Source organism: Mesorhizobium sp. P2_F5 (genome assembly GCF_056403715.1).
Genome location: NZ_JBFUEY010000001.1, coordinates 1 through 56168, shown reverse-complemented (window position 1 = coordinate 56168; position 56168 = coordinate 1). Strand labels below are relative to the sequence as shown.

The window sequence follows — 56168 nt, the reverse complement described above, 5'->3', positions numbered from 1 at the left end:
CGCGCCGCGTGCTGCCGGGCGTCGCCGCCGCCGGCGGCATGCTGGTGCCGGCGCTGGTCTATGTCGCCATCAACCGAAACAACGCCGCCGCGCTCTCCGGTTGGGCGATCCCGACCGCCACCGATATCGCCTTTGCGCTGGGTGTCCTGTCGCTGCTCGGCAACCGCGTGCCGGCGTCGCTGAAAATATTTCTCACCGCGCTCGCCATCATCGACGATCTCGGCGCCGTCATCATCATCGCCATCTTCTACACAAGCGGCCTGTCGCTGGCCTATCTCGGCGCCGCCTTTGCCGTCATCGCGGTGCTCATCGTGCTCAACCGCATGCGGGTGACGACGCTGACGCCCTATCTCGTGCTTGGCGCTATCCTGTGGGTGCTGGTGCTGAAATCGGGCGTGCATGCGACGCTGGCCGGCGTGGCGCTGGCGCTGACCATCCCGCTCAAGGTCTCTCCCGGCAGCGGCCACGATCTCGACCATTCGCCGCTGCACCGGCTGGAGCACGGCCTGCACAAGATCGTTCCCTTCTTCGTCATTCCGATCTTCGGTTTTGCCAATGCCGGCGTGTCGTTGGCCGGCCTCAGCGCCGCTGCCCTGGTCGAGCCGCTGACGCTCGGCGTCGCCGCCGGCCTCGTCCTGGGCAAGCTGGTCGGCGTCTTCGGCTCGTCGGCGCTGGCGATCCGGCTCGGCTTCGCCGACCTGCCGGTCAACGCCGGCTGGCTGCACATGATCGGCATTTCGCTGCTCTGCGGCATCGGCTTCACCATGAGCTTGTTCATCGGCCTTCTCGCCTTCGCCAGCGACGTGGCGCTGCAGGACGCGGTCAAGGTCGGCATCCTCGCGGGCTCGCTGATTGCAGCGCTGCTGGGTGCCGCCGTACTGCTGATGGCGCCGGCGGCGGGTGAGGCTACTGACGAGGATTAAGGCCAGACAGGCGGCAAGCCGAAGGCCTGAAACAAGTCTTGGCCGAGCGGACCGACATAGACCGTCAGCAAGGCGATCCTGTCATCGGCAGGCTCGATGACATGCAGGGATTGGGCTCGCCACACGGGATCCTGGTGGCGGCGCGCGTAGACCGCAACCGCGGGCTGGCCGTTGGCGCCGGTGGCGACCGCATGGTAGCCGGCGAAATTGCCCCAGACGGTCTCGAAGAAACCCCGGATCGCCTCACGTCCCTGGTACCAGTCCCGCCATGGCGGCATGTGATAGGTGGCATCCTCGCGCAGCAGTTCGATCAGACCGTCGAGACTGGCAGCCTGCCAGGCCCGCATGTAGCGTTCGAGCAACTGGGCCTCCTGGCGGCTGGGCTGCGATCGATGCAGGGGACGTCCCTGCTTGTATCGCGCGCCAAGCGTCGCACGGGCCCGCTGCAGGGCGCTGTTGATCGAAGCGGTCGACCCGCCCAGCAATTGTGCCGTCTCAAGCGCCGACCACCCCAGCACGTCGCACAGCAAAAGGGCGGCCCGCTGCCTGGGCGGCAGAAGCTGGATCGCGGCGACGAAGGCCAGTTGCACGGCCTCGCGTGTTTCGTAGCGTGCTTCCGGACCGGGCTCGCCGTCAACGAGGTCCGGAAGCTCCGCGTCAGGATAAGGCTCCAGCCAGGTGAGCTCCGGCGCCGGCCCGCCTGTGGCCGGCCCGCGCGAGGGCGGACGCTCGGGCTGCTGGAGAAGGCGATGCGTCGCCGACCTCGCCTTGAGCGCGTTCAGGCAGCTGTTGGTGGCGATCGTGTAGAGCCAGCCGCGCAGCGAGCCTCGCGCGTCGAATTGCGACCGCCCGCGCCAGGCCCGCAGAAACGTATCCTGGACAAGGTCGTCCGCCTCGTGCAGCGAACCCATCATCCGGTAGCAATGGACCTTGAGCGCGCGGCGGTGGGCCGCCGTGAGACGCTCGAAGGCCGGCCGATCGAGGATCGGTCGGCCCAGTGGCTCAACAGGGCCAGGAGCATCCTTCATAGGCAGCCTGCGGTGCTGAAATCGCCATGCATCCTGAGCGCCTCAGGCCGCTGCCGCAAGTCCGCTGCCACTGACGGTGAAGGAGCTGCCTTCCGATTTCCCGGTGGCGAGCGCGACCACCGCGCGGCCGACATCGGCCGGCGTCTGCATGTCGGTCATGCTCGCGAGGACGTCCGCGGGCTGGATGCCCAAATAAGCCGCAAAGCCATCGAGCCCGGCATCGCCTATGCCGGTCCCTGGCATGATGCGAGCCGGTGCGAGCGCCATAAAGCGCAGGTCCAGTCCAAGCCGATCCGATTCCTTTTGGCAATGACCGGCCAGGAACATCTGCATGCGTTTTGCGCCTGCATACCCGCCGGCGAACGGCGGTCCGCCGCTCAAGGCTGCGCCACTGGAGATCAGCACCAGCCGGCTCCCCGGCTTGAGCGGATTGTTGAGCGCGGCCTTGCAGAACAGGAATGCCGCCTTGACGTCAGTTTCCCAGTTTGCGGAGAAGACCTCCCAGCTCTGTTCCTGCAAAGGCGCGGAGGGGGCAAGGGCGCCGGCGCAGATCACCAGCACATCCGGCGCAAGTGTGTCGAAAACCGCTTCGGGCGCGGCCTCCTTTGTCGCGTCGACCGCAAGGGTCTTCACGCCTGGTTTCTCCCAGGAAAGCTCCTTCAGCGCCGCTGCGCCACGGGCAACGGCAAGCACTGTCGCGCCCTCGCCAAGCGCAGCCTCCACGATTGAGCGGCCAACACCCCGGCTGCCTCCGACGACGACGACATTCTGACCTTGTAACGATCGCATGGATCACCTCGCTCTCCGGCCACTGGACCATCCAGCGCCTATTGATCAGGGCAGCGCAGGGGAGTGGAAATCATCGGTGCAGGATAAAAAATCTTCGCGACTATCGGCAGCGCCCGCGCAAAAAACCTTGACCGGGCGAAATCGACAGGCGGCGACACAGCGGCGGCGCAGCGCACATTTATGCCGGGCCTACTCGCTCTCCCCTTCCAGCGCCGGCACCGCCACGCCCGCCAACTCCGCCGCCAGCAGCCGCGCGGCACCGGCGCGTGCAATCCGCAGCATCAGCGCCTTGCGCGTTGCCGCCGCCATGCGATGCTCGGACGCGTCGCGCAGGATCTCGGCGCCGTAGCCGTCGGAAAGGATGAAGCCGCATTCCTCGGGGAAGATTTCGGATGGCACGCCGGGATGGGTGGCGAAGAAGAAGCGGTCGGAGTGCAGCCGGTAGTCAGGCCATTTGCGGTCGACGCGAAAATCCTCGATCGACGATTTGATCTCGATGATCCAGATGTCGCCCTGGCGGGTCAGCGCGACGAGGTCGGCGCGCCGGCCGGTGGCCAGCGACAGTTCGGGCAACACATGCATGCCCATTTGCATCAACAGCCGCTGCACGCCACGCCGCACCAGCATGGCGCGTTCCGACTGGCGGCCATCGATCAGGGGGTTGAGGGGAATCGGGGAAATGATCGGCATGGCGATCACCATGCCAGATTTTGTTCACGGTTTGAACCTGTTTTTGGCCGGCGATTATCCGGTTGACAAACCCAACCCATTGGATAATGTATCGGAACGTCCAAGGCACATTCCGAGAACAAGCCCATGTCCATCCTCTCCCGCCCCGAATTCCATGACGAAGCCAAGGCTTTCGAGCATGTGGAAGGCATCCTTTGGCCGAATGGTCCGGTCTGTCCCAAGTGCGGCTCCGTTGATCGCCACTATTCCTTGAAGGGCGTTCGCACCAAGCCGTCCAAGAAGAACCCGAACGGCGTCGAGCGTCATGGCCTGTACAAGTGCAGCGCTTGCCGTTCGCAGTTCACCGTCCGCATGGGATCCATTTTCGAGGAAAGCCATTTGCCGCTCACCAAGTGGCTACAGGCTATCCACCTTATGTGCGCCTCCAAGAAGGGGATCAGCGCTCACCAGATGCACCGCATACTCGAATGCACCTATGAGGCCGCTTGGTTTCTGTGCCACCGCATTCGCCTTGCAATGGCGTCTGGCGATTTCTCTCCGCTTGGCGGCAACGGCAAGACCGTTGAAGTTGACGAGACCTACATTGGCCGTCTGGCTGGCACCCCTGTTAAGCGTGGCGGTGGCGCGCACAAGAACTCTGTCGTTACGCTTGTCGAGCGTGGTGGCCGCGCCCGTTCCTTCCATGTCGATACCGCCCGCATCGGCACCGTCATGCCCATCGTTCGCGCCAACATTGCCAAGGAAAGCGCCTTGATGACTGACGAGGCTGGCATGTATCGCCGCGTGGGCCAGGAATTTGCCACGCACGATGTCGTCACGCATTCCAAGGACGAATACGTTCGCTACGAAGGCGAAAAGACCATCCACACGAACACCGTGGAAGGCTTCTATTCGATCTTCAAGCGCGGCATGAAAGGCATCTACCAGCATTGCGGCGAGCAGCACTTGCACCGCTATCTGGCTGAGTTCGATTTCCGCTACTCGAACCGCATCGCGCTTGGCGTCGATGACGGCACCCGCGCTTTCATCGCCTTGAAGGGTGCTGCCGGTAAGCGCCTCCGCTATCAAAGACCTGCTTGACGAAAAGCGAACGCACTTCCGAAAGCCGGTGCAGCTAGAGCTTCCGCTCTGGCCGAAACGCAGGCGGCAATAATCAATTATTAGCTTGGCCCGAGAGTGGGCGGCCTTTTTTCCAGAGTGATTCGAGTTGGGACACATCACCCGAATCGAACGCCGATTCCAGTTCGTGAAGCCATTTGTCGTCCGGCTCAAACACGAACTCTTTTGGGAAACCCACATCTCCAAAGTTGTCCGCATCGTCGATGGAATCAAATTGGGGATTCCGGATATAGATGAGTTTCTTTGTCTCTGCCACGGCGATGCGGTCAAGGGGCTTCATACCATAAGCCATTGCGATGCATCGTTTTTTCATTTCGATCTCCTTCGCTTGGACTTTAAACCGGGCAGCTGTAGGCCGCCAGCGAAAGGATGGAAAATTGCCAAACTAAAATATGCAAAACGCATATGTTCCGTGCGGAACACAACCCATCTTGAACTTTGGCACACGGTCGGATAGTTATAGTCATATGGTTGTGGGCAGAAAGGCTTGCACAATGGATGACCGAACGGAACACGAACAGAACGGCGGACAGAATAGCGCGGGCCGGACACCGCCCTATGTCTCGTTCAAGTCCTTTCTGACACTCTTGGAGGACTTTAAGAAAACCGGGACGCCGCCTCGAATTGACAGGTCAGTTCTAAGCCGTTTTTCAGGTGGACTCGGCTCGCAGTTGCTTGTCGCTCTTAGGTCATTAGGATTGATGGCAGAAGACGGGACGCCGACCGGCCTACTTGAAGAACTGGTGGCTTCATACGACACGCCGAATTTTCATTTGGGTTTGAAGCGGATTTTAAACCACGCCTATCCATTCCTGAACGGCGTGGATTTGAAAACCGCCACTCCTTCAATGTTCGCTGAGGCGTTTAAGAACGGGACGAACGCCAAAGAAGATGTGCTGAGGAAATGCCGAACCTTTTTCCTCCACGCCGCGAAGGCGGCTAACATCGAAATTGGACCTAGGCTGGAAAAAGGAACCTACACGCGAACATCCTCTGGAAACGGGCGGAAGAAGCGGAAAGCATCAAAGCCGGAGGAAGCCGACAATTTGGGTTCACCTGGCGGTGTTCAAACTCCGGTCGAACACGGTAAAGCGCTTGAATATCAGCTTATCGACCTAATGACCGAGCCGGATATTGACGACAACGTGAAGCAGTCGATTTGGGCGCTAGTCCAATATCTGACAGCGAGGAAGATGAAAAAAGCGACGGCATCCAAGGACACCGCCGCTGCCTGATTTCGAGTGTACCGCGCGTTAGCTGGCCAGCGAGCCGCGATACAGAACCTGTAGAAAAGAAAGGAGGATGCGTCATGTGGTTCATGACCCGGAGAATACCGGTAGCCGCCTAACGGCGGTTCACCCTGCCCCCTTCCACAAGGGGTGGATAGATAGCGAGGGCGACGGCGTGTCCATAGCGCCGACGCTCCCCGCAACTACGTATCAGATTCACCTGAAACCGTCTAGGTTGACGCCTATGCCAGACAAGAAGCCGCAGATTGAGAAGTTTCGCGAAGCCGCGCGGGAGTTGAAAACCGATCACTCCGACGAAGCTTTCGAAGCGGTTGTGAAGAAGATTGCCAAGGCGCCAAAACTGACAGCGGAACAGATAAAGAATCTGGTGCGCAAAAAGCGCCAAACTGATTGAAAACAGCCCTAGAAAAGGAAAACCCCAGTCGCCGGGGCGCTGGGGTGGTTGCGCTGAGAGCAGCGCAACGATGTGAGCGCAAGGTAGTGTAGAATTGGGGAAAGATCAAGACCCGCCAGAGGGAAAACGTGCGGCGCTCTATGTCGACGGTTTCAACCTCTACCATCCAATCCATGAAAAAGGCGAGCCGTTTTTGAAATGGGCGAGCCTTTGGAAACTGGGAGAGATATTCTGTCGAAAGAACGGCCTAACCCTAGTTAAGGCCGTTTGCTGCACAGCCGTGCCGCAAGACGACGCCGGGAAACGAGATCGCCATAACAGCTTCAATTCGGCCCAAATTGCTTGCGGCGTGACGATCCTGAAAGGGCACCACGTAGTTGATCCAGAAAGCAAAAAGAGGAGCGAGAAACAGTCGGATATCAACCTCGCTCTGTCGCTTATGATGGACGCTGAGGACGACGTTTTCGATTGGGCATTTCTTTTGAGTGCCGATTCAGATCAAGCGGCAACAGCCAAGTTTTTCTCTGACAGGCACCCTAAAAAGGCGTTGGTAGGAGTGGCGCCGCCGACGAAGAACGTTCCGGATAAGGTTATCCCTTATTGCATCTCACATTTCGTGATGAGCTTTGACCAACTGGAAGAGTGCATTATGCCGGCGATGGTTCCCGGCTTAAAAGGCTTTATCCGTCGACCAGCGGAATATGCTCGACCGGATTGGTGGATGCATCCGGATGACCGACCGAAAAAGAAGCCCAAGGAATAGCGATGCTCGACCTATTTTGCGGTGCTGGCGGTCTCTTACAAGGCCTGTAGCCATTCCCCTACGGCTGGGGAGCCCCTTAGTTACTTTCAAAGGTAAGCGGCGATTCCCGCTTTGTTCTGGATTTTGCAACTACCCGCAATCGCGCGGGTGTGCCGGCCTGTCGAGGACGATAATCCTATTTCACTTTGGGTTTGTCAACCATACAATCGCCTTTTGGCCGGCGATTATATACTTTACAAACCCAAAGTGGAATAGGAATGTATTCTCCCACAGGAGACCCGCCCTTCCAAAAGGCGGGTCGTTCACGTATTCTTCAGGCGCGGATAGGAGAGGTTTGCAACGGGAGGAATAGATGGTTCGCATTTTCGCACTATCAGTCGCCTTCGCCACGCTTGCTCTGCCAGCCCTCGCCGAGGACACGGTCGATACCGCAACGGTGACCTGCGGAGAGTACATCAAAAGTGGCCACAAATTGATGGTGGCGATAGAGGCGGCGTTTCACGAGGCGATGAAGAACGATCCCAAGCTGGGGTCGCTCAATCAGAGCGCCTTAGCCGATGTCATGTCGAACGACTGCGCCGGCAAGCCGGACGTCAAAGTGATCGACGCACTCCAACATCAGTAAGCTACCGCTACCCGGCCGTAGGGGAATGGCTGCTACAGGAGTTGGCGCAAACTAGCCTTTTCCGGCCTCTCGCTTCCGGCGCACCAGTTCCTTTATCTGCTCATTGGTGAGCTTCGGCGCGTGGGCAATCTTGTTGACGATGGCTTCGAAGGCAGCGTCTGACTGGTCGGTTTTCAGTTCGCGCGCGGCGTCTCTGAATTTTTCGATCTGTGGCGGTTTCTCTGATTTACCCAAACACACCGTCCTCATCTTGGTCCTCGACGTCAGCGAGGATTTCCTTATCAAGTTCAAGCAGAGGCAGGTCAGCCGACCTCAGGAACAATGGCGGGTAGCGTTTCGTTCGCTTACAAAAGACACGAAAACGCCGCTCGACCGGAAGGGAGCGGCGTTTACCAAGTGTGGTGTCCTACCCTAGACGAAACCCCGGTTGGTCGGGGCCGCCGGATTCGCACCGACGTTTCCAGCTTGTTCGCTATTATCCTACAGGTAGTGATCACCCATCGTCCTTACAAGCGCCATTGGCGCTACCCAGCCGTAGGGGAATGGCAGGGTAGCGCTTCTCTCCACGCTTCTGCCGCACCAATTCCTTTATCTGTTCGTTGGTGAGTTTCGGCGCGTGGGCGATCTTGTTCACCATCGCCTCGAAGGCGGCGCCGGACTGATCGGTTTTGTATAGCAGACCCGGATTTCGGCGGGCGGCCTGCACGGCTTGAAGCTCATGGTGCAGGCCTGCCCTTCCATAAGACGAGCCGCTCGCGTTAGGATTGCAGTTCCTGCTTGGGGAAGGGGGAGCTATGTTTTCGCGAGGTGTCACGGTTGATCTGGTTTTCACCGCTGCAGCGGGCGTCGCTACTGTCGTATGCGTGCTCCTAACTCAAAGGTACAAGGTCAAGCAGTCGCTTCTTATCCGCCTGTTTTTCCTGATTATGATTGGGGCAATTTTGCTGGAAATGCAGGTGGCAGTCGCTCTCGGATTTTGAGCGTCAGCGCCTCATTAGGCGAGTATCCAGTTGGCAAACCCGGGGGGCGGCTTGATCCGAGCGCCTTCCGCGATCGCACCATATTTGGTCTGGGTGCAGTCTGGTATTGATCCGGGGCGGCCCTATGTCGTGCCAATCAACTTCCGTTCTTAGCTATAAGACGGCAGGACTAAAGTCTTGTGCCGTGAACGCAAAGGTCTGATGTAACCGCTTTGGTTCTGTTCTTGTCCATTGGACGTTCCGTATTTTAGTCAAACGAGATATTAGACCTTTAGCGAAGTTTTCGTGCGCGTCCGACGCCCAGTCTATTCCGGCGCCAGCCTTTCAAGCCGTGGTCGTCCTGTCTCCGGCCAGCGCCGATCCCGCAATGTCATCCAAAATCGGGCAATCCGGCCGGTCGTCACCATGGCAGGCGTGGATCAGCTTCTGCAAGGTCGTGCGCATCGACTGCAGCTCGCGCACCTTCTCCTCGATGGCGCTCACATGGGCGGCGGCGATCTCGCGCACATCGTGGCTGGCGCGGCTGCGGTCGCGGTAGAGCGCCATCAACTGTCTGCAATCATCGATGGAAAAACCGAGGTTGCGGGCACGGCGCAGGAAGGCCAGCCGGTGGATGTCGTCGCCCGAATAATCGCGATAGCCATTGCCGGCGCGCGCCGGCGCGATCAGGCCGATCTCTTCATAGTAGCGGATGGTCTTGGCCGGCAGGCCGGACCGCGCCGCGGCATCGCCAACATTCATAGTGGTTCCTCGATATGGTTCCCTGAATCCGGGCTATCCGACAGGACCGCCCATTGTTTTTCCTTCACAATCCCGTGACCCCTGTTGCCGAAATACCATAGCTGACGGCTTACCGGCACGTAAGCTCTTGCATATAGGCATCGCGCGCTTGGCAAGCAAAGCAAATGCCAGCATGAATGATTTCAGGAAAAGCGGCCGTAACGTGCCGCTCGATATGGGCGGGGCATCGGACCATTTCATGCGCATGAAGTCATTTGCAATCGTTGCTGCACTTGCGTTGTCGACCGCGATCTCGGGTTGCAGCACGATCGGCTCGCAACTCTTCACCAACAACTACGGTTCGGTGAATGATGCAGGCTACCAACTGCCGCGCATCCCAATCGAGAAGGTGCCGCTGAAATACCACCGGCAGGAGGTGAACTACGACACCTCGGAAAAGCCGGGCACCATCATCGTCGATACCCAGAACAAGTTTCTCTACTTCGTCGAGGGCGACGGCCGGGCGATCCGCTACGGCATCGGCGTCGGCCGCGAAGGTTTTGAATGGCACGGCACCGCCCACATCGCGCTGAAGCGCGAATGGCCGACCTGGACGCCGCCGCGGCAGATGATCCAGCGCCAGCCGGAGCTGGCCAAGTTTGCCGGCGGCATGGAGCCGGGCCTTAAGAACCCGCTCGGCGCGCGCGCCATGTACCTGTTCAACAAGGGCGGCGACATGGGCTACCGCCTGCATGGCAGCCCGGAATGGAATTCGATCGGCAAGGCGATGTCGTCGGGCTGCATCCGGCTGATGAACCAGGACATCATCGACCTCTACGACCGCGCCTCGGTCGGCGCCAAGGTCATTGTTATGTGATTACCCTTCGTACGCGGACCGTCTAGGCAACAACGGACGTCCCAAACAGAAAACCGGGCAATTCGGCCCGGTTTTTTGTTATCTGCATGAAGGTGATCGAGGCGCTTAGGAAACTTGTTCGACCTGCTGCACTTCCGGCACGAAATGGCGGAGCAGGTTCTGGATGCCGTGCTTCAGCGTCGCCGTCGAAGACGGGCAGCCGGCGCAGGCGCCCTTCATGTGCAGGAACACGGTGCCGTTCTCGAAGCCGCGGAAGGTGATGTCGCCGCCATCCTGGGCAACCGCCGGACGCACCCTGGTGTCGAGCAGTTCCTTGATGGTGATGACCAACTCCTCATCGGCCTTGTCGTAGAATTCGCCGGTCTGGCTGGTCTCGGCGGCGGGGCCGGCATTGACCATGACGGGCGCGCCCGACATGAAATGCTCCATGATGGCGCCAAGGATGGCCGGCTTCAGATGCTGCCAGTCGGGGCCGTCCTTGGTCACGGTGACGAAGTCATAGCCGAAGAACACGCCGGTGACGCCGGGAATCTCGAACAGCCGGCCGGCCAGCGGCGAGGCGCTCGCGGCACTGTCGGCGTCGCGGAAATCGGCGGTGCCTTCAACAAGCACTTCCTTGCCGGGCAGGAATTTCAGCGTTGCCGGGTTCGGCGTCGATTCGGTCTGGATGAACATGGCCGTCTCCGTGCCCAGTCGGGCAGCTAGTCTGGAATAATTCTAAATAGGCTCTATTGGCTGGACATTCAAGCGAAACGCATCGCTCAGATGGCTGGCTGGCGGAATGTTTTTGCTGGCTGGGGAATGAATCCCGGGCGGGCTATAAATCCAAGATCGTGATGTTATCCGAAACCGCTTCACACTTTTCGGCATCATGCTCTATGCGAGGCTGTCGATTTCCTCGTCCGACAGATTCTGCGGCACCACTGTGACCGGAATGGGGAAGGCGGCGCCCTTGCCGGCGACAGCGCCGACCAGCGGCCCCGGACCTTCCTTGCCGGCGCCTGCCGCCAGCACCAGGATGGCGATGTCCTGGTCTTCCTCGATAAGCTTGTGGATCTCCTCGGTCGGCTTGCCTTCGCGCACCACCATTTCGGGCTCGATGCCGAGCTTCTGGCGCACCTTGTTGGCATGGCCGTCGAGCGCCGCGCGCGCCGTGGCGTTAGCCTCCTCGCGCATGATCTTCTCGACGCCCAGCCAGTGCTGGAAATCGTCCGGTGTGATGATGTAGAGCAACACCAGCGTGCCACTGGTGCTCTGCGCCCGCTTCGAGGCGTAGGCGACAGCGCGCTCGCACTCCGGCGTGTCGTCGATGATCGCCAGGAATTTCCTGCGATGGCCGGCTTCGCGACTGAGGCGTTTGGAGACCATGTCTATCTACCTAGTGTCGTGATTTCGAAGTTCGCCTGATTTCGATATCGCGCTGTGAGCGAACTTCGAAATCAAAACGACACTAGAAATCAATAGGTTGCTCGTATCGCTGATTTTGAAATTCGCCAGAGTTGGATATCGAGGGCAGTGCGAATTTCAAAATCAGCGATACGAGTGTCAATTCGGCCGCAATCTGCCACCGCGGCAGACCGGCGGCAAGCCACCGGCCTTATGCCAGTGTGGTGCAGTGCACTGTGACGGCCGGGCTCAGCCCTGCAGCAGGCCGATAATGTCGCGCACGGTTTTCATCGTGGTCTCGGCCAGCACGCCGGCGCGCTCGCCGCCATCCTTCAGCACGGCGTCGACATAGGCGCGGTCGCCTTCGATGCGGCGCATCTCGCCGGCGATCGGCGCCAGTTTTTCCACGGCAAGGTCGGCCAGTGCCGGCTTGAACACCGAAAACTGCTGGCCGCCGAATTCCTTCAGCACGTCGGCCTTCGACATCTCGGCCAGCCCGGCATAGATGCCGACCAGGTTCTCCGCTTCTGGCCGGCTTTCCAGTCCGTCGACCTCGCTCGGCAAGGCCTCTGGGTCGGTCTTGGCCTTGCGAATCTTCTTCGAGATGGTGTCGGCATCGTCGGTCAGGTTGATGCGCGACAGGTCGGACGGGTCCGACTTCGACATTTTCTTCGAACCGTCGCGCAGGCTCATGATGCGCGCCGCCGGGCCACCGATCACCGGTTCGGTGATCGGGAAAAAGCCGTTTACCGTCTCTTCGCCGACCTGCATCTCGACGCCGACGCCAAGGCTGGCGATGCGGCTCGAAAAATCGTTGTTGAACTTTTGCGCGATGTCGCGGGTCAGTTCCAGATGCTGCTTCTGGTCCTCGCCCACCGGCACATGGGTGGCGCGGTAGAGCAGGATGTCGGCGGCCATCAGCGAGGGATAGGCGAGCAGTCCCAGCGAGGCGTTCTCGCGGTCCTTGCCGGCCTTGTCCTTGAACTGCGTCATCTTGTTCATCCAACCGATGCGCGCCACGCAGTTGAAGATCCAGGCAAGCTCGGCATGCTGCATCACCCGCGACTGGTTGAAGACGATGTGCTTCGTCGGGTCGATGCCGGAGGCAAGGAACGCTGCGGTTATCGAGCGCGTCTGGTCGGCGAGATCGTCATGGACGAGCTGCGCGGTCAGCGAATGCAGGTCGACGACGCAATAGATGCAGTCGGACGTGTCCTGCAGGGCGACGAATTTCTTGATGGCGCCGAGATAGTTGCCGAGATGCAGATTGCCGGTCGGCTGGACGCCGGAAAAGACGAGCTGTTTGAAGGCGGTCATGGGTTCCTCATGGCTTGTGGAGGGCCGTTTCGCACGCGGCGAAAGTCTTGCGACGGCGCGCTTATGGACGAGAGTGGGAATAGGATCAAGAGGTTGGAGGTCGCACAAGGGTGTCGCGTCTGTCGCCCCGGTATGTTGACCTGACAGGTTGGCGCCGCCCCTCATTGTCCTACCGGACATTTCTCCCCGTATAGTGACGGGGAGAAAGACGCCGTCATCGCCCGGTTTCGCAAATCGCCAGAGAAGCGCCGGTGCACGCGAACCGCTGCCACGCTCAGTCTACGACGAATTGTCTGGCGAAGACTGATGCCTATCGAATGGGGTCGCTAGGCTTACGGATCTGGAGATTGTCCCGTAACCGGTGGTGCACCTTTGCGCCCGATGTTGCGACGGATCATGCCGAAATCGGCGCCGCCGGTGGCAAACGCGGTGATGAAATAGAGAGCCGCGCCGCCGGCCACCAGTGCCAGCAGCGTCGTCGCCTTGATCACCAGTGGCGAGCCGGGGCCGAGCCTGACAGCCAGCCAGTGTTCGGCGAAATAGAGTACTACCGCCATCACCACAGCTGACAGCACCAGCCGCGGAATACGCTTCAACAGCGGCAGGTCGCGGCCCCAATGGCCGCGCCGGATCAAGACGGCAAGCAGCATCATCGCATTGACCCAGCCGGCGACGGCCGAGGCCACCGCAATGCCGGGCGCACCCATCCTGGGAAACAGCGTCAGCGCGGTCGCGACGTTCACGCCGACGGAAATGGCGGCGAACATCATCGGCGTGCGCGTATCCTCGCGGGCGAAATAGCCTGGGGTGAAGGCCTTGATCAGCACGAAGGCCGGCAGGCCGAGGCCGAAGATCGCCAGGATCGCCGCCACCGTCGGCGTCGAATGGTTGGCGGCAAAGGCGCCGCGCTCATAGACCAGCCGCACGATCGGCTCGGACATTACCCACAGCGCCGCCGCCGCCGGCAAGGTCATGAATAAAGTAAACTCGACAGAGCGGTTCTGCAGGTTGGCGGCCTCGACCAGATTGCCCGATTTCAGCGCCCGCGATAGTTCCGGCAACAGCACGATCGCCACGGCGACGCCGACGACGCCGAGCGGCAATTGGTAGATGCGGTCGGCATAGGCGAGTGAGGACACGGCACTGTCCTGGGCCGACGCGATCGCGGTGCCGATCAGCTGGTTGATCTGGGTGATGCCGCCGGTGATCGCCGCCGGCAGCGCCAAGATCAGCAGCCGCTTGACGTTCGGCGTCATTTTCGGCCGGCGAAAACCGATCGCGATGCCGGCATTTCGCACCGCCACCCAGACGATGGCGAGTTGCACGATGCCCGCCGCCAGCACACCCCAGGACAGGCTGAAACCGACCTCACGCGCATCCATGCCGTGGTACCATCCATAGCCGAGCACGCTGATCAGGATGATGTTGAGGAAGGCGGGTGCGACGGCAGCCGCGAAATAGCGGCGCAGCGAATTCAGCATGCCGGCCATCATCGCCGCGAGCGACATGCAGATGAGATACGGGAACATGATCGTCGCAAGCAGGACGGTCGTCTCGAACTTGCCCGGCGTGTCGGCAAAGCCCGGCGCCACCAGATAGCGCACGATCAGCGGCATCGCCAGTTCCATGACGATGGTCAGTGCCAGCAGCGCCGAGAACAGGACGCCGAACACTTCCTCCGAAAAGCGCTTGGCGCCGTCGGTGCCGTGGGTCTCGATCTCCTTGGCAAACAGCGGCACGAAGGCGGCGTTGAAAGCGCCTTCGGCAAACAGTCGGCGAAACGTGTTGGGAAACTGGAAGGCGGCGTTGAAGGCGTCCGCCACCGGCCCGGTGCCGAGGGCGGCCGCCATCAGCATCTCGCGGCCAAAGCCGAGCGCGCGGCTCATCAGCGTGCCGGACGCAACCGTGGCGAATTTCTTGACGAGGCTCATGCGCGCGGAGATTGCCTGGGTGATTGGGACAAAGTGATGGTCACTCGGCGGCCGCCTTGGCCTTGCCGCCACGCTCGGGGGCAATGCCCTCAAGTGCTGCGATCAGCCTGGTGTGAATGGCGGCGGTGCGCGCCGGGTTGTCGATCTTCTGCCCGGTCAGGTCGGTGACATAGAAGGTGTCGATCACCTTCTCGCCGAAGGTGGTGATGTGGGCCGAGGCGATGTCGAGCGAGAGATCGGACAGCGCGCTGGTGATCTCCGACAACAGGCCCGGCCGGTCCAGCCCCTCCACCTCGATGACCGAGAAGCGGTTCGACAGCGTGTTGCGGATTTCGGCGCGCGGCGGAATCTTGAACACCTTGGCGCCGCGCCGCGGCCTGGTGCGCTTCTCGATCATCTCCGGCAGCCAGCTCTTGCCCGACAGCACGTCCTCGATCAGCCGCCCGACGCGCTCGGCGCGGCGGCGCTCGTCCTCGTCGCGGTCGAACTCCCTGGAGATCAGGATGATGTCCAGGGCGCGGCCGTCGGATGTGGTGAAGATCTGTGCGTCGACGATGTTGCCGCCGGCGCCCGCACAGGCCCCGGCAATCACCGAAAGCAGACGCGGATGGTCCTGCGCCAGCACGGTGATTTCGGTCACCGCCTCGAACTGGTGGGTCCTGACCACGGTGGCGAGTTTCTTGCCCGCCGCGTCCGCCTCGCGGATGAACTCGGCATGGCGCAGCTGATCGGCAAGATCGACGGTCAAGAGGTAGTTCTCATAATGCAGGCCGACATAGCGCTTGCGCGCCTTGTCCGGCCAGTCGGCAAGCGCCTCGGCCAGCCGCTCGCGTGACGCCGCCGTCCGCTTGGCGCGCGACACTTCCGAGAACCCGCCGGTCAACAGCAGCTCCGTCTCGTAGTAGAGCGTGCGCAGCAACTGGCCCTTCCAGCCGTTCCACACGCCCGGCCCGACACCCCTGATGTCGCAGACGGTGAGGATCAACAGCATCTTCAGCCGTTCGACCGACTGCACGATCGAGGCGAAATCCTCGATCGTCTTGCGGTCGTTGAGGTCGCGGGTCTGCGCCGTCATCGACATGACGAGATGGTTCTCGACCAGCCAGGCGACGGTCTCGGTGTCGGCCGCCGACAACCCCATATGCGGGCAGATGCGCCGCGCGATCCGGGCGCCGACCTCGGAGTGATCCTCCGGCCGGCCCTTGGCGATGTCGTGCAAGAGCACGGCGACATAGAGCGCTTCGCGGCTCTTCTTCAGCCCCGGCATCAGCGTGTGCGACAGCGGATGCACCTTTTCGCCGTCGCCGCGCTCGATCTCGGCCAAGACGCCGATGCAGCGGATCAGGTGCTCGTCCACCGTATAGTGGTGGTACATCGAGAACTGCATCATGGCGACGATCTTGCCGAAGTCGGGGATCAGTCTGCCGAGCAGCCCTGCCTCGTTCATGCGCCGCAGATTAAGCTCGGCATTGCGGTCCGAAGTCAGGATGTCGAGGAACAGCCGGTTGGCCTCCTTGTCGCGCCGCAACGACTTGTTGACCAGACCGAGCGAACGGGTGAGCAGCTTCAGCGCATCGGGATGAAATTCCAGCCCGTGCTTGTCGGCGAACCAGAACAGCCTGAGCAGGTTGACCGGGTCGCGCTCGAACACCGTGTCGTCGGCGACGTTGATGCGATGGTTGTCGACGATGAAATCGGACGTGCCGGCCAGCTTGCGCTTGCGGCGCTGGAAGGTGAGGAAGATGCGGTTGAAGCCCGGCACGTGCTTGGCCTGCTCTTCCTCCAGCGCGGCGCAGAAGATGCGGGTGAGATCGCCGACATCCTTGGCGACGAGAAAATAGTGCTTCATGAAGCGTTCGACCGCCGACAGGCCGGGATGGGTGGTGTAGCCGAGACGCTCGGCGATTTCGCGCTGGATGTCGAAATGCAGTCGCTCCTCGGGCTTGCCGGTGAGGAAATGCATGTGGCAGCGCACCGCCCACAGAAAGTCCTCGGCCTTGAGGAATTCCCTGTATTCGGCCTCGGTGAAAACGGCCTTATCGACCAGTTCCTCGCCGGTGCGCACGCGATAAAAGTATTTGGCGATCCAGAACAATGTCTGCAGGTCGCGCAGGCCGCCCTTGCCGTCCTTGACGTTGGGCTCGACCAGATAGCGGCTTTCGCCGGCCTTGGCATGGCGCTCGTCGCGCTCTGCGAGCTTGGCCTGCACATATTCCGGCCCGGTGGTGCGCACCACTTCGTGGTCGAAGCGGGTCAGCAATTCATCAAAGAGTTTTTGCTCGCCCCACAGGAACCGGGCTTCCAGGATTGAGGTGCGGATGGTGATGTCGCTGCGCGACAGCCTCAGGCACTCGTCGATGTTGCGGGTGGCGTGGCCGACCTTTAGCCCGAGGTCCCATAGCATATAGAGCATGTATTCGACGATCTGTTCGCCCCACGGCGTCTGCTTGTAGGGCAGCAGGAACAGAAGGTCGATGTCCGAGCCCGGCGCCAGCGTGCCGCGGCCATAGCCACCGACGGCAACGACGGCCATGCGCTCGGCAGTTGAGGGATTTTTCACGCGATAGACATGGGTCGCGGCGAACTCGTAGAGGGCGCGGATAAGCTCGTCCATGAGATGCGACAGTCGGGCGGCACAGGCCGCGCCGCTGCCATCGTCCATCAGCATGCGCTCGGCGACCTTGCGGCCCTCGGTCAGCCGACCCTTCAGCAGCCGGAGTGCGCCAACGCGCGCGCCGGGCTCGGCGCCGTTGCCGGCCGAGGTCAGCGCCGTCATCTCGCGGCGCAAGGCGTCGCTGTCGATCAGCTCGTCGAGTTTGAGGGAGATTTTTGCCATGGATTGCCGGTCGGCCTCGCCTTTGCGCGGCGTCTATAGCGCGTTTTCACGGCGCTGTGTATGGGGCCGACGGACGCGTCGGCCGCGATACCAGAACGGAATGACCTTCTCCTGTCGGAGCTGGAAGAGATCGACGATTTGCCTCGCCAGTCGCCTTATCTCGATCCCCACCTTGGCCGCAATCGGCTTGTGGCGTTTCTTGCCCATCCCGCTTGCCACCCGTTCCTCTGTGCGCTCCTGCTTGAGCAGGCTCGGCAATTGCACTGGTCCGCCGCCAAGGAACTGAGCCTGTAGGCACAAAGCCGGCACAAGCTGATAAATGACGTGGCGGGACGAGGCCGCAAAACGCGGATTGAAGACGAGATGATCGACGGGAATGGCGATCTCATTCGTCGCCTCGATGAGGTCTCGTGCGGCCTGTCTCGACAGGATGTACCCGGCCGTGCCGATATGGACGGCGTGCAGCCTGCTCGCGGAAAAACCGTGACCACAGGCAACCTGCTTGCGTGAAATCACGGTTCGATTGAAGAACGTTTCCAGTTTGACGATGTCGGCATCGGCGGGGATCCAGTCCGCACCGGCAAGCAACGGGCCAGCCTTGTCGGCGAAGACGATGTCGTCCTCGAAGATGGCGCCATAGGCATCCTCGCCTGCCGCGATGATCGACCAGCAGTGTTTGTGGCTGAGCAGGCAAGCGATCTCGCCGTCGGCCATACGCAAATGCTTCTTGCCCTGTGACAGTGCGGCCAGATCCGGCCGATCGCGCGCGTCGACGGCGGCGACCCGCTCAAAGGCGACGCCGATGCGGGCGAACTCGGCCGTCACATGGGCGAGGCGGTCGCGGGACCGATCGAGATTGATAACCAGGCATTTCATTTGGGTGGGATCGATGCAGTGGACGGGGTGGTCGCGTCCATAACATAGGAAAGAAATTGCGTAAGCGCTTTTTCCCTCGATGCCGCCCAATGGCGGCCATGATCGAAAAGTCGAAATCGCCCCTTGACCTTCCAGTTACTGGAAGCACTACCTCCGCACCCAGACAGACATGAAGGCATTTTTTCGATGGCGCATTCCGGGCATCACCACCACGTGCACGCGGCAGATGGCAGCTGCTGTACGGCAAAGGCCGCTGCGCCGGCCACCGAAGCCGTGGTGCGCGATCCCGTCTGCGGCATGCGCGTCGATCCGGCCGCCGGCAAACAGACGGCCGAGCATGGCGGCCGTCTCTTTCACTTCTGCAGTGAGGGATGCCGCACGAAATTCGCCGCCGATCCGGAAAAATACCTGACCGCCATCGACCCGGTCTGCGGCATGAGCGTTGACCGCGCTGCCGCGAAGCATTTTTTCCGCCACGAAGGCCAAGGCTTCTATTTCTGCTCGGCCGGCTGCCAGGCGAAGTTCGAGGCCGAACCGCAAAAATATCTCGGCGACAGGCCAGCGCCGCAGCCAATGCCGAAAGGCACGCAATACACCTGTCCGATGCATCCCGAGGTGATCCGCGACAAGCCCGGCTCGTGCCCGATCTGCGGCATGGCGCTGGAGCCGATGGGTGTTCCCACTGGCGATGAGGGCCCGAACCCCGAATTGATCGACTTCACCAGGCGCTTCTGGGTCAGTGCGGTGCTGTCCATACCGCTGCTGATCGTTGCCATGGCGCCGATGCTCGGCCTGACCTTCCAGGCCTTTGTCGACGAGCGCACGATGGTCTGGCTGGAACTGGCGCTGGCCAGTCCGGTCGTGCTGTGGGCGGCATTCCCGTTCTTCCATCGCGGCTGGGATTCGCTGGTCAACCGCAGCCCCAATATGTGGACGTTGATCTCGCTGGGTGTGGGCGCGGCCTATCTCTACAGCGTCGTCGCCACACTGTTTCCGGACAGCTTTCCGCATCAGTTCCGCGGCCATGGCGGCACCGTTCCGGTCTATTTCGAGGCGGCTTCCGTCATCGTCGCGCTGGTGTTCCTTGGCCAGGTCCTCGAATTGCGGGCGCGCGAAAAGACCGGCTCGGCCATCCGCGCGCTGCTCGACCTGGCGCCGAAGACGGCGCGGCTGATCGGTGACGACGGCTCCGAGACCGACGTGCCGCTCGACGCGGTCAAGACCGGCGACCGCCTGCGCATCCGTCCGGGCGATGCCGTTCCGGTCGACGGCGTCGTGCTGGAAGGCCGTTCTTCCATCGACGAATCGATGATCTCGGGCGAGCCGCTGCCGGTCGAAAAGACGCAAGGCGATGCCTTGACCGGCGGCACGCTCAACAAAAACGGTTCGCTGATCATGCGCGCCGACAAAGTCGGCGCCGAGACCACCCTGGCCCGCATCGTCGAGCTGGTCGCCAAGGCGCAGCGTTCGCGCGCGCCGATTCAAGGGTTGGCCGATCGCGTTTCCTTCTATTTCGTCCCGGCCGTCGTGCTGGTCGCGCTTGCTGCCTTTGCCGCCTGGGCGGTGTTCGGCCCCGAGCCCAGCCTGATCTTCGCCATCGTCTCGGCGGTCTCGGTGCTGATCATCGCCTGTCCCTGCGCGCTCGGACTGGCGACGCCGATGTCGATCATGACCGCCACCGGACGCGGGGCGCACGCCGGCGTGCTGATCAAGGAAGCCGCCGCACTCGAGCGCTTCGCTTCGGTCGACACGTTGATCGTCGACAAGACCGGCACCTTGACCGAAGGCAAGCCTCGCTTGACCGATGTCGTCGCTGCCGAAGGCTTTTCGGCGAATGAATTGCTGACGCTCGCCGCCGGCCTGGAAAAGGGCTCGGAGCATCCGCTGGCCGAGGCCATCGTCGGCGGCGCCGGTGAACGCCGCCTGACGCTCAGTGAGGCCAGCGGCTTTGAAGCCGTCACCGGCAAGGGTGTATCCGGCACGGTATCGGGCAGGAGGGTCGCGCTCGGCAACGCCGCCATGATGGCCGATCTCGGCGTAGACACCGCTGCCCTGTCGGCCAAAGCCGAGGCGCTGCAGGCCGAGGGCAAGACCGCGATGTTCGTTGCAGTGGAGAAAAAGCTGGGCGGCATCGTCGCCGTCGCGGACCCGGTCAAGGCAACGACTGTCGAGGCGATCCGGGCGCTGCACGACAGAGGCTTGCGGATCATCATGGCGACCGGCGACAATGAGCGCACCGCGCGCGCCATCGCCAAAAGCCTCGGCATCGACGAGGTGCGCGCCGGCCTGCTGCCGGAACAAAAGGCAGCCCTGGTCGAGGAATTGCGCGCCAAGGGCGCCGGCGTCGCCATGGCCGGTGACGGCGTCAACGACGCGCTGGCCTTGGCCAGCGCCGATGTCGGCATCGCCATGGGCACCGGCGCCGATGTCGCGGTCGAGAGCGCCGGCATCACTTTGGTCAAGGGTGATCTCAACGGCATCGTCAGGGCGCGAACGCTTGCCCAGGCGACGATCCGCAACATCCGCCAGAACCTGTTCTTCGCCTTCCTCTACAATGTGCTTGGCGTGCCGGTCGCCGCCGGAGTGCTCTATCCGCTGACTGGAACGCTTTTGTCGCCGATGCTGGCGGCGGCGGCGATGAGCCTGTCTTCGGTTTCGGTCATCGCCAGCGCATTGCGGCTGCGGACGTTGAAACTCTGAGCAAAGCCCCCAAATACGAATTTCAATCAACAGGAGATCATGGATGACCTTGGCTAAAAAGATCGTGCTTTTGCTGATGGCGGCGGGAATGCTGCTGGCCGTTTTCCTCGAAAGCGTTCCGGCGCAATCCGAGGAAATGAAACATGACATGGGCGCGATGGCGACAGACGCGACCAGTCCGTCGACCGCAGGCTACAAGGCGGCGATGGACAAGATGCATGCCGACATGATGGCCTCGCAATATACCGGCAATGCCGATGTCGATTTTGTCAGGGGCATGATCCCGCATCATCAGGGCGCGATCGACATGGCCAAGGTGGAACTCGCCAATGGCAAGGATCCTGAAATCCGCAAGCTGGCCGAAGGCGTCATCGCCGCCCAGGAAGCCGAGATCAAGCAGATGCAGGGCTGGCTCGCCGCTCATCCGGCGAAGTAAGGGCATCGGCGAACAGCCGTGGCGGAATATCCTTTCCGGATGTCTCCCGCCGCCTATGGTGCCGGTGGCAGAAATGCGGCAAGAGAGGCCGGATGATAGATAGGTGTTAGGCAGTTGCCATCTTGCCCGTGATCCTGGCCTTCAAGCTTGCCACCGCGCCGGTTCTTATCCTTTGCCTTACGCTGCTGAGCCGCAAATACGGCCCCGCCATAGGCGGAATGCTTATGGGCGTTCCGCTGATAACGGGGCCGATCTCGGCCTTTACGGCCTTGGAGCATGGCGCTTCATTTGCACAGCACGCGGCAGTGGCGAACTTCGTCGGCCAGGTCTCGACCTGCATCTTCTGTTTTACCTATGCGCTGCTGGCGAAGCGGCTCAATGTGGCCGTGACCGTCCTGTGTAGCGTAGGAGCTTTCTTTGCGGCGACATTGATCTGGAATGAATTCGAGTGGACCGTCACATCCGGATTGGGGCTGGTTCTGATAACAATCTTGCTTCTTATGGCCCTATTGAAGCCTGTGAACATTGACGCCGCTGCAAAGATCACGATCCGTTTTGATCTCACACTGCGGATGTTGGTATCAGCTGCCTTCGTGCTTCTGATCACATTCTTGACAGGGCATTTCGGTGCAAAGCTAAGCGGTCTTCTTGCGCCATTTCCGGTCTTCGTTCTGATTCTGAGCGTTTTTACGCACCATCAGATGGGATCGGGGGCCGCATCAAATCTTGTTAGAGGCGTGATCACTGGCTCGTTTTCGTTTGCCGCGTTCTTCGCAGTGGTGGCAGTCTGGCTGGACAATCTTGGCATTGCTGCCACCTATTCAGCGGCGGCGCTCGCGAGTGCGATGGTAAGTGGATTGGTCTATCTGATCCTCCACCGTACAGCCGCATCTGCCGCATAGCGGGGTTTGTCGAACAATCGCCCGAGCGAAGGCGAGGAAGCTTCAGTCTGGATTTTCGGCCATGGCTGTGCTGCGATCTAACTTCACACGGAGCTGGCCATGTCATCTAAGATCAGAACCACCACGCTGCCTTCCGGCGATGCCGTCCAGGTGCTGGGCCAGGGCACATGGAAGATGGGCGAGGATATCAGTCGCCGCGCTGGTGAGGTCAACGCCCTGAAGCTTGGGCTAGACCTCGGCATGACGCTGATCGACACCGCCGAAATGTATGCCAGCGGCGGCGCCGAGGAGGTGGTGGCCGAGGCCATTGCCGGACGCCGCGACGACCTCTTTCTTGTCTCCAAGGTGCTGCCGTCCAATGCCTCGCGCGCCGGGGTGGCGCGGGCCTGCGAAAACAGCCTGAGGCGCCTGCGTACCGACCGGATCGATCTCTATCTCCTGCACTGGCCGGGCAGCGTGCCGTTGACGGAAACGGTCGAGGCTTTCGAGGCATTGAAGAAGGTCGGCAAGATCCGCCATTGGGGCGTCAGCAATTTCGACACTGACGAGATGGAAGAGTTGACCAGCCTGTCGTCCGGAGATCATGTCCAGACGAACCAGGTGCTCTACAATCTGTCGCGGCGCGGCCCCGAATTCGATCTCGCGCCGTGGAGCCGGCAGCGCGGCATCCCGATCATGGCTTATTCACCGGTCGAGCAGGGCGCGTTGGCGCGCAATTCCAGGCTGGAGACCATCGCCGCCCGCCACAACGCCACGGCAGCACAGATAGCGCTGGCCTGGGTGGTGGCGCAGCCGGGCGTCATCGCGATCCCGAAGGCCAGCAGCCAGGAGCATGTCCGCCAGAATGTCACCGCGCTCGACGTCAAGCTGACAAATGAAGACCTCGCCGAGCTCGACCGTGCCTTTCCGCCGCCGACGCGCAAGCGCGGGCTGGAGATGATCTAGAGGAAGCGGTTTTAAGAAAAGGCGACGAGACAGGAACAAGCATTGGAACGAATTTCAGCCGGGCCTCGTCACACCACCTACAAAATCGGAACCATGACGGTCACGTCGCTACGTGACGGTTATGTCGACATGCCTGTCCGACGTTTACGCCAGCCCGGAGATCGGACATTCGGCGATGACCTGCCATCGCAGGTATCGCTCGTTGACGGCGCGCTCAGGCTATCAGTCAACGCTTTCGCGATCGATGACGGCGACGACATCACGCTGATAGACACAGGGGCTTCGAACGCCTGGCACCCGACAATGGGGCATCTGCCCGAGGCGCTGCGCGAGGCGAAGATCGCCATCGACCGGGTACGCACGATTGCCTTCACCCACACCCATCTTGACCATATACACGGGCTCATCCTTGCCGATGGCCGGGATGGCTTCCCGCAGCTCGCTCACCTGCTTGTTCCGCGACCTGAGCTCGACATGTTTCGCGAGGAGGCGAGGCTGGAACGCTTCCACGACCGCGCCCAGCCTCTCGATGCTGGACAGCGCCTCAGCGCGCATATCGAGACGATTGCCACCCCTGGCCATGAAGTCGGCCACACCTGCTTTCGCGTCATGAGCGGAGGCGAAACATTGTTGATCTGGGGCGACATCGTGCATGTGCCGTCGCTTCAATTCGATCAGCCGGAGATCACGTGGGAGTTCGACGCCGACCAGGAGCAGGCGAGGACAAGCCGGCTGCAGATACTGGCGCTCGCAGCCGGCAACGCCTGCTACGTCGCGGGAGCGCATCTCGATTCGCCGGGCGTCGGTAGGGTTTTTCGAACCGAAACGGCCTTCCGCTTCGAACCCTTATAGCACTCTAGCCGAGCGCCACTCGTGCTCGCTGCAGCGCGCGTGAAAACACGGCGGTGTCGTCGAAGGCGCGTGCCAGCGTGAGCGCGCCCTGGATGGCGCCGACCGTCTCTTCGGCGAGTTCGCCTGCCTTGGCAGGGCTGTGTCCGGTGCGGGTCAGCGCTTCGGCAAGATGCGCCACCCAGCGGCCGAAATAGCTTCTGATCGCCTTGGCGAAGAGGTCGCGGGACTCGTCCAGCGCGAAGGCGCCGATCAGGCACACCCGGCGACCGGAGCGGAAATAGCTATCGGTCGCCTCCAGCATGCGCCCGATGCCGGCATGCGGGTCGGCCCTGTCCTGCAACGGCACGAAGACATTCTGCTCGAACCAGCCGTCAATATGGGCGATGACGGCCGCCGCCATCTCTTCCTTGCCACCGGGGAAGAAGTGATAGAGGCTGCCTTTGCCTAAGCCGGTCGCCGCGCCGATCAGCGCCAGGCTCGCCCCTTCATAGCCGTGCTCGCGGAAAACCTCGCCGATGATGGCGAGCAGATCGGCGCGATCGGGCGCGATCCTGCGCATATGCGCTTAGTCTTTCCCTTTGAGCATGATCTTTGCCGAAAACCGCGGCACAGTTCTAGGGATCATGCTCTAGAGTCCGAGTTCGGTGAGGCCGGGATGGTCGTCGGGCCGGCGGCCGAGCGGCCAGTGATATTTGCGCTCGGCCTCGGTGATAGGCAGGTCGTTGATGCTGGCGACGCGCCGGTGCATCAGCCCGGCCGCGTCGAATTCCCAGTTCTCGTTGCCATAGGAGCGGAACCAGTGGCCGCTGTCGTCGCGCCACTCATAGGCAAAGCGCACCGCGATGCGGTTCTCGTTAAAGGTCCAGACTTCCTTGATCAGCCGGTAGTCGAGCTCGCGCGCCCATTTGCGCGTGAGGAAGCCGACGATCTCGCTGCGGCCGGCGACGAATTCGGCGCGGTTGCGCCAGGTGCTGTCCTCGGTATAGGCGAGCGAAACTCGCTCAGGCTCGCGGCTGTTCCAGGCGTCTTCGGCCAGCCGTGCCTTTTGCGCGGCGGTCTCGGCGGTGAAGGGCGGCAGCGGCGGACGGCTCATCAAAATTCTCCCATCGTCAGGCGATGGTAAGTATTGTACCGTTTGGTACAGTCGGGTCAAGGGCCAAAGGTCAAAGGCCCAAGTCAGGCTACGGTTTTCCCGCCAACCCCTTTAGCTTGTAGAGCGCTTCCAGCGCCTCGCGCGGCGTCATCTCGTCGGGATTGATCTCGCCAAGTGCTGTGCCCAGTGCGTCGCTCTTCGCAGGTTTTGGCGCCTCCCGCTTCACCGCCACTGAAAACAGCGGCAGATCGTCGACCAGCCGGTTGGCCTTGCCTGAGACTTCGCCTTCCTCGAGCTGGTGCAGCACCTCTTTCGCGCGGCCGACCACTGCTTCCGGCAGTCCGGCGAGGCGAGCCACCTGGACGCCATAGGAACGGTCTGCAGCACCCTTGCCGACCTCGTGCAGGAAGACGACGTCGCCCTCCCATTCCTTGACCCGCATGGTGACGTTGGAGAGGCGCGGCAGTTTGCCGGAGAGCGCCGTCATCTCGTGGAAATGGGTGGCAAAGATTGCCCGGCAGCGGTTCTTCTCGTGCAGGTACTCGACCGCCGCCCAGGCGATCGACAAACCGTCGAATGTCGCGGTGCCGCGGCCGATCTCGTCCAGGATCACCAGCGCCCGCTCGCCGGCCTGGTTGAGGATTGCCGCCGTCTCGACCATCTCGACCATGAAGGTCGAGCGGCCGCGCGCCAGATCGTCCGAGGCGCCGACGCGCGAGAACAGCCGGTCGACGACGCCGATGTGGGCCGATGTCGCCGGTACGAAGGAGCCGGTCTGGGCGAGGATGGCGATCAGTGCATTTTGCCGCAGGAACGTCGACTTGCCGCCCATGTTAGGGCCGGTCAGCAGCCAGATGGCGCCGGCCTTGGCACCGCCTTGCGGCGACAGATCGCAATCATTGGCGACGAACGGCCCTTCGCCCGAACGGCGCAGCGCCTGTTCCACCACCGGATGGCGTCCGCCTGCAATGTCGAATGCAAGGCTGGAATCGACCAGCGGCCGGCACCAGGCTTCGCTTTCCGACAACAGCGCAAGCGCCGCCGACACGTCGAGCACGGCGAGCGCATCGGCGCCGGCGCGGATTGTCTGCGCTTCGCCGACCGCTTCAGCCGTCAGCGTATCGAAGGCGGCAAGCTCGATGCTCAGCGCCCCGTCGGCGGCATTGGCGATCTTGGTCTCGAGTTCGGCAAGCTCGGTCGTGGTGAAGCGCATGGCGTTGGCCATGGTCTGGCGATGGATGAAGCGCGCCTTGGCGCCGTCGCTGCCGGTCATGATCGAATGGTGGTTGGCGGTCACCTCGATGTAATAACCCAGCACATTGTTGTGCCGGATTTTCAGCGAGCGGATGCCGGTCTCCTCGATCAGCGAGCGCTCCAGCCCGGCTATGACCTTGCGGGACTCATCGCGCAACGCCCGCATCTCGTCGAGCTCGGGGTGGTAGCCGCCGCGCACGAAGCCGCCGTCGCGCCTGAGCAAGGGCAGCTCGTCGCCGAGTGCTTGCATCAAATGCTGGGCCAGCGCTTTAGGTAGCGCTTGAATAGCAGCAAGGGCTTCCGCCAATTCGTGGGGCAAGGGGGTGGTCGCGAAGATCTCGGCTATCGCGCCCGCCGCCTCGAAACCGGCGCGCAGCGCGCCGAGGTCGCGCGGCCCGCCACGGTTGAGCGCCAGCCGCGACAGCGCACGCGGCATATCGGCGACGCTCTTCAGGCTTGACCGCACCGCCTGGCAGAGCCTCGTCTCGGCGCGGAAGAACGACACCGAATCGAGCCTGGCGCCGATCGCCGCCGGATCGGTCAGCGGCGCCATCAGCCGGTCGGCCAGCAGTCTTGCGCCGCCGCCGGTCACCGTGCGGTCGATCGCCTTGAACAGCGAGCCGTCGCGGCTGCCGGACAGCGTGCGCAACAGTTCCAGATTGCCGCGTGTCGCCGGATCGATGAACAGCGTCGAGCCCTGCTCCTCGCGTTCGGGGCGCGACAGCGGCGGCCGCTCAGCCTTCTGCGTCTTTTCGACATAGGCGATGGCGCCGGAGATCGCCGACAATTCGGCGCGCGAGAAGGCGCCGAAACTGTCCGGCGTCGCCACCTCGAAGAAACGCGCGATCCTGCCCGCGGCCGAGGCCGAATCGAACAGCGATGGCGGCTGCGGACTGGCGACGCGGCCGATGACGTCGAACACCGGCTTCAACTCGGGATCGTAAAACACCGGCTCGGCGACGATCAGCTCACGCGGGTCGACGCGAAACACGTCGGCCAGCAGGCGGGCGGCGGTGGTCTCGGCAACGCGAAAGACGCCGGTCGAGATCTCGATCCAGGCCAGCGCAAAGGCGTGTTCGCTGCCGCTGCCCTTCACCCGCCCCAGCGCCATCAAAAAGCTCGACTCCGACGGCGCCAGCAATTTGTCCTCGGTGATGGTGCCGGGTGTGACCAGCCGCACCACATCGCGGCGCACCACCGATTTGCCGCCGCGCTTCCTGGCGTCCGCCGGATCCTCGATCTGCTCGCAGACGGCAACGCGAAAACCCTGGCCGATCAGCTTTTGCAGATAGTCGTCGGCCGCATGCACCGGCACGCCGCACATCGGAATGTCATGGCCCTGATGCTTGCCGCGTTTGGTGAGCACGATGCCTAGCGCCCGGCTCGCCTTCTCGGCATCGTCGAAGAACAGCTCGTAGAAATCGCCCATGCGGTAGAACAGCAGCGAATCCGGGTTCGCCGCCTTGATCTCGATATACTGCTCCATCATCGGCGTGACGCCGGCGGCGGGCGCGGGAACTGTCACCTCGGGGGCGTCGGTTTCTGCTGAAGTGTGCATATTCATGTCGGCACGCTAGCAGATGTGGCCGGGCGGTTTAATGCCGGCGGCTTCGAAAACAGGGGACGACTGGGTATCAGTGGCGGCTTACGGCAAGTCTGCACCCCCACCCACTTGACCTTGCCCAACCTCGGGAGATTTCGCTGCACGCGTGAAGATCGCTTGGCGGTTTACAGCGGTGGCGTGTAGCCTTAATCCGGAAGGTCAAGAACACACACCCGTCTCAAGGGTGCGGCACCGGCGAGGAAATCAAAAGCATCATGGCCAAGAAAACCGAAAACAGCGGCCCCTCCGTCAGCGCCCAGGAGGCGCTGGAGTTCCACGCCATGGGCCGCCCCGGCAAGCTGGAGGTCGTCGCCACCAAACCGATGGCGACGCAGCGCGATCTGAGCCTCGCCTATTCGCCTGGCGTTGCGGTTCCCGTCCTGGCCATCGCCGAGGACCCCAGCCGTGCCTTCGACTATACGACGCGCGGCAACATGGTCGCCGTCATCTCCAACGGCACCGCCATTCTCGGTCTAGGCAATCTCGGCGCGCTGGCCTCCAAGCCGGTCATGGAGGGCAAGGCGGTGCTGTTCAAGCGCTTCGCCGATGTCGATTCCATCGATCTCGAGGTCGACACCGAGGATGCCGACGAGTTCATCAATTGCGTGCGCTTCCTCGGGCCGTCCTTCGGCGGCATCAATCTTGAGGATATCAAGGCGCCGGAGTGCTTCATCATCGAGCAGCGCCTGCGCGAACTGATGGACATCCCGGTCTTCCACGACGACCAGCACGGCACCGCCATCATCTCCGCCGCCGGACTGATCAACGCGCTGGAGGTCACAGGCCGCGACATGAAGACCACGAAAATGGTCTGCAACGGCGCCGGTGCTGCCGGCATCGCCTGCATCGAGCTGATGAAGGCGATGGGCTTCGCGCCCGAAAACATCACTCTGTGCGACACCAAGGGCGTCGTCTTTCAAGGCCGCACCGAAGGCATGAACCAGTGGAAGTCGGCGCATGCGGTGAAGACCGAGGCGCGCAGCCTCGCCGAGGCGCTCGATGGTGCCGACATATTCCTCGGCCTCTCGGCCAAGGGTGCGTTGACCGCCGCCATGGTACAGTCGATGGCCAAGAACCCGATCATCTTCGCCATGGCCAATCCCGATCCGGAGATCACGCCGGAAGAAGTGGCCGAAATCCGCACCGACGCCATCATGGCCACCGGGCGTTCGGACTATCCGAACCAGGTCAACAACGTGCTCGGCTTCCCCTACATTTTCCGCGGCGCGCTGGATGTGCGCGCCACCACCATCAATGACGACATGAAAATCGCCGCCGCACGCGCGCTGGCAGCACTTGCACGCCAGGACGTGCCCGACGACGTCGCCGCCGCCTACCAGGGCAACCGGCCGAAATTCGGCCCCAACTACATCATCCCGGTGCCGTTCGATCCGCGCCTGATTTCGGCCATCCCGCTCGCCGTGGCCAAGGCAGCGATGGAGTCGGGCGTCGCCCGCAAGCCGATCCTCGATCTCGATCGCTATGCGCAGGAACTGTCCGCCCGCCGCGACCCGATCGCCTCGACCTTGCAGCGCATCTACGATCGCGTCCGCCGCCAGCCCAAGCGCATCGTCTTCGCCGAGGGCGAGGAGGAGCAGGTGATGCGCGCCGCAGTCTCCTATGTGAACCAGAAGCTCGGCACCGCGATCCTGCTCGGTCGCGACGATGTGATCAAGGAGAACGCCAGGCACGCCGGCATCGACTTGAACAAGCAAGGCATCGAGATCATCAATGCCCGGCTGTCGCGCCGCAACGGCATCTACACCGACTTTCTCTACGAGCGCATGCAGCGCAAGGGCTTCCTGTTTCGCGACTGCCAGCGCCTGATCAACAACGACCGCAACCATTTTGCCGCCTGCATGGTGGCGCTGGGCGATGCCGACGGCATCGTCACCGGTGTCACCCGCAACTATTCCACCGCGCTCGACGACATCCGCCGCATCATCGACGCCAAACCCGGCCACCGTGTCATCGGCGTGTCGATTGTGCTGGCGCGGGGCAAGACCGTGCTCGTCGCCGACACCGCCGTGCACGACATGCCGAATGCCGAGCAGATCGCCGACATTGCCGAGGAAGCCGCAGGCTTCGCCCGCCGCATGGGTTATGAACCGCGGCTCGCCATGCTTGCCTATTCCACCTTCGGCCATCCGCAGGGCGAACGCTCCGAGCGGGTGCAGGAAGCGGTGCGCATCCTCGACAAACGCCGGGTCGATTTCGAATATGATGGCGAGATGGCTGCCGACGTCGCGCTCAACGCGCGGGCCATGGCGCAATATCCGTTTATAAGGCTGACCGGCCCGGCCAATGTGCTGATCATGCCGGCGTTCCACTCGGCCTCGATCTCGACCAAGATGCTGCAGGAACTCGGCGGCTCGACCGTCATTGGCCCGCTGCTGGTCGGCCTCAATAAGCCGGTGCAGATCGTTTCGCTCAACGCCAAGGACTCCGACATCGTCAACATGGCGGCCATCGCGGCGTATACGGCGGGGGCTTGACGCCCGCGCAGCGGACGAAAAGCCAAGGTGACCCTGCGAACGCTTCTCGAGTGAGGCAAGGCCCGAAGCCATAGCGGAGGGCAGCTTGACGAACGGTCCGCAGGGGACCGAGCATCGCGGGAATCTCGCGATTCAGGCCGAATTGCCGGCAAATCGCCATTTCCATAAGAGATTGATAATATTCGGCTGCTATAGGGGACGTTCTTGCCCCTATGCCCCCAAGGCATTTGCGGCGCGCTCAGACCGCCAAAACGGGGGTGCGGCCATGAAGCATGACACGGTATCGGTTGTCGGCCAGGGGGTCTATCACGACGAGCGGCTGGATGCGCTGCTCAGCATCACCGGCCGCATGGACGGTTATCTCTACCGTTGCCGCAACGACTCATCCTACACCATGCTCTACATCAGCGACGGCATTTTCACCGTCAGCGGCTATCGGCCGAGCGACTTCATTCACAACGCGGTGCGCGACTATGTCTCGGCCATCCACCCGGATGACCTCGCCGCCGTCTATGCCGCCGTCGACGCCGCGCTTGCGGCGCGCTGCAACTGGAACGTCGACTACCGGATCGTGCCGCAGGTCGGCGAACCGCTCTGGGTCCGCGAGATCGGCGGCGGTGTCTGGGATGATGCCGGCGAACTCGAATTCCTCGAGGGTTTCGTTGTCGACATCAGCGACCGCAAGGTTGTCGAGGACCTCAATGCCCAACTGCTGCTCGAACTCAAGGCCGCCAATGAAGAGCTCTCCGCGCAAAAGCGCGAGATCGAGCTGGCCAAGCAGCATAGCGACCACTCGGCCAACCACGATGCATTGACCGACCTGCCCAACCGCCGCGCCTTCCACAACGAACTCAAATCGGTGATCGACCGTTGCGCCGGCACCGGCGATGCAGCCGGTCTTCTGTTCATCGACCTCGACCGGTTCAAGCAGGTCAACTACACGCTCGGCCACGAGGCTGGCGATGCGCTGCTGCAGCGCGTGTCGGACAAGCTGCGCACCATCCTGCGCAGCGCCGATTTCGTCGCGCGGCTCGGCGGTGACGAGTTTGCCTTCCTGTTTTCGGGGAACGCGGAGCAGGCCAGGGAGAAGGCCGTGCGCGTGGCGGAGCGCGTGCTGGAGCGACTGCGCATCAAGGTTCCCGCTCCGGGTGGCGACATCCATGTCGGCTGCACCGTCGGCGTTGCGATCTATCCGACGGAGGCTGCCGATCCGGACGCGCTGGTCGCGCTCGCCGACCGGCTCATGTACATCGGCAAGAAAAACGGTCGTGACCGGCTGGTCACCACCGACGCTTTGGGGTCCGAAGCCGGCGAGCTTCGCCAGTCCGCCTGAGCGAAGCGCTCATTGCGACGACACAGCAACGCCCGGTGCTCGAGCGAAAAGGCCCGCAGCAATGCGCTGCGGGCCTTTTTTGTCGAGACAGGTCGATCAGAACGAGCGCTGGAAGCGGAGGATGCCGCCAAGGCTGCTCTTCTTGTTGGCCTTGGTCCAGTTGTTGAAGTCAGCGTCGCCGAATTTTCCGGCATTGAGGTAATCGACTTCAGCCGTGACGGTAAAGCCAGGCACGACGGTATAGGCAACGTTAGCGGCGACGCCGAGGTTCTTCCAGTCGTCGTAAGAGACCTGGGCGTTGAACGCAGTCTTTTCGTTGAACTTGTAGGTGCCGCCACCCCAGATTGCCCAGTTGCCACCCCACTGCTTGTAGAAGCCGCGACCGCTGGCGTCGATGGCGTTGCCAGCATTGTCGGTGAGGTTGTCGTCCGTACCGTAGCCGCCCATCACGAAGAGCGAGAACTCCTTGCTGACATTGACGTCCAAACGGACCTTGCCCGCCACTTCCTCGTAGTTGCTGTCATAGGCGACGACGCCCGTGACCGCACCCCAGGCGCCCTTGTACTTCACGCCGCCGACGACATGCGGAACATAGCTGTCAATGGTGCCAACCGCGCCAGCGCCTTCTTCGAGAGAGACCACGGCGGAGAAGCCGTTGCCTGCGTCGAAGTAGTACTGAACGACGTTGCTCTCCTGCCCACCGTAGGGAACAAGCGTATCCTGGATAACGCTGCCGGCGTAGCCGATGAACGTATCGAAAGCCGTGTCATCCTTACCGACGCGCAGGCCACCGAGCTGAATCCAAGCGTAACGCAGCGACAGCGACTTGTTACGACCCTGCCAGTCGTTCGCATTGGAAGCCGCTTGGTTGAGATAGTCGCCGCTGCTGTTGCCGAAATTGAAGCGGGTCTCGGTGTAGGTCTTCAAGGTGCCGAGTTCGGTTTCCTGCCCGGTCCAGGTCTTCAGCGTGAAGCGGGCGTTCTTGTAGAAGGTGTCCTGGCTGTCGCCGTCCTGGTGGTCCGGTACGTTATTGACACCATCGAACGAGCCGGCATCGCCGACGCCGATGTCATAGCGGACATAGCCGCCGATGCGCAGGCAGGTCTCCGTGCCGGGGATGTAGAAGTAGCCCGAACCGTAAACGTCGCAAATCTTGACGTATTCGGCCGGTTCCGGCTCGGCGACGACGACCGCGTCGGCGGCGCGCGCGCCCGAGACCGCGATCAGGGCCGCGGCGGAGCCGAGAAGAAGGCTCTTGATGTTCATTTTCTTGAATCTCCAGTCAAAGGTTCAAATCAGGTCGGACACGGCTCCAAAGCCTGCCGATTCACCCCATATTGAAAGCCGCGCATCGCGCCGTGCTCTCGCCTTCGACATGGCCTATGCAGCAGCTGCGATCAACAGAGATTGTGCCGCAAAAGCGGCTTTTTGGACTCTTCAATAAGTATTGTTGCTCAATTATCACGTCATATATCTGACAATATGGCACAAACGGCACAATCAGCACGTAAGATACGGGGATATATAAAGGGTAGATGGTAATAACGCACTTTGATCTCGATTATAACTGTTTTGTGAAATGTATTTACCTGGCTTAGTAATGCGGAAGCGCGAACAGCCGATCATTCTCAGCCGAGGCGGAAATCAGGCCGGGGAGAAATCGCGCGCGGCGAGCACGACGTCCTGCACCATGTCCTGCTTAAGCATCTCGATCGGAACGCGGCCGCCAAGTTCCGGCGCGGCGCGGTTTAGCCAGAACCAGGCAAGCCTTGGATTAGCGATCGCCGACAGCACATCGTTGATCCCGGCAGCCGGCCTGCCGTCGACGAACTGCGCCAGCGGGAAGACATGCTTGCGGCCGCCCTTGCGCAGCGCAATGACCTCGTTGCGCCTTTGCCAACGATGCAGCGTAGAGCGCGGGATGCGGAACTTCTCCTCCAGATAGGTCGACCCGGCGACCTCGCCGGCCCAGTCCTCGATCAGCATCGACTGAAGCATCCGCTCCCTGGGCAGGAGAGAGGCGGGCTTGTCTGGATCGTCTGCGGGAGCCGGCTCGTCAACCAAGGCAACATTGCGGGTCGTCGTGCCTTGGCGCGTCGGCTTTTCCGCCATCGACTGGACGAATTCGGTGGCGCGCGCGGTCCATTCGCCTCTGAAGGTCTCGATGGCGAGCCGCTGTGTCTGCGAAAGGAAGGTCAGGGCGGCGGCGACGCTGCCGGCAATGGCGCCAGCCGAAGCCAATGCCTGCGGGTCCATGGCCATGCCGTGCTGGACCAGAGCCCGCTGCACCGCCTCGGCCACGAGGCCTGCCAGGGCCTCCTGCGAGATTCCGTCCGTCGGGTTCTGAAATCTGGTCATACATCTGTCTTGCTGGCCACGCACGCTCCTCCCAGGCTGTGGCCGGTTCGTTGAACGGCTATAGCGGAGAGCTGAAAGCGCAGCGGCAACAGACGCAGCGACCCGAGAGGTAGCTGTCTTGCATTTGGACACCCCAACTGACTTCCGGCGTCCCGAATGTCAGCCACGGAACGCCCTACCTTGCGTGTAGGTGTGCTCTATGACAGGCGCACGACAGATGGCGTCGTTTGACGCCTCGTCAGGGGTGACGCAGCGGGACTACAGCAGCCCTGCCAGTTGGGCCGCGCTGCGCAGGTTCTGCCGCGGTCGCGGCCCGAGCTGCTGGATCACCAGCCCGGCGGCCAGCGAGCCGAGATCGCCGCAATCCTTCAGGCTGCGTCCGGTCGTGTAGCCGTAGAGGAAGCCGGCGGCATAGAGGTCGCCGGCGCCGGTGGTGTCGACCAGCTCGCGGATCGTCGTCGCCTGGATGGTGACGGTCTCGTCACCGCGCACGATCACCGAGCCCTTTTCAGAGCGGGTGACAGCGGCAATCTTGCAGTCGTTGCGGATAGCCGCCAGCGCCTCGTCGAAGGATTTGGTCTGGTAGAGCGATTTGATTTCGTGGCTGTTGGCAAAGACGATGTCGACTGTGCCGGAGCGCATCAGCTCGAGGAACTCGTCGCGATAGCGGTCGACGCAAAACGAATCCGATAGTGTCATCGACACTTCGCGCCCGGCGGCATGCGCCAGCCTCGCCGTCTGCCGGATCGCCTCCTTGGCGCGCGGCGGGTCCCATAGATAGCCCTCGAAATAGGTAACCTTGGCGCCCGACGCCTTGTCGGCCTCGACATCTTCCGGGCCGAGCTCGACGCAGGCGCCGAGATAGGTGTTCATCGAACGCTCGCCATCGGGGGTGACGAAGATCATCGAGCGCGCCGTCGGCGGCTGGCCCTCGAGCGGTCTGGTGTCGAAGGCAACGCCCTGGGCATGGATGTCATGGGCATAGATTTCGCCGAGCGGGTCGTTCGACACCTTACCGAAGAAGGCGGCGCTGCCGCCGAAGCTGGCGATGCCGGCCGCGGTGTTGCCGGCGCTGCCGCCGGACGCTTCAATCGCCGGGCCCATACGGCTGTAGAGCAGCTCGGCGCGCTTGGTGTCGATGAGGTTCATCGCACCCTTGATGATGCCGTTGGTCTCGAGAAAAGCGTCGTCGCACTGGGCGATGATGTCGACAATGGCATTGCCGATGCAAAGCACGTCATAATCCGGCATCAATGTCTCCGCCTTGGAACCTGCCGGCTTTCTGCCACGCCGGCCGGGCGCGGGTCTAGACCATGATCCCGAAAAGTGGAACCCGGTTTTCGGACAAGATCATGGTCAAACAGAAATAGAGCCCCGTCCCGATGCAATCGGGATGGATCAGGCTCTCGATTCGGAAGGGTTTTGCCTAGCCGTCAAATCGAACTGGACCATGTGCGGCGTAGAGATGTGCAGCTATGGTTGCACCGTCATCGAAGCATTTCCTCTGCCCTACGGATTAGAAGAGCTTCGATCCCGATGGCTGAAGGCGCTCACAGGCATGCAAGCAAAGACCGACATGACCACCGAACTGGCGCTGCTTGGCGTGCTGGCGGCTCTGTGGGGCGCGTCTTATACGTTCATCAAGATCGGTGTCGAAACGATCCCGCCGATAACCTTCATCGCCGCCCGGACCTTGATCGCCGGCGGCATCCTGCTTGCGCTCATCCGCTGGCGCGGCCTCTCCATGCCGAGGGACGGCGCGACCTGGTGGCGGTTCATGGTCCAGGCCTGCCTCAACAGCGTCGTGCCGTTCACGCTGATCGCCGCCGCCGAGCGTTCCATCGATGCCGGCCTCGCCACCATCCTCAACGCGACATCGCCGATCTTCACCTTCCTGCTGACCGCGCTCATCACCCGCCACGAGCAGGTCACCGCACGCAAGCTGTTTGGCGTCGGCGCAGGCATTGCGGGCATCTGCCTGATCGTCGGCACCCAGGCGCTTGGCGGACTCGGCCATCAATTGTGGGCGCAGCTTGCCGTTGTCGCAGCCACGGTCTGCTATGCCGGTGCCGCCATTTTCGGCCGCGGTTTTAGGGGACTCGATCCGATGCTGCCGGCCGCCGGCTCGATGCTGTGCGGCGCAGTCATCCTTGTCCCGTTGAGCCTGGTCTTCGACCGTCCGTGGACGCTTTCGCCGTCAATGGCGTCGATCCTGGCCTTGCTGGCGCTGTCGGTGTTTTCGACGGCGTTGGCCTTCTGCATCTTCTTCCGCCTCATCCACACGCTTGGCTCGGTCGGCACCACCTCGCAGGCGTATCTGCGCGTGCCGATCGGCGTCGGTATCGGTGTCCTGTTCCTCGGCGAAAGCCTTGGGCCGACGGCGTTTTGGGGTATGGGCTGCGTCGTCGCCGGCGTCGCGGCGATGACCATCCCCGCCCGCTCGCGCGTGCTGGCGCGCTAGCAAGCTTGCGGCACGGGCGGTGTCAGCCTATCTCGGAGATGTCCATTTCGACCGAGATTGGAGGCGCCCCGTGATTCTCGACGCTGCCCGCGCCGCCCTGAGTCGGCTGTTTTCTCCCGAATTCCGCGCGGTTTTCCTGAAAACACTTGGGCTGACCGTGCTGGCGCTGGTCGCTTTGTGGTTCGCCTTGACCGGGCTTGTCGATTGGCTGGCCTTGCCGTGGGTTCACGCCCTGTTGCCCGGCCTGCCGTCCTGGGCCGGATGGCTGAGCGGCATCATCGCGGCCATCGCGCTTGCCTTCGGGATGGCGCTGCTGATCGCGCCAGTGACGGCAATCGTCGCCGGCCTGTTTCTCGACGACATCGCCGAGGTGGTCGAGCGCACCGACTTTCCCGACGACCCGGCCGGCAGGGCCATGCCGGCGCTGCGCTCGCTGGTGTTGTCGGTGAAATTCTTCGGCGTCGTCATCCTGGGCAACATCATCGCCCTGCTGCTGCTTCTGGTGCCCGGCATCAACATCGCCGCCTTCTTCATCGTCAACGGCTATCAGCTCGGGCGCGAGTTCTTCGAATTCGCCGCCATGCGCTTTCGCCCGGAGGACGAGGCAAGGGCGTTGCGCAGGAAATATGCCGGCACTGTGTTCCTGGCCGGCCTCCTCATCGCCGCCTTCCTCGCCGTACCGCTGCTCAACCTTTTGGCGCCGCTCTTCGCCGCCGCCATTATGGTGCATCTGCACAAGGCGATCAGCGTGCGGGAGAGCGCCAGGCGATAGGTCGGCTCGCCTAGCGCAACAGAAACCCGCGCCCGAGTTCATCGTCCGGCTCGACGGTGAACTCTGCCCGGCCCGAATAATAGGCGCGGCCGCCGACACGGGCGATGATCGCATCATGCGCGCCGGCCGTGGTCGTACGCGCCACCGCGCCGGAGAAGCGCGAGCCGGCGATGCTTTCGAAGGTCCGCTCCTGACCAAGGTCGATCTCGCCCTTGGCATGCATCGCCGCCAGCCGCGCGGTGACGCCGGAGCCGGTCGGCGAGCGGTCGACCTCGGCATCGGCAAAGACGCAGATGTTCTTCGTCGCCTCGCTGGAAAATCCATCCCGTCCGTCGGTCAGGATGGTGCCGTAGAGAAAGGCGAGGTCGACATGGTCGGGATGCGACAGCGGCAGTTCCGCCTTCAGCCTGTCGGTCAGCGCGGTTGCCGCATCGACGAAATCGCGCACCCGGCTGCGACCGAACTCCAGCCCGAATTGATGGCAGTCGGCCAGCGCGTAGAAGGCGCCGCCATAAGCGACGTCGAAGGCGATCGGGCCGTAGTCCGGCAGTTCGGTCTGTTGGTCGCGGGCAAACAGGAAGGCCGGCACGCTTTCGAACGACACGGCGCCCGCTTTGCCGTCCCTGACTTCGACCGAAGCGACGACCAGGCCGCATGGCGCCTCGATGTTGACGGTCGTCACCGGTTCCTGTTTCGCCACCAGGCCTTCGTCGACGGCGTAGCGGCCAAGCGCGATGATGGCGTGGCCGCACATGGTCGAATAGCCCTCATTGTGCATGAACAACACGGCGAGGTCGGCGCCCGGCAGATCGGGTTCTACCAGCAGTGCGCCATACATGTCGTAATGGCCGCGCGGCTCGAAGATCAGCAGCTTGCGCAGATGATCCAGATTGTCGCGCACATAGGCGCGCTTTTCCAGGATCGTGCCCTTGGGGATACCGGGATAACCGCCGGTGACGATCCTGAGCGGCTCGCCGCCGGTGTGCATGTCGACGACGGTGAGCGTCATGCGCTGGGATCCTTAGGCTGAGGGTTTGGAAAACAGCGCCTGCAGCTTGCCGAACGGCATGGCGGCGCGGGTGAAGCCGAACGTGCCGTCCTGCTGGATTTCGCGCGCCGCTGTTTCCAGCATGCCGAAGGCGAAATTGGTCAGCCATGGGCCGAGCGAGATGCGCTTGACCCCGGCCATGGCGAGGTCGGCAATGGTGAACCCCGGCAGTGCCATGACATTGACCGGCCTGCTCACAGCCGAACAGACTTTCTGGATCGTTTCGACATCGCTGAGGCCGGGCGCATAGAGCACGTCGGCACCGGCCTTCTCGAAAGCCTGCAGTCGCTTGATCGTGTCGTCGAGGTCCGGCTTGCCCCACAGGAAATTCTCGGCTCGCGCGGTGAAGACGAAATCGTGCTTGAGCGCGCGCGCCGCCTCCGCTGCGGCCGCAACGCGCTCGACGGCATGCGAAAACTCATAGATCGGTTTGTCGGGATCGCCGGTATGGTCCTCGATCGAGCAGCCGGCGAGGCCGGCGGCCTCAGCGGCAAAAACCGTCTCGGCGGCACTCGTCGCGCTGTCGCCCTTGCCCTTCTCGAGATCGGCCGAAACCGGCAGGCTGGTTGCCGCCGTCAGCTCGCGGCAATGGTGGATCATCGCCTCGAAGGTCACCGCGCCGTCGGGCAGGCCGCGCGAAAAGGCAAAGCCTGCGCTGGTTGTCGCCAGCGCCTTGAAGCCGAAGGACGCCAGAAGCTTGGTCGTGCCGACGTCCCATGGATTGGGCATGACGAACGTCGAGGCGTGCAGGTCGCGAAAGATCTTGCCCTTGTCCATGGTGCTTCCCTTCATGTGCGGAAATGTCTGCGGATTCTATCGTGCCGATTTGCACCGGGCAAACGAATGCGGTTGGCTCAGAAGCGTTTGGCGTTCTCTCCTGCCAATTTGTCCAGCGCGTCGGAATCCTTGACGTAGTGCGACGTCTTCTTATCCCAATGATAGGTGGCGGAAATCGCGTGTGATTCAGGCTTGGGCGGCTGGTCGTCGCAACTTTCACCGCTCGGCACCGTGGCGTCGGTCACCATCACCTTGATCGCGGCATAGGGCTGCCCATCAGCGATCGTCTGGAAAGCCACTTCCTGCGTGCGCCTGTAAGCGCAGAGGTTCTCGTCGAACGTGTAGATCATGTCGATCAGTTCGAACTTGTCGTCGCGCACCATGATCAGCGGCGTGATCACATAGCCCTGGCTTGAATTGAAATGCGTGCTCATGGTGATGAGGACATCGTCGCCGGCGCTGACGGGAAGTTTGCCGGGCTCGCGGAAATAGGTACTGCGGTCGACCGCTACATTGACGGCGTCGAGCAGCTTAGGCTTTTCGGTGATGTCGTAGAGCGCCAGCACGGCATAGCCCTCGGCGCTGTCGGGCGAGTCGCCGAGATCGTAAAGCATCGCCAGCCGGTCCTTGCCGCCGGCCTTGATGGCGAGAACGCCGGCGTTGGAGAGACCCGATGTCTCGGGTGGCGAGCCACCTCCATCCGGTCCCTCGATGTGGCGCATGTCGATCGGCAATCCACCCTTGTAGAAGCCGTCACTGTCCGCCGCGAGATCGGAAATGACCATCCTGGCGAGGTCGAGATAGGTGACATCCGTGTGGCCGGGGATGGCGCTGCCGAACTCCGGAAAACTGACGGCCTGTGCGCCGGCTGCGGTCCACAGCCAGGGCAGCAGCACAAGCGCTAGGATGAAACGAAGCAGGTTCATTGGCATCGGCGCGCCTCAGGCTGTCGGGCGCGCGGACCGTAGCACAGCCTCTCAAGGCGTCCAGCCTCTCAAACCAGCGGATCAGTGGATCGGCACCAGCCCTGCCAGTTCGCGCATGTCGTCGAACAATATGCCGCCGGCGTCGGTCAGCCCATCGCGGTCGGAATAGGGATCGCCATGATAGGAATAGACGCGCATGCCGGCGGCAATGCCGGCCTGTGTGCCGGCGACGCTGTCCTCGATGACGATGCAGTCGGCGGGCGCAAAACCCATGGTCTTTGCCGCATGCAGGAACAGGTCCGGAAACGGCTTGCCGCGGCTGACCATGGTTGCGGAAAACATCGCATGCTCGAACAACGGCAGCAGACCGGTCTGGCCGAGCGTGATGTGCATTTTCGAGATGCGCGCCGACGTGGCGACGCAATAGGCGATGCCAGCCGCGCGCACGGCTTCAATGAAGTCGCGAACATAAGGGATCGCTTCGACGCCGTGCGAGAACAAATCCGGCAGGCCGGCGTTCCAGCGATCGACGAAATCGGTGCCGAGCCGGACGTCTGTCGCCGCTTCGATCTCCTTCTGCACCGAAACCATGCTGCGGCCGGAGAAATGCTTGCGGCAATATTCGAAGGTGGTCGGATAGCCCGCCGCGCTCAGCCATTCGGCAAGCCGCCGGTTGGCAAGGTTCTCGGTGTCGACGAGAATCCCGTCGCAGTCGAAAATAACCAGTTTTGGAATGTTCATTCAGGCGGTGCCGGTCGATCCGAATCCGCCGGAGCCGCGCGTGGTCGCGCCGGCCAGGCTGCGCTCCTCGACCGTCGCCTGCGTCACCGTGGCAAATACGATCTGGGCAATGCGCATGCCGCGGGTCACCGCGAAATCCTCGTCGCCAAGATTGACCAGCAGCACCTTGACCTCGCCGCGATAATCGCTGTCGACCGTGCCCGGTGAATTGAGGACGGTCAGGCCGTGTTTGAAGGCCAGCCCGGAACGCGGCCGCACCTGGCCTTCCATCCCCTCGGGCATCTCCAGAATCAGCCCGGTCGGCACCAAAGCGCGTTTACCCGGCAGGATCAGCAGCGGCCGGTCATCCGGCACCGCGGCGCGCAGATCCATGCCGGCGGCGCCGGTGCTTTCATAGGCGGGGAGGGGAAGTCCTTCACCATGCGGCAACCTGACGAAGCCGACAGTGGGACCAATGACGGAGGAATTTTGGAGGGCTGCGCGCATAAAATCGATCCTATCGGCGCGAACGGCGATTCGGTCAACTCGCGCGCTAGGCTATCAACGGCTTTCTTTGCGGCGTCACGATGACCCTGCCGCCCAACGTGCGTGCTTTGCGATTGGCGAAGGCACAACCAGGTTCGTCATCCACGGGCGAAGCAAGGAGCGAAGCGACGCGGCGCAGACCCGAGGATCCATGCCGGGGCACATGAGCGTTGCAACGGTGCAGGATTCTGCGCCGCTGCCCTCCACGGCCAAGGTCGCGGCATGGATCCCAGGGTCTCCGCGACGGAGCTTCGCTCCTGCTCCGCCCAGGGATGACGAAGTTGGAAGGGTGCGGCGGCCAATCTCGAACGCAGTGATACTGGCTAGCGCAACTCCACGGGCACCACCGTCGTCTCCTTGATCTCCTCCATGACGAAGGAGGCCGAAACGTCCGACAGCGCTACCTTGGCGATCAGCCGCTGGTAGAGCCGGTCATAGGCCTTCACGTCGGCAACGCGGGCGCGCAGCACATAGTCGAGATCGCCCGACATGCGGTAGACCCCGGTGATCTCGGGAAAACCGGTCACCGCCGCCCGAAACTTCTGCAGCCAGTCGGGGTCATGATTGGAGGTGCGGATCAGGATAAACACCGAAAGCCCGAGCCCGAGCTTGTCGGCATCGACCAGCGCCACCCGGCCGGTGATGACGCCGTCCTCCTCCAGCCGCTTGACCCGCCGCCAGCAGGCATTGCGCGACAGCGACACTTTTTCGGAGAGCTGGTCGACCGATAGCGTTCCGTCGCGTTGCAGCTCGGCAAGCAGTCTTCGGTCGATTTCATCGAATTCAAGAGCCATGTTGGGATGAATGTCCCGAACCACGGCGTTAGACAAGGACAAATTGAGACCGATGAACCTTTTCCCCGTGGCAGGATACCCAGCATCGGGGCTTATCCCGGCAGGAGGGATCACCATGACGACACGGCTTGCAGGGCTTTTCACCTCTCACCCGGCCAAGGTGGGCGAGACCTATTTCAGCCATATGGCTTTTGCCGCGTGGTTCTGCTCGCGCCTGTCGATGGCTGCGGGTGCAGCACTCGTTCACGCTTTCTTGCCATTTCTCTTCGAGACTACGGCAAGCCGAATCGTTCGCGAACTCTACGAGCGGACGCACAACAGAGGCTCACACGCGACCGAGGAGCCGTCGGCTCTTATGGATCGCGCCTAAGGAACGGTCAAAGCGATGTGCCGTTGGGCGGCCTATCTTGGTGAAGCGGTCTTCCTCGAAGACATCGTCACCGCGCCCTGTCACTCGCTGATTGCCCAGAGCCATTGCGCCCAGGAAGCCAAGTCGCCGACCAATGGCGACGGCTTCGGTCTCGCCTGGTATGGCGACCGGCCCGAGCCCGGCCTCTATCGCGACATTCTTCCGGCCTGGTCGGACCCCAATCTGAAAAGCCTGTGCCGGCAGATCAGATCCGGCCTGTTCCTCGCCCATGTCCGGGCTTCGACCGGCGGCGCCACCAGCCGCATGAACTGCCATCCCTTCATCGCCGGCAACTGGTCGTTCATGCACAACGGCCAGATCGGCGGCTTCGAAAAAATCCGTCGTGCGCTGGAGAATTCGCTCTCCGACTCCGTCTTCGACCAGCGCGAAGGCACCACCGATTCCGAACTGTTTTTCCTGCTGATGATCGATGAGGGTCTCACCAGTGACCCGCAAGGGGCAGTGTCGCGCGCGACGGCCCGCGTCATCGAGGCATCGCGCCGCGCCGGTCTGGAGCCGGCCTTGAAACTCACCGCCGCCTTTTCGGATGGGCAGGCGTTGTATGCCGTGCGCTACGCAAGCGACTGCCACGCACCGACGCTCTACACCTCGGTTCGCAATGGCGGCCGTTGCATCGTCTCGGAGCCCTTCGACCGTGACGGCGGCGACTGGCAGGCAATTCCGCCAGCGAGTTTCGTGACCATTGCTGGTGATGGCATGACGATTCGGCCGTTTGCGCCGGTTACGGCGAAGCTGGCACTGGTCGGCTGAGGCATGGAAACAGGGTAGGCCGCATTCCTTCACGCCCCCCTCTGTCCTGCCGGACATCTCCCCCACGAGGGGGGAGATTGGACGTCGCGCCGGCTTTCGCCAATTTTCAACGCAGAAAGAGGGACGCCGAAGCCAAAGCTGCCAATCTCCCCACCCGTGGCGGAGATGTCCGGCAGGACAGAGGGGGGCGCCGTAGAACTCTGACATCGACTTCGGAGTTCCCATCCCGAGCGCAATTCCGATCAAGCACTAACTATCCCCAAATGCTGAACTTGGCTTCAATCCACGATACACGTGGCAACAGCCGGAGCATTCGCCATGGACCTCGTCTTCTCCTCGACTACCGACCTCGCCGCTGCAATCGCCGCGCGCAAGCTCTCCGCCGTCGAAGCGCTTGACGCCCATCTCGCCCAGATCGACCGGCACAACGAAGCGGTCAACGCAGTCGTCAATCTCGATCGGGAAGGCGCCCGCGAGCGCGCGAAAAAGGCCGACGCGGCGCAGGCGCGCGGCGATGCGCTCGGCCCACTGCATGGTGTGCCTTTCACGCTGAAGGACATGCACGAGACGGCAGGCATGAAGACCACCGTCGGGTTTCCACCATTCGCCGACTATGTGGCAAAAGCGGACAGCCCGGTCGTTGCCCGATTGAAGGCTGCCGGCGGCATTCTCACGGCCAAGACCAATGTCGCGGCCATGCTGGCCGACTGGCAGTCTGATAATCCGCTGTTTGGCCGTACCAGCAATCCGTGGAATCTTACGCGCACATCGGGTGGCTCCAGTGGCGGCGCCGCGGCAGCGGTGGCGACCGGCATGACGTCCTTCGATGTCGGCACCGACATGCAGGCTTCGATCCGCCTGCCGGCCAGCTTCTGCGGCGTCTATGGCTTGAAGCCGACCGAACACCGCGTCTCCCTGGTCGGCGCCTTTCCCGACCCCACCGGCGTCGCGCGCAGCGTGCGGCTGATGTCCTGCCTCGGCCCGCTGGCGCGGTCCGTGGACGATCTGGCGCTGATCTACAAAATCATCGCCGGCCCAGATGGTGCCGACACCGACCTTGCACCGGTGCCGGTCGAGGCCGTGCCGAAAATCGACCTCAAATCGCTGCGCATCGCCGCCGCACCGTCCTTTGCCGGCTTTCCAGTGGCTGGCGAGATCGCTGCCGCGGTCGATTCTTTGGCGAAGCAGCTTCAGGCGGCAGGTGCGACCGTCGAGCCGGCAAAATTGCCGCGGCTCGACCTGCACGACGATCTCGAGCAAGGCGGAGATCTGATCGGCATGATGCTGGAGGCCACGCAACCCGAGCCGCCTGAACAACCGACGCCGGTTTCGCGCTGGTTCGAGGCACTCGCCCGCCGCGACCGCTCCATCCTTGCCTGGGACAGCTTCTTCGAAACCTGCGATGCCTTGCTGTGCCCGGTTGCGATGACCACGGCCTTCCCGCATTACGAGCCCGGCACGCCGATCGAGGTTGATGGCAAGGCGCAGAGCTACTGGATGCTGCCGGCCTATGGCGCAGTCTTCAACTATTCCGGCCACCCCGCGCTGACCATACCCTTCGGACAGGACCGCGATGGTCTACCCATCGGCCTGCAACTGGTCGGCGCGCGCTGGTCTGAGGCACGGCTGCTCGGTATCGCCAAGGCGATGGAGCCGCTCAATGGTGGCTTCAAGCGGCCGCCGGGCTACTGAGCAAACCGCTCCAGCCCATAGGGCGCCAGCAGCGGATCGCGCTGGCCGTCGAGGATTTCGCGCGTGGCGAACAGCCCAACGGCCGGCGCCAGCGTGATGCCGGAATGCATGACGGTGATATAAAGGCCGTCCGTGCCCTCGGCGCGGCCGATGATCGGAAAACCGTCAATCGGCGTCGGCCGGTAGCCGATGGTGTGGAAGTCGAACTCCAGCCCGTCGCCGCCGCGCAAGGCCGCCTTCGCGGCCGCAAACAGTTCGCGCGCCGTGGCGTCGGGGTTTTCGCCCGGATCGCCGCCGGCGAAATCCGAGCCGGCGATGATGCGGCCCTCGGCGGTTTGGCGCATATGTAACTTCTCGGCGTGTACCAGCCCGTTGAGCAGCTTTTTGTATGGCCGCGAGTGGGCGATCAGTCCGGGCGGCGTCTCGATCGGCAGTTTTATGCCGGCGGTGGCGGCAATATCGGGCGCCCCGACACCGGCTGCGATCACCACTTCGTCGGTTGCCATCAGCCCATGCGATGTATCGACCCCGGTAATCCTGCCATCGGTCTGGACAAGTGCGGTTACGGAACTGGAGAGAATGCGCGCGCCGTGCCGTTCGGCATAGGCTAGCAGCGCCTTGGCCGCCGCAACCGGTTCGGCCACGCCTTCTTCCGCGACATAAACCGCGAATTCAGGCGGCTCGACCAGATTGGGCTCGATCTGCGCCGCTCGCTTGGCGTCGACGCGCTCGATGCCGTAGCCCCATGACAAATGTTCGGCCGCGTAGGCCTCGAGCCTGTCGGCCGGCAGATCCCAGCACAACCCGCCGCACCAGGCGAGCGGCAGGCCGGGCAGTTCGTTTGCCAGCCGTGCCCACTCGGCCATGGCGCGGGTGCGCAGCCGGAAATAGATTTCGGGGTTACCCCAGCTGGCGTTGATCCAGGCAAAGGAATTGGGCGTGGCGACACCGCCTGCGCCGCTCTCGGAAATCACCGTCACCTGCGCGCCGGCCTTAGTCAGATGCCAGGCGATCGACGCGCCGATGATCCCGGCGCCAATGACGATGACTTGTTTCGGATTGCTCATGCCGATCCTCTTCAAACTGGCATCCGTGATGCCATTGCAGCGGTTCCAGCTCAAGAGCGGTCAGGGTCCACCGGGCCCGAAACTGTCGACAGGCCGGGAAAGCGCTGCTAGAAGCCCGCGCCACAGACAGGATTCCACAAATTGGCAGAAGACATCGAACAGGCGGTATCGCGCCGCCGCACTTTCGCGATCATCGCGCACCCCGACGCCGGCAAAACCACGCTCACCGAAAAGCTGCTGCTGTTCGGCGGCGCCATCCAGCTTGCCGGCGAGGTCAAGGCCAAGAAGGACCGTATCCAGACCCGGTCCGACTGGATGAAGATCGAGCGCGAGCGCGGCATTTCGGTCGTCACCTCGGTGATGACCTTCGAATATGAGGACAATGTCTTCAACCTGCTCGACACGCCCGGCCACGAGGATTTCGCCGACGACACCTACCGCACCCTGTCTGCGGTGGACTCGGCCGTCATGGTCATCGACGCCGCCAAGGGCATCGAGCCGCGCACGCTAAAACTGTTCGAAGTCTGCCGGCTGCGCGACATCCCGATCATCACCTTCATCAACAAGATGGACCGTGAAAGCCGCGACCCCTTCGAAATCCTCGACGAGATCGAGCAGAAGCTGGCCCTGGACACCGCGCCCATCACCTGGCCGATCGGCCGCGGCAAGACTTTCTCCGGCACCTATCATCTGGCGCTGAACGCAGTGCGCAAGGGTGACGCCGAAAAAGACCGCACACCGGTCAACGGTCCCGATTCCAACCGCGTCGCCGGCCTTTTGCCGGAAAACGAGCGCGAAGCCTTCATCGAGGAGCTGGAACTCGCGCGCGAGGCCTGCCGCCCTCTTGATATTGACGCGTTCCGCGAAGGCCATCTGACGCCGGTCTATTTCGGCTCGGCGCTTCGCAATTATGGCGTGCGCGACCTGATCGAGGCGCTCGGCGCCTTCGGGCCGCCGCCGCGCGCGCAGGAGGCCGACACCCGCAAGGTCGAGGCGACTGAGGAGAAGATGACCTCCTTCGTCTTCAAGATTCAGGCCAACATGGATCCCAACCACCGCGACCGCATCGCTTTCGTGCGCGTCTGCTCGGGCAAGCTCGAGCGCGGCATGAAGGCCAAGCTGGTGCGCACCGGCAAACCGATGTCCCTGTCTGCGCCGCAATTCTTCTTCGCCCGCACCCGCGTCACCGCCGACGAGGCCTTCGCCGGCGATGTCGTCGGCATTCCCAACCACGGCACGTTGCGCATCGGCGACACGTTGACCGAGGGCGAGGAAATCCTGTTCCGCGGCGTGCCGAATTTCGCCCCGGAAATCCTGCGCCGCGTCCGTCTCGGTGACGCCATGAAGGCCAAGAAGCTCAAGGAAGCGCTGCACCAGATGGCCGAGGAGGGCGTCGTGCAGCTGTTCTCACCGGAAGATGGCTCGCCGGCAATCGTCGGCGTCGTCGGCGCCCTGCAGCTCGACGTTTTGAAGGAGCGGCTGAATTTCGAATACACGCTGCCGGTTGAATTCGAAATGTCGCGCTTTTCGGTCTGCCGCTGGATATCGGCCGACGACAAGGCCGAGACGCTGCGCTTCATCGAGGCGCATCGCGGCGACATTGCGCGTGACCTCGACAACGACCCGGTGTTCCTGGCCCAGCACGCCTTCTCGCTGAACTACGAAGCCGAACGCTGGAAGGCCATCCGCTTCGCCACCATCAAGGACTACCAGGTCCGCGACAAGGCGGCGTAGGTGCAGCTTTTTCCTTCTCCCCGTTCACGGGGAGAAGGTGCCCGAAGGGCGGATGAGGGGCGGCGCCGACGCTGAAGGCTTCAACTCACCCCTTGGCCGCAGCTTCGATCTTCGCAATATCGATCTTGCTCATCTGCATCATTGCCGACATCACCCGGCCGGCCTTGGCCCGGTCCGGATCCTGCAGCAGGCGCGGCAGCTGTTCCGGCACCACCTGCCAGGAAACGCCGAACTTGTCCTTCAACCAGCTGCAACGCCCGGGTTCGCCGCCTTCGGTTAGCCTGTCCCAGAAATGGTCGACCTCTTCCTGGTTCTTGCAGTCGATCGAAAGCGAGATCGCCTCGGTGAATTTGTATTGCGGTCCGCCGTTAAGCGCCAGGAACGGGACGCCGTCGAGCTCGAACGAGGCCACCAGCACTTTGCCTTCAAGAGCGTGGCCCTTGGGCCAGCGCGTCACGCTCAGCTGCTTCGAATTCTTGAAGATGGATATGTAGTGGTTCATCGCTTCTTCGGCCTGGTCGTCAAACCACAGGAAGGTTGTGATCTTTTGCATAAGTCTGTCCTCGTTTTCTCTGGGGATGATGGGAGGGTCAGGCCGCGCCCTTCGCGGCGTCCTGGAGCGAAAGAAGATAGGAATCGAGCTGGGCGTAGCTCTCAGCCATGCCGCTGGTCATGCCGGTGCCGAGCGCGCCGTCACGCGCCGCCTGCGAGGCGTAAAGCACCGTTTGCGTCAGCAGGGTCTTTCCGGTCTGCTCGGCAAAGGTCACCGTTCCGACGGTCTCGCCACCGGTCCAGTCCTCATCGAACAGTTCGGTGGCGACGATCCGGCTTGGCCGCACGATCTCGCGATAGGCGCCGCTCATGCCCATGCTGCGACCGTCACGGTGCTGCCAGACATAGCGGGTGGCACCGCCCACTCTGAGGTCGGTTTCGCAGACCGCCAGCCGCCAGCCGTCGGGGCCGTGCAGCCAGCCTTTCAAAAGCTCCGGCACGGTCCAGCAGTCGAACACCATCGGCCGCGACGCGTCGAAGATGCGGGTGATCTGGACTTCACGGTCGCTCGGCGTGGTTACGGTCAATGTCGCAACGGTCGAGCCGGGCAAGGTGGTGGTGCTCACGATGGTCCTCCTGCGCTTGTCTGTTTGCCCAAGGACGTCCGGCCAACTGGCGATCCGACACGGGCTTCTGATTTTCTTCGGCTATTGGTCTGCCTCGCCGGGAGCCTTTTCGGCCTTCAGCGCGCCCAGCAACGCGTCGAGGCGCTGGAAGTTGCCTTCCCAGATCTTGCGGTAGCGCTCCAGCCAGTCATTGGCTTCGGCCAGCGGCCTCGCCTCCAGCCGGCAGGGCCGGCGCTGCGCGTCGCGGCCGCGCGAAATCAGCCCCGCGGCTTCCAGCACTTTCAGATGCTTGGAGATCGACGGCTGGCTCATCGCGAACGGTTCGGCCAGTTCCATCACTGAGGCTTCCCCCTGGATGAGCCGGGCAAGGATGGCGCGCCGGGTCGGATCGGCAAGCGCGGCAAAAGTGGCGTCCAGCTGGTTCATTTCATATCCATAGCCAATAAGGTATATACCCATTTGGCTATATACAGATGAATGAACCTCGTCAACTGGCTTGCGCCCCGCGTTCTGGCGCATTGCAAAAATCTGGCCAGACCATACTTGCCGGTCTATAAACCCTGCGATCCAAATTCAGCGCCGCCACGCTCCGCACTGGGCGCAGCCGGCCAGCTAAGGAATATCCATGCCTGCCTATCGTTCCCGCACCACCACCCATGGCCGCAACATGGCCGGCGCTCGCGGCCTCTGGCGCGCCACCGGCATGAAGGATTCGGATTTCGGCAAGCCGATCATCGCGGTGGTCAACTCCTTCACCCAGTTCGTGCCGGGCCATGTGCATCTGAAGGATCTCGGCCAGCTGGTCGCGCGCGAGATCGAGAAGGCCGGCGGTGTCGCCAAGGAATTCAACACCATCGCCGTCGATGACGGCATCGCCATGGGCCATGACGGCATGCTCTATTCGCTGCCGTCGCGCGAACTGATCGCCGATTCCGTCGAATACATGGTCAATGCGCACTGCGCCGACGCCATGGTCTGCATCTCGAATTGCGACAAGATCACGCCCGGCATGCTGATGGCCTCGTTGCGCCTCAACATCCCGACCGTCTTTGTTTCCGGCGGGCCGATGGAGGCCGGCAAGGTGGTGCTGGCCGGCAAGACGCAGGCGCTCGACCTGGTTGACGCCATGGTTGCCGCCGCCGACGACAAGATCTCCGACGAGGACGTCAAGGTCATCGAACGCTCGGCCTGCCCGACCTGTGGCTCCTGCTCAGGCATGTTCACCGCCAATTCCATGAACTGCCTGACCGAGGCGCTCGGCCTGTCGCTGCCCGGCAATGGCTCGACGCTGGCCACGCACGCCGACCGCAAGCGGCTGTTCGTCGAGGCGGGTCACCTCATCGTCGATCTCGCCCAGCGCTATTATGAGCAGGATGACGAGACGGCACTGCCGCGCAGCATCGCTTCCAAGGGCGCTTTCGAGAATGCCATGACGCTCGACATCGCCATGGGCGGCTCGACCAACACCGTGCTGCACATCCTGGCTGCCGCCCATGAAGGCGAGGTCGACTTCACCATGGAAGACATCGACCGGCTGTCGCGGCGGGTGCCCGTGCTCTGCAAGGTCGCGCCGGCAAAGTCCGACGTGCATATGGAAGACGTCCATCGCGCCGGCGGCATCATGGCCATCCTTGGCCAGCTCGACAATGCCGGGCTGCTCAATCGCGACCTGCCGACCGTGCATACGGCGAGCCTTGGCGAAGCGCTCGACCATTGGGATATTTCCCGCACCACCAGCCAGAACGTCCGCGACTTCTTCCTCGCCGCCCCGGGCGGCGTGCCGACGCAGGTCGCCTTCAGCCAGGATCGCCGCTGGGACGAGCTCGATCTCGACCGCGAGAAAGGCGTTATCCGCTCGGCCGAGACGCCATTCTCGAAAGACGGCGGCCTTGCCGTGCTGAAGGGCAATCTGGCGGTCGACGGCTGCATCGTGAAGACGGCGGGCGTCGACGAATCGATCCTGAAATTCACCGGCCCGGCGCGGGTGTTCGAAAGCCAAGACGCTTCGGTCAAGGCGATCCTGTCCAACGAGATCAAGGCCGGCGATGTCGTCGTCATCCGCTATGAAGGACCGCGCGGCGGGCCCGGCATGCAGGAGATGCTCTACCCGACCAGCTATTTGAAGTCGAAAGGCCTCGGCAAAGCCTGCGCGCTGGTCACCGACGGCCGCTTCTCCGGCGGCACATCCGGCCTGTCGATCGGCCACGCCTCGCCGGAAGCCGCGGAAGGCGGCACGATTGGACTGGTTCAGGAAGGCGACACGATCGAGATCGACATCCCCAACCGCACCATCCGCCTGGCGGTCAGCGACGCTGAACTCGATGCTCGACGTGCGGCGATGGAGGCAAAAGGCGCCTTGGCCTGGAAGCCCGAGGAAAAGCGCAAGCGCAAGGTGACGACCGCGCTGCGCGCCTACGCCGCCTTCGCCACCAGCGCCGACAAGGGTGCGGTGAGGCACGTTCCGGAGTGAGGTTTCTTCCTTCTCCCGCAGGGGGAAGGAAGAGCGCCTCACGGCATCAGCTGATACTCGTAAAGCTTCTGATACAGCCCGCCCTGGTTGAGCAGCGTGCGATGCGCGCCGCTTTCCACCACCTTGCCGGCCTCCAGAACCACGATCGTGTCGGCCTGGTGCACGGTCGACAGGCGGTGGGCGATGACGATGGTGGTGCGCCCGACCGTCAGCTGCTGCAGCGCGTCGCGAAACAGCGCCTCGGATTCGGCGTCGAGCGCGCTGGTTGCTTCGTCCAGAAGCAGGATTTCGGCATTGCGCAGCATGGCGCGGGCAATCGAGATGCGCTGGCGCTGGCCACCTGACAGCAGCGCGCCGTTCTCGCCGACCTCCGTTTCGTAACCTTTCGCCTGGGCGCTGATGAAGTCATGCGCATTGGCCGCCCTGGCGGCGGCGATCACCTCGTTGTCGGTCGCATTCTGGCGGCCGAGACGGATATTGTGCATCACCGTGCCGGCAAACAGGAACGTGTCCTGGCTGACATAGGCAATCTTTCCCCGGACGGAGGCTAGCGTGGCGTCGGAAATGTCCTGGCCATCGAACATCACCCTGCCGATCTGCGGGTCGTACATGCGCATGATCAAATTGAGGATGGTCGACTTGCCGCTGCCTGAGGGCCCTACAAGAGCCGTCATCTGGCCGGCGGCAAGCGTCAGGTCCAGCCCTTCGAACACCGGCGAGCTTTCGGGGTAGGCGAAACTGACATTGTCGAAACGGATTTCGCCCGGCCCCGTCTGCAGCGGCTTTGCGTCGGGCTTCTCTGCCAGCGTCAGCGGCCTGTCGGCAAGCTGGAACATCATGCGCACGCCGACAATGCCGGTTTCCAGCGAGATGCGCACCCGCGCCAGGCGCTTGGCCGGTTCGTAGGCCAAGAGCAGCGCTGCGATGAAGGCCATGATGTTGCCCGGCATCTGGCCTCCACCCAGAACCAGAAACCCGCTGACCAGGACAGAGCCGGAAATTGCCAGCCCGGCGAGCGTCTCCATCACCGGGCTGGTGGCGGCTTCCAGCGTCGCGATGTTGTTGGCGCGGTTCTCCACGTCCGACACGGCCTTGTACATGCGCTTGCGCATCGCGCCTTCGAGGCCGAAGGATTTCACCACGCGCACGCCCACCGCCGTTTCCTGCATCACCTGCACGATCTGGCCGAGTGAGCGGAATTCCTGCGCGGCGATCTTGCGCACGCGCTTCAGGATGTGGTTGACGCCGTAAATGGCTATGGGACCGATGACGAAGCAGATCAGGGACAGCGACGGCTGCTGCCAGACCATGACCCCAACCAGCACAATCATCGTCACCAGATCGCGCACATAGGATGTGACAACGAGGTCGAGCACACTACGCGCCGCCTGCGCGTTGTTGGTCATGCGGGTGATCAGTTCCGACGACGAGGTCGAATGGTAGAACTCGATGCCTTGCGCCAGGATGCGATCGTAGATCTTGCGCTGCCGGTCGGCGATGATGCTGTTGCCGACGCGGCTCATGAAGTAGGCCTGGACGAAGTTGGCGATGCCTTTAAGGACGAAGATCGCCGCGACCCCTCCGGCAATCAGGTTGACGCGGTCGAGCCTCTTGTAGATCACGAACTCATTGGTGATCTCGCGCAGAATCCAGGCGCTGGCGCCTGTCATGGCGGCCACCACCAGCATCGACGCGATCGCGGCGGCGTAGCCAAACTTGTGCTCGTGGAAGGATTCCCTGACCAGCCTCGCGATGAGGCGCTGGTTTTCCGTCGAACGGAAGAAGCGAAACAATGGCGGATCCCATGCCTGACTGAGACGAATTTCGGATTCGCCACGGGGGCGACTGGCGGCTTATAGAGCGAGTTGCCGCCGGATGGAACCTTTGGAAAAGCGGGTACCCTTCGCGCGACAATAGGGCGCTCAATCTGCAGGGAGATGACGAAAGATGGATTTCGACCTTGTTGTGCGCGGCGGAACGCTGCCCGACGGCACCGTCGCCGACCTCGGCATTGTCGGCGAGACGATCGTCGCCATCGAGTCCGAACTGCATGTCACCGCCGGCACCGCAATCGACGCCCATGGCAATCTGATCTCGCCGCCCTTCGTCGATCCGCATTTCCATATGGACGCCACGCTGTCCTACGGCATTCCGCGCATCAACGCCTCGGGCACGCTGCTCGAAGGCATTTCGCTGTGGGGTGAACTGAAGCCGCTGCTGACGCATGAGGCGGTGCGCGAGCGGGCGCTCGCCTATTGCGACTGGGCGGTCTCGATGGGCCTGCTCGCCATCCGCACCCATGTCGACGTCTGCGACGATCGGCTGCTGGCGGTCGAGGCGCTGCTCGACGTCAAAAAGACGGTCGCGCCCTACATCGATCTGCAATTGGTGGCTTTCCCGCAGGACGGCTTCTACCGCTCGCCGACGGCGCGGCAGAACACGCTGCGCGCGCTCGATATGGGCGTCGACATTGTCGGCGGCATTCCGCATTTCGAACGCACCATGGCCGACGGCACGCGCTCTGTGACCGAGCTTTGCGAGATCGCGGCAAAGCGCGGGCTGATGGTCGACCTGCATTGCGACGAGACCGACGACCCACTGTCGCGCCACATCGAGCAGCTTGCCTATGAGACGCAGCGTCTCGGATTGCACGGCAAGGTGGCCGGCTCGCACCTCACCTCCATGCATTCGATGGATAATTATTATGTCTCCAAGCTGCTGCCGCTGATCGCCGAGGCCGGTGTGTCGGCGATCCCCAATCCGCTGATCAACATCATGCTGCAGGGCCGCCACGACACGTTCCCGAAACGCCGTGGCATGACCCGGGTGAAGGAGATGCTGGCACTCGGCATCCGTGTCGGCTGGGGCCAGGATTGCGTGCTCGATCCCTGGTATTCTCTGGGCACCGCCGACATGCTCGACGTCGCCTTCATGGGGCTTCACGTCGCCCAGATGTCGAGCCCGGCCGACATGGCGCGCTGCTTCGACATGGTCACCAATGTCAACGCCGCCATCATGGGCCTCGACCATCTCGGCCTTGCGGTCGGCAAGCGCGCCAGCTTCGTCATCCTCGACGCCGGCAACCCGATCGAAGCCTTGCGCCTGCGCGCCGAACGGCTCTGCGTTGTTGCCAGGGGCAAGGTGGTGGCCGAGCGTATGAAGCAGGAGACGCGGCTGTCGATCGCCGGGCGGCCGGGCCAGGTGAACCGCCGGCACAAAACTGCGTAGATATAGCCGATTTCCGCCGCTGGTCTTACCGATTTGCCTCGTCAAAGCGGCGACTTGGAGCTAGGGAGCCGTATGGCCCAGTCGCTTGCTCGCAGCTTCACGATGAGAAACGTGCTTCTGGCTGGCATTCTTTTGATGCTGGCCGGCGATTTCATGTTCGCGCTGAACGACGCGATGGGCAAATGGCTGGTCGCCAGTTTCTCGGTTGGGCAGGTGGTTTTTATCCGCTCGATCGGCGCCTTCATCGTACTTGGCCCGATGATCGCCAACCAGGGTGCTGGCAGACTGTTCCAGATGGAGCGGCCAGTCCTCCAGTTTCTGCGCGTGCTGGCGACGACGGTGGACACGGCGCTGTTCTATGCCGCTGTCGTCTATCTGCCGCTTGCCGACGTGATGAGCTTCTACATGGCCGGGCCGATCTATGTGGCGGCGCTGTCGCATTTCCTGCTCGGCGAAAAGGTCGGCTGGCGCCGCTGGGCAGCCATCCTGGTCGGCTTCTGCGGCGTGCTGATCATACTGAAGCCGTCCTCGGCGGCGTTCTCGCAGTCCTCGCTGTTTGCGCTGGTCGGCAGCATCGCGTTTGCCTTTGCCATCATCCTCAGCCGCCGCCTGCGCGGCACCAGCGACACCACGCTGGTCACCTGGCAGACCATCGGCACGCTGCTGGTCGGTGCCGTAATGACCATCGGCGCCTGGCGCACGCCCTCGGCACTCGATTTCGGCGCGATGCTTTTGCTAGGCATCGTCTCTTGCAGCGCCCATCTGATGATCACCCGGGCGCTGAAGCTGGCGCCCGCCTCGACGCTGGCGCCGCTGCACTACAGCCTGCTTCTATGGGCGGTGATCTTCGGCCTGGCCTTCTTCGGCGATGTGCCGGGACCGCGCATCCTCATCGGCTCGGCCATCGTCGTCCTCGCCGGCCTGTTCATCTTCCACCGCCAGAAGGTGGTCGAGACCGTAGTACCGCCGGAGAACGTTCCGAAAGGCGTGAATTGAAGGGGTCGGGGGCCGCTAGATGTTTGATCCCAGGCTTTGATGGGGCATCCTTATCCTCCGAATCGAGGGATGCACTATGGGCCAGGTTCTTCATGGGAGCGCCACGACGACAGAGGCAATCCGTCGAGCGATACAGCATAGTCAAGAGAGCCTGAGGACGCTGG

The 56168-nt window shown here is 62.7% G+C and carries 53 protein-coding genes (1 of these 53 running past the window's edge); 23 read left to right on the top strand and 30 right to left on the bottom strand.

The genetic code is table 11. The features are described from left to right. Positions 1–923 carry the 3' portion of a Na+/H+ antiporter NhaA gene (nhaA, locus tag AC1DYO_RS00265; RefSeq protein WP_477259195.1) on the top strand. It extends 265 nt beyond the left edge of the window, so only the last 923 of its 1188 coding nucleotides appear in the window; its start codon lies off the left edge, out of view; it ends in the stop codon at positions 921–923. Here nhaA and AC1DYO_RS00260 read toward each other — a convergent pair. The 3 genes from AC1DYO_RS00260 to AC1DYO_RS00250 all read right to left on the bottom strand — a co-directional run bounded on the left by AC1DYO_RS00260 (position 920) and on the right by AC1DYO_RS00250 (position 3430). Then, a complete protein-coding gene (locus tag AC1DYO_RS00260) occupies positions 920–1951 on the bottom strand; it encodes an RNA polymerase subunit sigma-70 (protein WP_477259193.1) in 1032 nt (343 codons plus the stop codon). The two genes, nhaA and AC1DYO_RS00260, sit on opposite strands and share 4 nt — an antisense overlap. A 42-nt stretch (positions 1952–1993) precedes the next feature. After that, positions 1994–2740 carry an SDR family NAD(P)-dependent oxidoreductase gene (locus AC1DYO_RS00255; protein WP_477259191.1) on the bottom strand — a complete coding sequence of 249 codons (747 nt, stop codon included), beginning with the start codon at positions 2738–2740 and terminating at the stop codon, positions 1994–1996. Positions 2741–2929: 189 nt separating this feature from the next. Next, on the bottom strand, positions 2930–3430 hold the full coding sequence (locus AC1DYO_RS00250; RefSeq protein WP_477259189.1) for an MmcB family DNA repair protein: 501 nt from the start codon (positions 3428–3430) through the stop codon (positions 2930–2932). Positions 3431–3556: 126 nt separating this feature from the next. On the opposite strand from AC1DYO_RS00250, the gene AC1DYO_RS00245 reads away from it, so the two are divergent. After that, entirely contained in the window at positions 3557–4510 is a 954-nt protein-coding gene (locus AC1DYO_RS00245) for an IS1595 family transposase (protein ID WP_477259187.1), read from the top strand. Between the two features lie 73 nt (positions 4511–4583). Here AC1DYO_RS00245 and AC1DYO_RS00240 read toward each other — a convergent pair whose 3' ends face one another. After that, positions 4584–4862: a hypothetical protein gene (locus AC1DYO_RS00240; RefSeq protein ID WP_477259186.1), complete on the bottom strand. Its 279-nt coding sequence runs from the start codon at positions 4860–4862 to the stop codon at positions 4584–4586. Positions 4863–5043: 181 nt separating this feature from the next. On the opposite strand from AC1DYO_RS00240, the gene AC1DYO_RS00235 reads away from it, so the two are divergent. The 4 genes from AC1DYO_RS00235 (at position 5044) to AC1DYO_RS00220 (ending at position 7581) form a co-directional block, all read left to right on the top strand. Continuing rightward, entirely contained in the window at positions 5044–5784 is a 741-nt protein-coding gene (locus AC1DYO_RS00235; protein WP_477259184.1) for a hypothetical protein, read from the top strand. Positions 5785–6022: 238 nt separating this feature from the next. Then, positions 6023–6193, top strand: coding sequence for a hypothetical protein (locus AC1DYO_RS00230; RefSeq protein WP_477259182.1), 171 nt, complete (start codon positions 6023–6025; stop codon positions 6191–6193). A gap of 94 nt (positions 6194–6287) precedes the next feature. After that, on the top strand, positions 6288–6956 hold the full coding sequence (locus AC1DYO_RS00225; protein WP_477259180.1) for an NYN domain-containing protein: 669 nt from the start codon (positions 6288–6290) through the stop codon (positions 6954–6956). A gap of 352 nt (positions 6957–7308) precedes the next feature. After that, entirely contained in the window at positions 7309–7581 is a 273-nt protein-coding gene (locus tag AC1DYO_RS00220; protein ID WP_477259179.1) for a hypothetical protein, read from the top strand. Between the two features lie 51 nt (positions 7582–7632). Here AC1DYO_RS00220 and AC1DYO_RS00215 read toward each other — a convergent pair whose 3' ends face one another. From AC1DYO_RS00215 to cueR, 3 genes are all read right to left on the bottom strand, one after another. Continuing rightward, complete coding sequence (locus tag AC1DYO_RS00215) at positions 7633–7830, bottom strand: hypothetical protein (protein WP_477259177.1); 198 nt, start codon at positions 7828–7830, stop codon at positions 7633–7635. 244 nt (positions 7831–8074) lie between these two features. Continuing rightward, complete coding sequence (locus AC1DYO_RS00210) at positions 8075–8287, bottom strand: hypothetical protein (protein ID WP_477259175.1); 213 nt, start codon at positions 8285–8287, stop codon at positions 8075–8077. 598 nt (positions 8288–8885) lie between these two features. After that, positions 8886–9302 (bottom strand): Cu(I)-responsive transcriptional regulator, encoded by a 417-nt coding sequence (gene cueR / locus AC1DYO_RS00205; protein WP_477259173.1) that lies wholly within the window; start codon positions 9300–9302, stop codon positions 8886–8888. A 238-nt stretch (positions 9303–9540) separates the two neighbouring features. Here cueR and AC1DYO_RS00200 point away from each other — a divergent pair, with 238 nt between their 5' ends. Next, positions 9541–10158, top strand: coding sequence for a L,D-transpeptidase (locus AC1DYO_RS00200; RefSeq protein WP_181056846.1), 618 nt, complete (start codon positions 9541–9543; stop codon positions 10156–10158). 105 nt (positions 10159–10263) lie between these two features. Here AC1DYO_RS00200 and AC1DYO_RS00195 read toward each other — a convergent pair whose 3' ends face one another. The 6 genes from AC1DYO_RS00195 to AC1DYO_RS00170 form a co-directional block, all read right to left on the bottom strand. Next, complete coding sequence (locus AC1DYO_RS00195) at positions 10264–10833, bottom strand: NifU family protein (protein ID WP_142867561.1); 570 nt, start codon at positions 10831–10833, stop codon at positions 10264–10266. A 201-nt stretch (positions 10834–11034) separates the two neighbouring features. Then, a complete protein-coding gene (locus AC1DYO_RS00190; protein ID WP_181056459.1) occupies positions 11035–11526 on the bottom strand; it encodes a universal stress protein in 492 nt (163 codons plus the stop codon). Positions 11527–11793: 267 nt separating this feature from the next. Continuing rightward, on the bottom strand, positions 11794–12861 hold the full coding sequence (gene trpS, locus AC1DYO_RS00185) for a tryptophan--tRNA ligase (protein ID WP_477259171.1): 1068 nt from the start codon (positions 12859–12861) through the stop codon (positions 11794–11796). A 332-nt stretch (positions 12862–13193) separates the two neighbouring features. Beyond that, positions 13194–14792: a murein biosynthesis integral membrane protein MurJ gene (gene murJ, locus AC1DYO_RS00180; protein ID WP_477259169.1), complete on the bottom strand. Its 1599-nt coding sequence runs from the start codon at positions 14790–14792 to the stop codon at positions 13194–13196. Positions 14793–14832: 40 nt separating this feature from the next. Beyond that, a complete protein-coding gene (locus tag AC1DYO_RS00175) occupies positions 14833–17628 on the bottom strand; it encodes a [protein-PII] uridylyltransferase (protein WP_477259167.1) in 2796 nt (931 codons plus the stop codon). A 33-nt stretch (positions 17629–17661) separates the two neighbouring features. Beyond that, positions 17662–18594, bottom strand: coding sequence for a glycosyltransferase family 25 protein (locus tag AC1DYO_RS00170; RefSeq protein ID WP_477259165.1), 933 nt, complete (start codon positions 18592–18594; stop codon positions 17662–17664). Positions 18595–18690: 96 nt separating this feature from the next. On the opposite strand from AC1DYO_RS00170, the gene AC1DYO_RS00165 reads away from it, so the two are divergent. The 5 genes from AC1DYO_RS00165 to AC1DYO_RS00145 all read left to right on the top strand — a co-directional run bounded on the left by AC1DYO_RS00165 (position 18691) and on the right by AC1DYO_RS00145 (position 24339). Beyond that, positions 18691–21204 carry a heavy metal translocating P-type ATPase gene (locus tag AC1DYO_RS00165; RefSeq protein WP_477259163.1) on the top strand — a complete coding sequence of 838 codons (2514 nt, stop codon included), beginning with the start codon at positions 18691–18693 and terminating at the stop codon, positions 21202–21204. Positions 21205–21247: 43 nt separating this feature from the next. Beyond that, positions 21248–21640 (top strand): CopM family metallochaperone, encoded by a 393-nt coding sequence (copM, locus tag AC1DYO_RS00160; RefSeq protein WP_477259161.1) that lies wholly within the window; start codon positions 21248–21250, stop codon positions 21638–21640. Between the two features lie 122 nt (positions 21641–21762). After that, entirely contained in the window at positions 21763–22542 is a 780-nt protein-coding gene (locus AC1DYO_RS00155) for a hypothetical protein (protein ID WP_477259159.1), read from the top strand. 99 nt (positions 22543–22641) lie between these two features. After that, entirely contained in the window at positions 22642–23487 is an 846-nt protein-coding gene (locus AC1DYO_RS00150) for an aldo/keto reductase (protein ID WP_477259157.1), read from the top strand. Positions 23488–23580: 93 nt separating this feature from the next. After that, the gene (locus tag AC1DYO_RS00145; protein WP_477259156.1) at positions 23581–24339 is read left to right on the top strand and encodes an MBL fold metallo-hydrolase; all 759 of its coding nucleotides are present in this window, start codon (positions 23581–23583) and stop codon (positions 24337–24339) included. A 4-nt stretch (positions 24340–24343) separates the two neighbouring features. Here the strand turns inward: AC1DYO_RS00145 and AC1DYO_RS00140 are convergent, their stop codons facing one another. The 3 genes from AC1DYO_RS00140 to mutS form a co-directional block, all read right to left on the bottom strand. Then, entirely contained in the window at positions 24344–24898 is a 555-nt protein-coding gene (locus tag AC1DYO_RS00140; RefSeq protein WP_477259154.1) for a TetR/AcrR family transcriptional regulator, read from the bottom strand. 69 nt (positions 24899–24967) lie between these two features. Continuing rightward, positions 24968–25432, bottom strand: coding sequence for a nuclear transport factor 2 family protein (locus tag AC1DYO_RS00135; RefSeq protein WP_477259152.1), 465 nt, complete (start codon positions 25430–25432; stop codon positions 24968–24970). Between the two features lie 88 nt (positions 25433–25520). Beyond that, the gene (gene mutS / locus AC1DYO_RS00130) at positions 25521–28250 is read right to left on the bottom strand and encodes a DNA mismatch repair protein MutS (protein WP_477259150.1); all 2730 of its coding nucleotides are present in this window, start codon (positions 28248–28250) and stop codon (positions 25521–25523) included. 254 nt (positions 28251–28504) lie between these two features. On the opposite strand from mutS, the gene AC1DYO_RS00125 reads away from it, so the two are divergent. Both AC1DYO_RS00125 and AC1DYO_RS00120 read left to right on the top strand, forming a co-directional pair. Next, on the top strand, positions 28505–30784 hold the full coding sequence (locus AC1DYO_RS00125; protein WP_477259148.1) for an NADP-dependent malic enzyme: 2280 nt from the start codon (positions 28505–28507) through the stop codon (positions 30782–30784). A 265-nt stretch (positions 30785–31049) separates the two neighbouring features. Beyond that, positions 31050–32117 carry a PAS domain-containing protein gene (locus AC1DYO_RS00120; protein WP_477259146.1) on the top strand — a complete coding sequence of 356 codons (1068 nt, stop codon included), beginning with the start codon at positions 31050–31052 and terminating at the stop codon, positions 32115–32117. 96 nt (positions 32118–32213) lie between these two features. On the opposite strand, the gene AC1DYO_RS00115 is transcribed toward AC1DYO_RS00120, so the two are convergent. The 3 genes from AC1DYO_RS00115 to AC1DYO_RS00105 all read right to left on the bottom strand — a co-directional run bounded on the left by AC1DYO_RS00115 (position 32214) and on the right by AC1DYO_RS00105 (position 35726). Then, a complete protein-coding gene (locus AC1DYO_RS00115; RefSeq protein ID WP_477259144.1) occupies positions 32214–33383 on the bottom strand; it encodes a porin in 1170 nt (389 codons plus the stop codon). Positions 33384–33761: 378 nt separating this feature from the next. Further along, on the bottom strand, positions 33762–34475 hold the full coding sequence (locus AC1DYO_RS00110; protein ID WP_477259142.1) for an antitoxin Xre/MbcA/ParS-like domain-containing protein: 714 nt from the start codon (positions 34473–34475) through the stop codon (positions 33762–33764). 258 nt (positions 34476–34733) lie between these two features. Further along, positions 34734–35726: an adenosine kinase gene (locus AC1DYO_RS00105; protein ID WP_477259140.1), complete on the bottom strand. Its 993-nt coding sequence runs from the start codon at positions 35724–35726 to the stop codon at positions 34734–34736. Positions 35727–36033: 307 nt separating this feature from the next. Here AC1DYO_RS00105 and AC1DYO_RS00100 point away from each other — a divergent pair, with 307 nt between their 5' ends. Together AC1DYO_RS00100 and AC1DYO_RS00095 are read left to right on the top strand one after the other, a co-directional pair. Beyond that, a complete protein-coding gene (locus AC1DYO_RS00100) occupies positions 36034–36936 on the top strand; it encodes a DMT family transporter (protein WP_477259138.1) in 903 nt (300 codons plus the stop codon). Between the two features lie 70 nt (positions 36937–37006). After that, entirely contained in the window at positions 37007–37708 is a 702-nt protein-coding gene (locus AC1DYO_RS00095) for a sulfate transporter family protein (RefSeq protein ID WP_477259136.1), read from the top strand. A gap of 10 nt (positions 37709–37718) precedes the next feature. Here the strand turns inward: AC1DYO_RS00095 and AC1DYO_RS00090 are convergent, their stop codons facing one another. The 6 genes from AC1DYO_RS00090 to AC1DYO_RS00065 form a co-directional block, all read right to left on the bottom strand. Further along, a complete protein-coding gene (locus AC1DYO_RS00090; protein ID WP_477259134.1) occupies positions 37719–38717 on the bottom strand; it encodes a proline racemase family protein in 999 nt (332 codons plus the stop codon). 12 nt (positions 38718–38729) lie between these two features. Next, complete coding sequence (locus AC1DYO_RS00085) at positions 38730–39533, bottom strand: isocitrate lyase/PEP mutase family protein (protein ID WP_477259132.1); 804 nt, start codon at positions 39531–39533, stop codon at positions 38730–38732. Positions 39534–39610: 77 nt separating this feature from the next. Beyond that, complete coding sequence (locus AC1DYO_RS00080) at positions 39611–40459, bottom strand: hypothetical protein (RefSeq protein WP_477259130.1); 849 nt, start codon at positions 40457–40459, stop codon at positions 39611–39613. 81 nt (positions 40460–40540) lie between these two features. Further along, positions 40541–41200 carry an HAD family hydrolase gene (locus tag AC1DYO_RS00075; RefSeq protein ID WP_477259128.1) on the bottom strand — a complete coding sequence of 220 codons (660 nt, stop codon included), beginning with the start codon at positions 41198–41200 and terminating at the stop codon, positions 40541–40543. Then, positions 41201–41686 (bottom strand): dUTP diphosphatase, encoded by a 486-nt coding sequence (gene dut, locus AC1DYO_RS00070; protein WP_477259126.1) that lies wholly within the window; start codon positions 41684–41686, stop codon positions 41201–41203. It abuts the gene before it with no gap. A 362-nt stretch (positions 41687–42048) separates the two neighbouring features. Further along, positions 42049–42519 (bottom strand): Lrp/AsnC family transcriptional regulator, encoded by a 471-nt coding sequence (locus AC1DYO_RS00065; protein ID WP_181056435.1) that lies wholly within the window; start codon positions 42517–42519, stop codon positions 42049–42051. Positions 42520–42634: 115 nt separating this feature from the next. Between AC1DYO_RS00065 and AC1DYO_RS00060 the strand changes: the two genes are divergently transcribed. The 3 genes from AC1DYO_RS00060 (at position 42635) to AC1DYO_RS00050 (ending at position 45391) form a co-directional block, all read left to right on the top strand. Further along, entirely contained in the window at positions 42635–42889 is a 255-nt protein-coding gene (locus AC1DYO_RS00060) for a DUF6356 family protein (protein WP_181056434.1), read from the top strand. Between the two features lie 15 nt (positions 42890–42904). Continuing rightward, a complete protein-coding gene (locus AC1DYO_RS00055; RefSeq protein WP_477259123.1) occupies positions 42905–43699 on the top strand; it encodes a class II glutamine amidotransferase in 795 nt (264 codons plus the stop codon). Positions 43700–44017: 318 nt separating this feature from the next. After that, on the top strand, positions 44018–45391 hold the full coding sequence (locus AC1DYO_RS00050) for an amidase (RefSeq protein WP_477259121.1): 1374 nt from the start codon (positions 44018–44020) through the stop codon (positions 45389–45391). Here the strand turns inward: AC1DYO_RS00050 and AC1DYO_RS00045 are convergent. Further along, positions 45385–46458 carry an NAD(P)/FAD-dependent oxidoreductase gene (locus AC1DYO_RS00045; RefSeq protein ID WP_477259119.1) on the bottom strand — a complete coding sequence of 358 codons (1074 nt, stop codon included), beginning with the start codon at positions 46456–46458 and terminating at the stop codon, positions 45385–45387. The genes AC1DYO_RS00050 and AC1DYO_RS00045 overlap by 7 nt on opposite strands. 141 nt (positions 46459–46599) lie before the next feature. Here AC1DYO_RS00045 and AC1DYO_RS00040 point away from each other — a divergent pair, with 141 nt between their 5' ends. Continuing rightward, positions 46600–48192: a peptide chain release factor 3 gene (locus AC1DYO_RS00040; RefSeq protein ID WP_477259117.1), complete on the top strand. Its 1593-nt coding sequence runs from the start codon at positions 46600–46602 to the stop codon at positions 48190–48192. Positions 48193–48277: 85 nt separating this feature from the next. Here AC1DYO_RS00040 and AC1DYO_RS00035 read toward each other — a convergent pair whose 3' ends face one another. From AC1DYO_RS00035 to AC1DYO_RS00025, 3 genes are all read right to left on the bottom strand, one after another. Continuing rightward, on the bottom strand, positions 48278–48745 hold the full coding sequence (locus AC1DYO_RS00035) for a VOC family protein (RefSeq protein ID WP_477259115.1): 468 nt from the start codon (positions 48743–48745) through the stop codon (positions 48278–48280). 37 nt (positions 48746–48782) lie between these two features. Beyond that, positions 48783–49310, bottom strand: a complete 528-nt coding sequence (locus AC1DYO_RS00030) for an SRPBCC family protein (protein WP_477259113.1) — start codon at positions 49308–49310, stop codon at positions 48783–48785. 81 nt (positions 49311–49391) lie between these two features. Further along, complete coding sequence (locus tag AC1DYO_RS00025) at positions 49392–49736, bottom strand: ArsR/SmtB family transcription factor (RefSeq protein ID WP_477259111.1); 345 nt, start codon at positions 49734–49736, stop codon at positions 49392–49394. A gap of 199 nt (positions 49737–49935) precedes the next feature. Here AC1DYO_RS00025 and ilvD point away from each other — a divergent pair, with 199 nt between their 5' ends. Then, positions 49936–51780 (top strand): dihydroxy-acid dehydratase, encoded by a 1845-nt coding sequence (ilvD, locus tag AC1DYO_RS00020; RefSeq protein WP_477259109.1) that lies wholly within the window; start codon positions 49936–49938, stop codon positions 51778–51780. 38 nt (positions 51781–51818) lie between these two features. Here ilvD and AC1DYO_RS00015 read toward each other — a convergent pair whose 3' ends face one another. Then, on the bottom strand, positions 51819–53573 hold the full coding sequence (locus tag AC1DYO_RS00015; protein WP_477259107.1) for an ABC transporter ATP-binding protein: 1755 nt from the start codon (positions 53571–53573) through the stop codon (positions 51819–51821). Between the two features lie 154 nt (positions 53574–53727). On the opposite strand from AC1DYO_RS00015, the gene AC1DYO_RS00010 reads away from it, so the two are divergent. Together AC1DYO_RS00010 and AC1DYO_RS00005 are read left to right on the top strand one after the other, a co-directional pair. Continuing rightward, positions 53728–55008 (top strand): amidohydrolase family protein, encoded by a 1281-nt coding sequence (locus tag AC1DYO_RS00010; protein ID WP_477259105.1) that lies wholly within the window; start codon positions 53728–53730, stop codon positions 55006–55008. A gap of 72 nt (positions 55009–55080) precedes the next feature. Further along, a complete protein-coding gene (locus tag AC1DYO_RS00005) occupies positions 55081–56004 on the top strand; it encodes a DMT family transporter (protein WP_477259103.1) in 924 nt (307 codons plus the stop codon). The last annotated feature ends 164 nt before the right edge of the window (positions 56005–56168 follow it).

What these genes read in the sequence shown, in the direction of transcription:
- AC1DYO_RS00260 (WP_477259193.1), bottom strand. Translation starts at nt 1,951, where the DNA reads ATGAAGGATGCTCCTGGCCCTGTTGAGCCACTGGGCCGACCGATCCTC.
- AC1DYO_RS00255 (WP_477259191.1), bottom strand. Translation starts at nt 2,740, where the DNA reads ATGCGATCGTTACAAGGTCAGAATGTCGTCGTCGTCGGAGGCAGCCGG.
- AC1DYO_RS00250 (WP_477259189.1), bottom strand. Translation starts at nt 3,430, where the DNA reads ATGCCGATCATTTCCCCGATTCCCCTCAACCCCCTGATCGATGGCCGC.
- AC1DYO_RS00245 (WP_477259187.1), top strand. Translation starts at nt 3,557, where the DNA reads ATGTCCATCCTCTCCCGCCCCGAATTCCATGACGAAGCCAAGGCTTTC.
- AC1DYO_RS00240 (WP_477259186.1), bottom strand. Translation starts at nt 4,862, where the DNA reads ATGAAAAAACGATGCATCGCAATGGCTTATGGTATGAAGCCCCTTGAC.
- AC1DYO_RS00235 (WP_477259184.1), top strand. Translation starts at nt 5,044, where the DNA reads ATGGATGACCGAACGGAACACGAACAGAACGGCGGACAGAATAGCGCG.
- AC1DYO_RS00230 (WP_477259182.1), top strand. Translation starts at nt 6,023, where the DNA reads ATGCCAGACAAGAAGCCGCAGATTGAGAAGTTTCGCGAAGCCGCGCGG.
- AC1DYO_RS00220 (WP_477259179.1), top strand. Translation starts at nt 7,309, where the DNA reads ATGGTTCGCATTTTCGCACTATCAGTCGCCTTCGCCACGCTTGCTCTG.
- AC1DYO_RS00215 (WP_477259177.1), bottom strand. Translation starts at nt 7,830, where the DNA reads ATGAGGACGGTGTGTTTGGGTAAATCAGAGAAACCGCCACAGATCGAA.
- cueR (WP_477259173.1), bottom strand. Translation starts at nt 9,302, where the DNA reads ATGAATGTTGGCGATGCCGCGGCGCGGTCCGGCCTGCCGGCCAAGACC.
- AC1DYO_RS00200 (WP_181056846.1), top strand. Translation starts at nt 9,541, where the DNA reads ATGCGCATGAAGTCATTTGCAATCGTTGCTGCACTTGCGTTGTCGACC.
- AC1DYO_RS00195 (WP_142867561.1), bottom strand. Translation starts at nt 10,833, where the DNA reads ATGTTCATCCAGACCGAATCGACGCCGAACCCGGCAACGCTGAAATTC.
- AC1DYO_RS00190 (WP_181056459.1), bottom strand. Translation starts at nt 11,526, where the DNA reads ATGGTCTCCAAACGCCTCAGTCGCGAAGCCGGCCATCGCAGGAAATTC.
- trpS (WP_477259171.1), bottom strand. Translation starts at nt 12,861, where the DNA reads ATGACCGCCTTCAAACAGCTCGTCTTTTCCGGCGTCCAGCCGACCGGC.
- murJ (WP_477259169.1), bottom strand. Translation starts at nt 14,792, where the DNA reads ATGAGCCTCGTCAAGAAATTCGCCACGGTTGCGTCCGGCACGCTGATG.
- AC1DYO_RS00175 (WP_477259167.1), bottom strand. Translation starts at nt 17,628, where the DNA reads ATGGCAAAAATCTCCCTCAAACTCGACGAGCTGATCGACAGCGACGCC.
- AC1DYO_RS00165 (WP_477259163.1), top strand. Translation starts at nt 18,691, where the DNA reads ATGGCGCATTCCGGGCATCACCACCACGTGCACGCGGCAGATGGCAGC.
- copM (WP_477259161.1), top strand. Translation starts at nt 21,248, where the DNA reads ATGACCTTGGCTAAAAAGATCGTGCTTTTGCTGATGGCGGCGGGAATG.
- AC1DYO_RS00150 (WP_477259157.1), top strand. Translation starts at nt 22,642, where the DNA reads ATGTCATCTAAGATCAGAACCACCACGCTGCCTTCCGGCGATGCCGTC.
- AC1DYO_RS00145 (WP_477259156.1), top strand. Translation starts at nt 23,581, where the DNA reads ATGACGGTCACGTCGCTACGTGACGGTTATGTCGACATGCCTGTCCGA.
- AC1DYO_RS00140 (WP_477259154.1), bottom strand. Translation starts at nt 24,898, where the DNA reads ATGCGCAGGATCGCGCCCGATCGCGCCGATCTGCTCGCCATCATCGGC.
- AC1DYO_RS00135 (WP_477259152.1), bottom strand. Translation starts at nt 25,432, where the DNA reads ATGAGCCGTCCGCCGCTGCCGCCCTTCACCGCCGAGACCGCCGCGCAA.
- mutS (WP_477259150.1), bottom strand. Translation starts at nt 28,250, where the DNA reads ATGAATATGCACACTTCAGCAGAAACCGACGCCCCCGAGGTGACAGTT.
- AC1DYO_RS00125 (WP_477259148.1), top strand. Translation starts at nt 28,505, where the DNA reads ATGGCCAAGAAAACCGAAAACAGCGGCCCCTCCGTCAGCGCCCAGGAG.
- AC1DYO_RS00120 (WP_477259146.1), top strand. Translation starts at nt 31,050, where the DNA reads ATGAAGCATGACACGGTATCGGTTGTCGGCCAGGGGGTCTATCACGAC.
- AC1DYO_RS00115 (WP_477259144.1), bottom strand. Translation starts at nt 33,383, where the DNA reads ATGAACATCAAGAGCCTTCTTCTCGGCTCCGCCGCGGCCCTGATCGCG.
- AC1DYO_RS00110 (WP_477259142.1), bottom strand. Translation starts at nt 34,475, where the DNA reads ATGACCAGATTTCAGAACCCGACGGACGGAATCTCGCAGGAGGCCCTG.
- AC1DYO_RS00105 (WP_477259140.1), bottom strand. Translation starts at nt 35,726, where the DNA reads ATGCCGGATTATGACGTGCTTTGCATCGGCAATGCCATTGTCGACATC.
- AC1DYO_RS00100 (WP_477259138.1), top strand. Translation starts at nt 36,034, where the DNA reads ATGCAAGCAAAGACCGACATGACCACCGAACTGGCGCTGCTTGGCGTG.
- AC1DYO_RS00090 (WP_477259134.1), bottom strand. Translation starts at nt 38,717, where the DNA reads ATGACGCTCACCGTCGTCGACATGCACACCGGCGGCGAGCCGCTCAGG.
- AC1DYO_RS00085 (WP_477259132.1), bottom strand. Translation starts at nt 39,533, where the DNA reads ATGGACAAGGGCAAGATCTTTCGCGACCTGCACGCCTCGACGTTCGTC.
- AC1DYO_RS00080 (WP_477259130.1), bottom strand. Translation starts at nt 40,459, where the DNA reads ATGAACCTGCTTCGTTTCATCCTAGCGCTTGTGCTGCTGCCCTGGCTG.
- AC1DYO_RS00075 (WP_477259128.1), bottom strand. Translation starts at nt 41,200, where the DNA reads ATGAACATTCCAAAACTGGTTATTTTCGACTGCGACGGGATTCTCGTC.
- dut (WP_477259126.1), bottom strand. Translation starts at nt 41,686, where the DNA reads ATGCGCGCAGCCCTCCAAAATTCCTCCGTCATTGGTCCCACTGTCGGC.
- AC1DYO_RS00065 (WP_181056435.1), bottom strand. Translation starts at nt 42,519, where the DNA reads ATGGCTCTTGAATTCGATGAAATCGACCGAAGACTGCTTGCCGAGCTG.
- AC1DYO_RS00060 (WP_181056434.1), top strand. Translation starts at nt 42,635, where the DNA reads ATGACGACACGGCTTGCAGGGCTTTTCACCTCTCACCCGGCCAAGGTG.
- AC1DYO_RS00055 (WP_477259123.1), top strand. Translation starts at nt 42,905, where the DNA reads ATGTGCCGTTGGGCGGCCTATCTTGGTGAAGCGGTCTTCCTCGAAGAC.
- AC1DYO_RS00050 (WP_477259121.1), top strand. Translation starts at nt 44,018, where the DNA reads ATGGACCTCGTCTTCTCCTCGACTACCGACCTCGCCGCTGCAATCGCC.
- AC1DYO_RS00045 (WP_477259119.1), bottom strand. Translation starts at nt 46,458, where the DNA reads ATGAGCAATCCGAAACAAGTCATCGTCATTGGCGCCGGGATCATCGGC.
- AC1DYO_RS00035 (WP_477259115.1), bottom strand. Translation starts at nt 48,745, where the DNA reads ATGCAAAAGATCACAACCTTCCTGTGGTTTGACGACCAGGCCGAAGAA.
- AC1DYO_RS00025 (WP_477259111.1), bottom strand. Translation starts at nt 49,736, where the DNA reads ATGAACCAGCTGGACGCCACTTTTGCCGCGCTTGCCGATCCGACCCGG.
- ilvD (WP_477259109.1), top strand. Translation starts at nt 49,936, where the DNA reads ATGCCTGCCTATCGTTCCCGCACCACCACCCATGGCCGCAACATGGCC.
- AC1DYO_RS00010 (WP_477259105.1), top strand. Translation starts at nt 53,728, where the DNA reads ATGGATTTCGACCTTGTTGTGCGCGGCGGAACGCTGCCCGACGGCACC.
- AC1DYO_RS00005 (WP_477259103.1), top strand. Translation starts at nt 55,081, where the DNA reads ATGGCCCAGTCGCTTGCTCGCAGCTTCACGATGAGAAACGTGCTTCTG.